We start from the raw sequence: 57,671 nt of genomic DNA, 5'->3' as shown, positions 1-57,671 counted from the left end.
TCGTATATCTGCCCTATTTTCACGCCACCCACCGGATCGTAGAGCATGGAGCGGCCCCCTTTGCCGTTTACGGTAAAACGTTGAAGGTTCGAGAACGAATAGGCCATACAGAGATACCCCAGCAGCGTGCCCTCCTTCAGTTTTGAACGGACGGGAGCGAACATCACGATATGCTTTTTCGTCATGAAGTAGCTTTTATCGTGTTCCTTTGCCTCTCTGATGCTGTCGATCATACTGGCACCGTTTATGGCAGTGTCTGCTGTCGATGCGATCACTTTCCCCTCAGTATCCAGGGCAAGTATCTGCATATCCAGAGAGAGGTCTTTCTCTTTTTGCAGCAGTATCTGCCGGATACGTTTGTCCACATCGCCGACGATCATATCATCCATAATATCCAGAGAAGCAAGGAAATGGATCTCTTTTCCCAAAGAGAGCAATTCTTCCCCTATGCGCTGTCGGGTTTCGTGTATCTGTATATGGTAGGTCTCGAGCGCATTGTCCAAAAGCCTTTTTTCACCCAGGTTGTGGATGTAGACCAGCATGACAAGAAAAGGAAGGAAACCGATGGCGAAAAGCGCGATCTGCAGTTTCGCCCTGAGTGTTTTGGGCAGGATCTTCTCTATCCGCTTCATGATGAGGGCCCTTCATAGATGATCTTCATCCCGGTACCGACCCTGTTCTTCGGCAGATAGCCTACCGCACCTTTCACCTTTTTGATGAAAAGCAGCATACTTCTGACCGACTCCACCCTATAGGGCGGGCGATGCCCCATGTAGTGCTGTTTTGCCCAGTAGGCTTCCCATTCTTCGGCATCCATTTTCAGTATGTCATGTTCAAAGCGCTGTCTCAGCGCATTTTGCGGCGGCAGGTTCAGTACGACAAGCCTGGTATCGCCCCAGAAACGCTTTTTTTTCAGATAGAGCGTACGTACCTGTGACTGCGTAAGCCTGTCTATGGGGCTCTCTGCATTGGTCACTACGACAAGCTTCCCGGCATAAAGGTACAGGCCAAGCAGCAAAAAAAGAGATACAGCCCGTAACATGGAACTCATTTAGAACAGTGCCGAGACCGAGAGAAGAAAACGGTTCTCGTCCTCTTTGGAATGCCACTGGTATTCGGCCTTGAAGGCAACCGGAAACAGCGGCCTGTAGGTATATCCCATGACCACAAAGCTGTCTTTGGTATGTTGAAGCCTGTCATCATAGGCTTCCACCCTCAGGATCGCTTCATGTTCTTCTGCTATCAGGTAGCTTCCCTGCAGATATCCCACGTAGGGAACCGTGCTTCCATCTCCATTGAACTGTGTTCCCAAAGAAGCCTGCACTTTGAACGCTTCCGTTTCATATTGAAAGGCACCCAGAAGATAATAGTACTCTTCATCGGAAACAAGATGAAAATAGCCTGCATTGAACTGATATTTCACTGCATCCTTCCGGAAAGAAAGTCCTGCACCTGCCTGCGCGTCGATATCGAAATTGTTATAGGGGTCATCATAGAAAAGTTTGTCGAGATCCTCTGTTCCCTGCAGCATCAGGTCAAAAGCGGCATCATAACTGTTCCCGGACTGATAATGCAGATCCGCACCCGTCGTAAAATTCGGGAAAAGAATGTGCGTAAGTACAGGATTGGAACTGGTATCACGCAGTACGTTGATAGGAATACGGTTCCAGAAGCCGATGGGCGAATTGTATTTCCCCAGCATCAGTGCATAGTGCTCATTGAACTCTTTATTGACATACATCCGCTCAATATGGAAATCTTCCTGCTTTACATCACTCGCTTCATCACCGAATACTTCACTGTAGACATTGTCAGCTTCCACTTCCATCAGGTAGGAAAATGTGTCTGTTTCACCGTAAAGCATGAGGGCCAGCTCATCCAGTGTAAGCGTACGGGGACCTCCCTGAAACTGGCTGTATTCAAGAGAAAAATATCCACCCATATACAGAGGAAGGTTTCCCAACTGTACACCCTGGCCCAGCTGGTATTTTAACCCCTGCCCATACATCGACACAGAGAAAAGCAGGAAAAAGAGAGAAAAGCGTCGCAGCATGTGAGTCGTTCACCTTTTGGGAAATATTCCGGAGTATAACATTTTTTAGTATAATTACCTCATTAATATATGTTATAATCATTCATCATGAAAGAGTTGTTCACCCAGGAATACAAGCGTATCGTACGTTACATTGAAATTCTCATCGTCATTGTTGTCATTGCTGCGATCTATAATTTCATCTCCCCTGCCTCAGAGCATAAAACCTTTTACCTTTCCGGTTCAAGTAGCAAAGAGATAGCCCATGAATTGGAGAAATACGGCTATACCGTTACCTTCATCGATCAGATCTTCATGCATCTCGGGACACTTCCCAAAGAGGGATGGTACCATGTCAAAGATACGAAAAAAAGCCGGTATGACTTCTTTTCTTCCCTGTATGAGAAAAATGCCGATGTCATGCAGGTCGTGGTGTATGCCGGGGAAACAGCTAAAGAACTCTGCTACCGCCTGGCGAATGACATGAAGCTTGACGAGAAAAATCTATTTGAGGAGTATGAAGCACGTTCCCGCTTCAAGGAGGCAGATATTTTTGCACAGCATTATAGCATCGCCAGGAATGCAGATGCCTTTGCCGCAATGCAGTACCTTTTTGACCTGTCGAATAATGAACTGGCAGCATTCGAAAAAGAGTATTTCACACAAAAACCGAAACTTTCAACCATGAGAATACTGCTGACCATAGCTTCCATCATCCAGAAAGAAAGCAATTCGATCAAAGAGATGCCACTGATCTCCTCAGTCATTTACAACCGACTGGATAAAAAGATGAAACTGCAGATGGACTGTACGCTGAATTATGGCAAATACTCCCATGTCATCGTCACCCCGGAACGCATCAGGACGGACAATACCTATTTCAATACCTACCGGCACAAAGGTCTGCCGCCACAGCCGCTGGGAACAGTTACCATCGATGCACTCAGGGCGGCGATGATGCCGTCGGAGAGCAAGTACCTTTTCTTTATGCTCACCCCGGGCGGATCACACAACTTCGCAGTTACTTACGAAGAACATTTAAAGAATATCAGGGCCTTCAGAGAATATCTGAGAAAAAAGAAGACCCTGAAAGAGAGAGAAACAAACCAGACCGTCTGTGTGGAAACCAATGCAACAAAGCCATAGGGATCAAAATATCTTTGTGTTCGTTCTCCCTTTTAATTTTCATGCTGCTCCGCGAATGCTTCGTAATTTCCTTCAAAATCGATCATAGAACCGTCTTCATTGAGCTTGATGATACGGTTCGCGAATGCATCGATGAGTTCCCGGTCATGTGAGACACAAATCACACCACCCTGATAGTTGTGCAGCGCTTCACCCAGTGCGACGATGGCTTCGAGGTCGAGGTGGTTGTCAGGTTCATCCAATACCAGGAAATTGGCAGAATCCATCATCATTTTTGAAAGCATGACACGGTGTTTCTCTCCACCCGAACAGGCATCGATCTTCTTTTTCTGTTCTTCACCGGAGAAGAGCATACGCCCCAGTGTTTTCCTGATGTCATCGATGTGCCATTTGGGGTCAAAGCCCTGTATCCACTGCGGCAGTTCTTCATCACCGACCACAACATCCGTTGTATTCTGCGGGAAGTAGGTCGTGGTGATCGTCTGCCCCCAGTTGAATTTTCCGCTGTCAGGCTCAAGATTGCCCATAAGGATTTCAAGCAGCGTGGTCTTTCCCACACCGTTCGTTCCTATAAGCGCTATCTTGTCACCTTTATTCACCTTGAAACTCAAGCCTTCAAAGACGTTCTCATTCCCGTAGCTTTTGGAAAGGTTCTCTACTTCAAGCACTTCGTTTCCAATGTCCCGGTGCGGCTTGAACATAATGGACGGGTCTCTTCTGCTTGAGAGTTTGATCTCCTGTACGTCGAGTTTGTCCAGCTGCTTCTGACGCGAAGTCGCCTGCTTGGCCTTGGAAGCATTCGCCGAAAATCGCGCGATGAACTTCTCCAGTTCCTCTTTTTCTTTAAGTGCCTTGCTTCTATCTGTCTGTGCCTGCTTTGACAGAAGGTTCGCCGCAATGTACCACTCATCGTAGTTACCTGTGAATTCACGGATATTCTGGAAGTCAAGATCCAGAATGTGTGTGACGACACCATTGAGAAAGTGCCTGTCGTGTGAAATGACAAGCAGCGTTCCTTCATGGCGTTTCAGTTCCTGCTCCAGCCAGGCAATCGTCTCCATATCGAGGTTGTTGGTAGGCTCGTCGAGCAGCAGAACATCAGGCTTGAGGAAGAGCACCTGTGCCAGGAGGATCTTGAACTTGTCCCCTCCGGTCAGCGAACTCATAAGGTCGTCATGCTGCTCTACCGGAAAGCCCAGTGTTGTGAGCAATTTTTCTATTTTGACGTCACTTTCATAGGTCGGGTCCTCATCGGCACAGATCATTTCGAGTTCTGCCAGCCGGTTATTCACCTCATCACTCTCAAAATCGCCTTCCATGTAAAGCTTCTCTTTCTCTTTTTGTGCCTCATAAAGCTTTTTGTTTCCGTAAAGTACGGCATCTTTGAGCGTAAAATCCTCGAAAGCATACTGGTTCTGGCTGAGCATACCGAGCTTCAGGCCGGGTTGAAGCTGAACTTCACCGTCACTCGGCTCCATTTCACCTGCCAGAATTTTCATAAAGGTAGATTTTCCGGCACCGTTGGCACCAATAAGACCATATCGTTTTCCTACGTCCAGGGTAATATTGATCTTGTCGAAAAGTACTCTCTTTCCGTAGCGTTGTGTTAAATTGACTGTACTTAGCAAATGGGTATCCTTATTATCGTTCTGTCATATACGGATGGCATTCTATCATAATGTATTGAAAGAAATTCCTACTGCTTCACGCATCCAGCAATTCAACGATCTTTTCTATCGGTCTTCCAATGGCAGCTTTACTGCCTTTTATGACTATGGGGCGTTCAATCAGCTTCGGATGTTCTGCCATCGCTTCAATAAGTTTCTCCTCATCCTCAACTTCTTTAAGACCAAGTTCTTTATAGACAGATTCTTTGGTTCTCATCAGTTCTCGCGCTGAAATTCCGAGCATTTCCAACACCGATTTGATCTCTTCTTTCGTCGGCGGCGTATCAAGATATTTCACGACTTCTGCCTCTATACCTTTCTCTTCCAGCAATGCTGCCGCATTTCTCGATTTACTGCATCTTGGGTTATGCCAGATAGTTATTTTACTCATTCTATTATTCCTTTACTTTTTTTTCAAATTTCAACAGTGCTTCAAAATCTTTAAGAGGAACAGCTGTAGAGGCGAGGTATCCCTGGTAGGTATCACAGTTCACATGTTGAAGATATTTCAGTGTATCTTTGTTTTCAACCCCTTCAGCCACAATACCCAAGTGAAACTTTTGTCCTATGGCCACAACAGCCTCTACAATCATTTCATCATCCGTGTTCATGTTGCGTATGAATGACTGATCGATCTTTATAACATCGACCGGCAGTTCTTTAAGATGCGACAAGGAGGAATATCCTGTCCCGAAATCATCAATGGAGAAAGCAAACCCAAAACCCTTCAGTTCCTTGATCTTTCTTATGGCATCATCAATATTTCGTATGATACCGCTTTCCGTGATCTCCAGTTCAAACCATTCCGGTTTCACCCTGTGCTTTTTAACAAGCAGCATCATTTTTTCTACAAAATGCGGTTCCAGAAAGTGTACAGTACTGATATTGATTGAGATATGATGCAAACTGAATTTTCCCATATCTCGGTTCATTTCTTTGACGTCTTTAAATATCCTGTCAAATATCCATTCTTCCAGCTTGATAATGATCCCGCTCTCTTCGGCAAGCGGAATGAATGCAGTGGGAAGAATAAGCCCTCTTTCAGGATGATGCCATCGGATCAATGCCTCTGCACCAATGATTTTGTTGCTCTTGACATTGAGCTGTGGCTGATAGTACATTTCGAATTCATTATCTTTAATCGCTTTATGTATGTCATTTTCAAGCATAAGCTGTTCCTCGACCTGTGTACTCATACTGTCCTGATAAAACTTCATACTGCCACGTGTGCTCTTTTTTGCTTCATACATAGCGGTTTCCGCACGTTTGAGGAGATCAAAGGCTGTTGCATCCGTATCGGCAAACAAAATAGCACCGATGGAAAAACTCACATGATGGTCTTTCCCTACCACTTGGATCGGTTGTACAAAGTACTGATTGAACTTTACAACATATTGGGAAGCTGCTTCCTTGGCTGTATTTTCATCTTTACCGATAGTGGGAATTAAAATAACAAATTTATCACCAGCCATCCTTGCCAATGTTTCATGACTGCCGATAAATGCTTCAATCCTGTGAGCGACCTGTTTAATGACTTTATCGCCGATATCCTGGCCAAAGGTCGTATTGATCTTTTTAAAATTGTCTATATCAAGGAAAAGCAGTGCACCATAGTCTTTGGTAGATTTTTTAACCTCTGCAAGATTTTTGAGTTTATCCATCAGCAGTGTACGGTTGGGAATGTTCGTAAGCATATCATAATAGGCATCCCGCATCATCTTTTCCTGGGCTGTCACTTCATTTGTAATATTATTTACAATTGCTATACCGCCGGTAATATCTCCATCATTATTAAGCATCGGTATCGTTGAGAGATCGACATAAAGATCTTCTTTTGCATGGCTGTTTGCCATAAGAAATGGACCACGATAATTGCCTGACTGATGTTTAAAAACATTTTCATGGATTTCGAGAATCTTGGCATCTTCAATATTTTGATACAGAGAGATACCTATAAGCTGTTCTTTGTTTTCTATACCACTCATCTTGCGGAACTGACGGTTCACATCCTGCAGTACCAATGATCTATTATAGTAGTAGATACCTACAGGAGCACGTTCGAATAGAGAGAAAAAACGTTCTCTCAGCTTTTCATGGGATATTTTTATATCGATGAACTGCTGGCGATCTTCCAGCGATTTATTAATGACCTTGCCATAATAGTTCGCTACAAGGATCATAAGCAGAACCAGGGAAAGTACAGCATAGGCAATATTCAGATATAGCTCACCTGATAAAAAGAAAAGTCGCCATATGATCGGCCCGTACATCACAAATACATAGCTTAGAAGCAAATCTTTTTTTGTCGCCAATACGCCCAGAGAAGAAAAACCTACAGCAAAGAGGAAAAGGAGCAGAATCATTTGTCCCAAAAGATTGGATGCCGGGAATAAGAGCAACGCACTGCTCCCCCAGATAATCCCGCTGAGCAGAACATTGGTATAGTAGCGGTCAAGCCACAGTTTTGCATTGCCGTGTTTTTTCTTTTCACTCTTTTTTTTAAACAGACTGTAGTGATAGAAACGATAAAGAAACATTATAATGTTCAACAGCAGCCAGACACCGATCGGATACAAGTCTACAATCGTCATTTCCATAGCACTTAAAAGAAGTGCTCCCAACAGCTGGCCAACCAGAATAATAGGCAATGAAAGATAGAAAAAACTCAGCTTGTCATAGGCCACTCGTTCATTCAAAGCACTATTCATAGTATAGAAATCATTCCTTTCATCTGGCCAACCCTTGACACCCGATTATGATTTTATACAAAAAAATCATATATATTTATTATACACTTTTCCTCTTTAATAAATATCAATGGTGAAAAAAACGTATAATTTTCTATTACTCTTCTTCACCCTTAAGCTCTTTTGGCATTTGTTTGCTTGTCTGTGCACCAAGCTCTTTCAGCTGCTGTACCTGCCGGACAAGGTTTCCCTTTCCGTCACTGAGTTTGTTCTTTGCTGCGGAAAAACTGCTTTGAACAGCATCTATCTGTTTGGAAATCTTAATAAGATCTTCTGAAAAACGTACAAACTTGTCATACATAGCCCCTGCTCTTCGTGCAATTTCCTGGGCATTCTGGTTCTGCCGTTCATATTTCCAGACATTTTCAACGGCTCTCATAGCGACCAGAAGTGTGGTCGGTCCCACCAGAAGGATCTTCTTTTTAAACGCATTGTCATAAATACTGCTTTCATGCTCCAGAGCAACAGCCAATGCCCCCTCTATGGGCATGAACATAAAGATGAAATCCAGCGTATTGACTTCTTTCAGCCGTTCGTAATTTTTGTTCGCCAGTGTTTCAATATGCATTTTAATAGAGTTCAGGTGGGCGGTAAGGTAGGTGGCCTTATTATCTTCATCTTCTGCATTGACATAGCGTTCGTACGAGAGAAGTGACGTTTTTGCATCGATGATCAGGTCACGGTTGTCCGGCAGATGAACGATCACATCGGGACGCAGAACTTCCCCTTCATCTGTCTGAAGGTTCACTTCACGCTCAAACTCGAAACCTTTACGCAGACCGGAAGCTTCAAGCACATGTTCCAGTACCATTTCACCCCAGACACCCTGCTGCTTGCTTTCTCCCTTGAGTGCATTGGTCAGATTAATGGCATCTTTGCTGATCTTTTCGTTGAGTTCTTTAAGAGACCGGATCTCGTTTTTGAGAACCGCTCTGTCCTGGCTTTCTGTGTTGTACGTGTCGGATACCTGTTTTTTAAACTGTTCTATCTGTGTCTGAAGCGGTTTGATCATACTGTCGATATTTTGTTTGGAAAATTCTGCAAATTTTTCGGAATTGCCGTCAAAGATCTGTTTTGCCAGGCGTTCAAACTCGGTTTTCAGCTCTTTTTTATGCTCCTGCATCATTTCAAGTTTGCTGGAAGCATGCCTGCTTTCCGTTTCAAGTTTCATCAGCAGTCTTGCATTGTTCACCTGATACCTGTGGTTGTCTTCCTGAAGATGCGTAAAATGCTCCTGCAGTGTTTTATGTTCTTCTGAAAGGTTTTTATAAAGGTTTTCAAGGTTTTCCAGTTTCGTCTGGGTCTGACTCAACTCTTTTTCCAGAATGCCGTTTGCACTCTGCAGGGTTCCGATCAGTTCTGTTTTGTCAGCAAGCTCTTTTTTAACCTGTGCAAAATGCTGCAGTTCCTGAAGCTGGGCTGCGTTGCTGATCTTCGTTTCCTGGAGTACTTTCTCCAGGGTTTCTATTTTGCTGTTTTTTACTTTGTCAAGAGCCTGGCTCTCTGCCAGTCTGTCACTCAGCGTTTTTGCTTTGGTTGAGAACACCACTACCACCAAAACAATGATCAGCAGCACCACTGCCGCGATCCCTGCGATCAGCATCAGTGTCGAATCATTCTGAACTGTCTGAAAAATTTCCTGCATGCTACCCTCTTATCTCATCATAGTCTTTGGGATAGGAGCAAATCATATTCTGCATACCCAGTGCCCCTTTGCCATAGTGAATATTTTTAAATACGATCTGTACCTTATTGTCAAGTTCGTCATAATATGCCACACTCTGCAAACGACCCCTGTTGTCCGTTTGTATCGTGTAGCTTTTACCCCGGTACTGTGCCACATAAATGTTTTTACTGTGTACTTTCGCACTGTCAATGATCTCTTTCAGATTGAATCCTTCGGCCATGCGATAGGTAGATACCTGTTCAAGATCATGGTCTACGACGGTTAATGCTTTTCCATCGGTACAGACTTCTTTTTTCGTTGGTTTAACATACATCCATTTCATCAGGCCCGGACTGGAAAAATAGACTTTTCCGCTGTAACTGATGGCTTTTTTTCTGGTATTTGTGATCTTCTGCATAAAGTCCGCTTTGAAATGGTCCGGAAGTGTGATCCCGGATCCATACAGTGAAACTGCCGCTGTAATACTTATTAGTACGCTTCTCAATTCTTGTCCTTTTCTACTCCGGAATATACCAAAATATCACTTTCTAAGGGGTAATATCTGTCATATTGTCATAAAATTGTGAAAGGGTTGTGGGCTTATCATTGCCATAACGATTTATTAATCAGTTTTTGGGTAAAATTGATCCACTTTTATTAAAAGGCAAGTCTAAACATGATCAAATCTGTATTAAAAATCTTCGGCACACAGAACGACAGGATCGTCAAAAACTATCTCAAAAGAGTAGAAAACATCAATGCACTGGAATCAACATACGAACCTATGAGCGATGAGGAATTGCAGGCAGCATTCAATACACTCAGAACATCGGTAAATAACGGTGAAAAAAGTCTGGAGGATGCCCTGTATGATTCATTTGCCATCACACGTGAAGCGAGTAAGCGTGTACTGGGACTGAGACATTACGATGTGCAGATGGTCGGAGGAATGGTACTGCATGACGGCAATATCGCAGAGATGAAGACCGGTGAAGGTAAAACGCTTGTTGCAACACTCGCCGTGATACTCAACGCTATGACAGGCAGGGGCGTACATGTGGTCACCGTCAACGACTATCTGGCCAAAAGGGACTCCAGCGAAATGGGTGAGCTTTACAGGTTCCTCGGTTACAGTATTGGCTGTATCACAGCGGATATTCAGGATGACATGAGCAGAAAAGCACAATATGATGCCGACATCACGTACGGTACGAACAACGAGTACGGTTTTGACTACCTGCGTGACAACATGAAGGTCCGTCTCGAAGAAAAAGTACAGAGAGAACATCATTACGCCATTGTGGATGAAGTGGACTCCATTCTCATCGATGAGGCACGTACCCCGCTTATTATCTCCGGTCCGACTCAGAGGGACCAGAACCATTATGCCAGAGCCGATGCCATTGCAAAACAGATGGAACGCGGAAAAAAGATAGAGACCAAGGCCGGAGAAGATGAAAAAACCACCGGCGATTTTATCGTAGATGAAAAAAACCGGACTATTGTCATGACGGAACAGGGCCTGCAGAAAGCCCAGGACCTTTTTGAAGTGGACAACCTCTACTCTCTTGAAAATGCCGTACTCTCCCACCACCTTGACCAGGCACTCAAGGCACACAATATTTTTGAAAAAGATGTCGATTATGTTGTACAGAACAATGAGATCATCATTGTAGACGAATTCACAGGAAGACTCTCTGAAGGACGAAGATATTCTGAAGGTCTTCACCAGGCGCTTGAAGCCAAAGAAGGTGTAGAGATTCAGGAAGAGTCACAGACCCTTGCAGAAATTACTTACCAGAACTACTTCAGACTGTACGAAAAACTTGCCGGGATGACCGGTACAGCACAGACAGAAGCAACCGAGTTCTCCCAGATATACGGTCTGGATGTTATTTCGATCCCGACAAATGTTCCCGTGGAACGCATTGACAGAAACGACCTTATTTACAATACAGAAAGAGAAAAACTCGATGCAGCCGTACGCAAAATACGTGAATACCATAGCAAGGGGCAGCCTGTTCTCATCGGTACCGCTTCCATTGAAAAATCCGAAATGATCCACGATAGACTTAAAAAAGAGAAGATACCCCATAACATCCTGAATGCAAAGAACCATGCCCAGGAAGCAGAGATCATTAAAAATGCAGGCCAGAAAGGTGCGGTGACCGTCGCAACCAATATGGCAGGACGCGGGGTCGACATCAAAATAGATGATGAAGTCAGAAGTCTTGGAGGCTTGGCTATTCTTGGAACCGAAAGACATGAATCCCGTCGTATAGACAACCAGCTCAGAGGACGTTCTGGACGTCAGGGCGACCCGGGAGAAAGCCAGTTCTTCCTCAGTCTCGATGACAACCTGCTCCGTATTTTCGGCGGAGAAAAGATCAGAAACATCATGAACCGTCTCGGCGTGGAAGACGGCGAATATATTGACTCTAAGATCGTCACCCGTTCTGTGGAAAAAGCACAGAAAAAGGTGGAGAACCAACATTATGAATCACGTAAGAACATTCTTGAATACGATGATGTTGCCAACCATCAGAGAAAAGCGATCTATGCATTCAGAAACCAGCTGCTTGACCCTGAATTCGATATCGATGCAAAGATCAAAGAAAACCGTACAGAATACATTAAACATTTGATCGGCGAAGCCGAAATCTTTGCCGGCATGCCGAAAGAAGATTACGATGTTGAAAAACTCGGAGCACTCATAAAAGAAGAACTTCTCATAGAAGTGGACCCCCAGTATTTCGCCGACAAAGAGATCGAAGAGCTTGAAGCGATGATCACGGAAATGATGGAAAACATTTATGAAGAGAAGATGTCACAGCTCGAACCCGAACAGCGCAAAGAGATCGAACGTATCCTCTATCTCCAGGTCCTTGACCCTCAATGGAGAGACCACCTGTATGAGATGGACGTACTCAAGACCGGTATCGGGCTGAGAGGCTACAACCAGAAAGATCCGCTGACAGAATACAAGCAGGACAGCTATAAACTCTTTATGGATCTTGTAGAGCGTATCAAGCTTGAAGCGGTCAAAGTACTGCACCTGGTCCAGTTTGACTTCCAGTCTCCTGAAGAGGAAGAAGAAGCGATAGAGCAGATCAGGGAAGAGTTGGAAAGCGAAGTAGCAGATGCTACACTCAACCAGTCCTTTGAAGAAGGAGTGATCGCAGAAGATTCGGCTGAACTCAAGCCGATCACAGGAACCAAAAAACCCAAAAGAAACGAACCGTGCCCCTGCGGTTCAGGTAAAAAATATAAAAACTGCTGCGGACAGAGCGGACCCAAAAAAGGTCTGTTGGCTTAAATGTCCGTACCCATCCGAAATAGAGTGCCCAACAAAAAGTTCGTTGGGCATATCATTACACACTATCTCAAATACGATAAAGAGAATCCTTTTATTTTCATCTCTGCACTGCTTGCTTTTCTCGGTATTGCCGCCGGCGTCATGGTTCTGATGATCGCTATGGGTATCATGAACGGGACCCAGGAGGAATTTACCAAAAAACTGTTTGTCATGAACTATCCTCTTACTGTTCTTCCTGTAGAAGAGGATGCCGTCAACGATCAACTGATAAAAAAGCTGTCCGAAAATTTCCCTCAGCTAAAATTCAGCCCGTATTACACCACACAGGTCATTACCAAAAATGACGGGGCCGTACAGGGCTCCCTGCTTTACGGTGTCGACTATGACAAAGAAAGCCGGCTCAATGCTATTTTTAAAAAGGCCAGAGGCAGCACCAAGAGCAAATTCAAAGTCGTCATAGGAGAAGGACTCTCTTTTGAAATGAATGCCATGAAAGGCGACAAGGTCACACTCTACTTTTCAGAACAGACGGCTGCCGGTTTCGGCACCATGCCGCTTCAGAAACGTTTTGTTGTGGACGGGGTATTCAAATCCGGTCTTAAAGCCTATGACAAAGCCATTATGTATACGACTCTCGAAGCCTTTGAAAAGCTGCTGAAACGCAAGGACGGTTTTTATGACGGATTGCATATTTACTGCAAGGAGCCGCTCAAAGAGATCAACCGTATCCGGGAAATACTGCCCCCCACTGTGGTCATCGAGGGATGGTGGCAGCAAAACGGCAACTTCTTTGCCGCAATGGCAATGGAAAAGAAAGCACTTTTCCTTGTACTGCTGCTTATTATTCTTGTCGCTTCGCTCAATATCATCTCTTCCCTCCTGATGACCGTAATGAGCAGAAGATCCGAGATCGCTCTGATGAGGACCCTTGGTGCCACCAAAAGAGAAATACGTGCCATCTTCTTCAGACTCGGTATCATCATAGGCCTTGCAGGGATCATCGCAGGGACACTCATCGGTGCTCTGGGTATCTGGGCACTGAAAACATTTGACATCATCTCTATCCCCAAAGATGTCTACGGCACAAGCAGGCTGCCCGTTGACCTTCTGTGGAGTGATTTTGGGTTCATTCTACTCGGTACAGTGGTCATTATTCTGCTTTCTTCCCTCTACCCTGCAAAAAAAGCGGCACAGACCGATCCGCTGACTGTACTGAGAAACGAATAGTTTCTATGGGGCCACCCTGTTTTTGGGAGCAGCAGCTGCTTTATTTGCAGTAACGTTTGTTTTTTGTTTCTTGTTGTTAAGAATGTGTGCCGGAGATTGAAGCGTACGCTTGATCAGATCAAAAGGAAGCATCAATATCTCTTTTGCCGCAGACGTTTCTATTTTGGGGTTATCGAGCGACCCTGTAATTTTCAATCCGAAAGTAATACTGTTGTCTTCTCCCATGAGAATGTATCCCAGGACCGGTACGCTGCCGACGATCTTGCCCAGTTTGCGTACGGTCTGAATAGCCAGCCTGATATTGAGCTTTTTGGTTTTGAGGTTCAACTCTCCTTTGCCCACGATCGTTGCAGTCCCTCCCTTGATATAGACAGAATCAAAGATCACCTTTTCTTTCACAATGTGATATAGGATCTTCCCTTCCGTGATCTTGAAACCTGTCGCCGTAAATCCGGGGTCTTCTATCTTGGAGAGCTGCGGATTGCTCCTAATGAAATTACGTGTCTTGCTATAGGCTTTGAAACTTTTGAGCACCCCTCCGTCAAGGAAAATTTCGCCTTTCATCTTTTGATCCGGTATCCCTGAAAGTCTGATCGTATAACGTCCTTTCTGAAGACCGTCAAAATGAATAAGCGGATGCAGCATTCTATCGTGTATGCGTAATGCTTCGATCGAGATATACTTACCTTTTTTAACGAAACTCACTACATCCGATCCCAGTTTTCCTTTTGCCTTTATCGTGTTGTTTGCGAAAGAAATATAAGCATTGTAACTGTCTGTAACCAAAGTATACTTGCCATACCTGAGATTGCTTTTAGTCCCTTTTATATGCAGCTTCCCTGTTTTTTTTGTTTGGCGTTTTCCCCGTTTTATACGCGCTTTTGACTGCAGGAATTTTTGCAGATCTATGTTGAGATTTTTCAACGTTATAAGAGACTTTGCATTATTGTAGTATAGTCGTTTGTCAAAAGCATAAAAGACAATACCTTTTTTTCCGAAAGAACCGGAACAGGGTACACGGGTATAGCATACTTTGTTACTGTAGATAAAACAGGATTTCCTGATCAGATTTCCCTTGAACGTATACGTTTTGAAATCTTTGGTCCAGATATCCATTCTGCCTCCGTCAAACTCAATAGAGAAATTTCTAATGAACGGTTTGAGTTTGGCAATATCATTGATGCTTATTTTCGCTGTTCTTTCACTCTGCTCTATCTTTATCTTAAAAAGAGGCAGCAGAATACGCAGTTTTTTACCATAATAGAGGGTAAAAGGAATTTCCTTGCCGGATAAAACAAAATACTTCTCTTTCCCTGGTCCTGCTGCAATTTTTTGTGCATAGAAACGCAAGTCTGCTTTTTTTTCTGTCGTATGTACTTTGCCGTTAAGCGTACCTTCATACCACTGGTCTTTGAGTTTGATATCTTTAAGCCGTATTACATGCCGGTTATAGGTAATGTCTCCGCTTTGCACGGGAAGTTTCACTTTTTTCACATAGAGACTGCCCTTCCCCAAATGTGCTTTCACATAGACGTCGATCTTTCCCTTCGGCATCTTTTTTAAAGGAATTCCCAGTTTTACCCGTATATCCGACATACCCTTTTTTTGTATCACAGGAATCGTAAGCTTATAGGCTTTAAGTATTTTTTGGACGACATCATCGATCCTGGTATGGAACTGCATATCCAGATTGAGACGCGGTATACTGCCTTTTTTCATATTGGTAATGGAAACCGTACTGGCATTGATCTCCCTGTTCAGATAGGCGGGGTCTGTCATATCAAAGAAGAGGCAGTTCCTGTCATAACGTAATACTATCTTTTCAGTTTTGACAGGAGCCAGTCCTTCTTTAAAATCTATAGTAGCATCCTGAAGCACAGCATTGCCTTTGAGTGACTCAAGATCCGGTGTGAAACGGGTATCGTAGACTGTTCCTTTTCCGCTCAGAGCATAAAGCCTGTATTTTTTTGCCTGTATTTTTTCCGTGATCCACCGCTTCACTGTCCTTGGCATCGGTATTTTGTCCATCACCGTTTTCAAATCGGTAAAAGTATCGCTGTTGAATATAAAGTCTACATTATGTTCCTGCTTGATCACTTTGAACTTTCCGCTGATATGATATGCATCGTAGTTCCCTTCAAGGATCAGCTTGTCACTGTGAAGATCATAATTGAGTTTGGCAACCATATTGATCTTCTCTTTTTTAATATAGAAAAGAGAAATGTCTGCGATCAGCACACTGCCTTTGCGCCAGACATTACCCGCAATTTCATAATCATCACTGCTGATGTAGAGAATATTGTCCGTATAGATCACTTTGTAATGGTTGTCTTTGAAGTTGACCTTTTCCAGCTCAATATAGTGAAAAAAAGTCAAAAGATATTTGACCCGGTCAAGCGCTTCGTCAATCGTGTCAAAACTGGGTTTTTTCTTTACTTTCGGTATCACGATGCTCTTTGCCGTCAGGGTCAGCTTTTTATCGAGTTTGATGTATAATCCATTTGCTTCATAATGGTCAAAACTGAGATGATCGATGTGGATACCCGACTTCAGCCAGACAAAAAGTGCTGCAAAAAGGATAATGAGAAAAATGAGTGTATCACGCAGAACAACATGGAAAAGATGGATAGTATGGGCAGAGAACATTGCCGTTGTTTTGATCATTGCGTTTGCCTTTTACACTACAATACCTGTTAGAACGACGCAGACGCTCTTCATTCCCCAAGGCTCTATTAATACTATTATATCACAGCTCGCTAAAAAAGGGTACGCTGTATCTGTGATAGACAGCTTTATTTTGCGCGCCATGGGAAGTCCTCAGACAGGTTGGATATTTATAGGGAACAATAAACTCAACCGTATCGATTTTCTCCATAAGCTCACTTCCTCCAAAGCAATGATCAACAAGGTTACGCTGATCCCCGGAGAGACATCCGAAATTTTTTTCGATACACTGGCAAAAGAGTTGAAACTGGACCCTAAAAAACTGTATAAATATTACCATGAATTCTCGCCCTACCCCGAAGCAGGGATCTATGCCGACACGTATTATGTTCCCTACGGTATCAAGGAAAAACATTTGATGCATTTCCTTGTACGTGAATCCGAAAAGAAGTATAAAGCGCTTTCGGAGAAGATTTACGGAACATATAACACCAAACAGTGGCAAAAGGTACTGGTGATCGCCTCGATCATCCAGAAAGAGGCAGCCAACCAAAAAGAGATGCCTCTGGTCTCCTCTGTCATTTACAACCGTCTGAAAAAAGGAATGCGCCTGCAAATGGACGGAACACTCAACTACGGCAAATACTCCCATGTCAAAGTCACACCGGAACGCATCAAGAATGATGAAAGCATCTTCAATACCTACAAACACAAAGGCTTGCCGCCCTCACCCATCGGCTCGGTCAGCCTCGCTGCCATACGTGCAGCCATCAGGCCGGCAAAAACGAAACACCTGTACTTCATGAAGAACACAGAAGGCACCCACAATTTTTCCGACAGCTTCCGGGCCCACAGGAAAAATGTCCGGAAAGCCGGAAAGAAAAAATAGGAAACGTCGCTATTCTGCCACAGATATCAGACAGAGAAACAAAGTAATATCCCAAGCCATCGAGCGCAAGGCTATTCTCAGCATATGACTGCTAAAAGTATGAGGTATATCACAACAGACTCTATAGGGGTGGTGAAGAGGGCTGAAAATGAGTTGTCACAGTCACATAGACCCCTTTTTCCTCTTTTCCCTGATCTCTTGATCCGAGAATACATATGAAACAGAGAGAATCCAAAATTTTTCATGCTTAGAAGATACGGACCTAGACTATAATCAGTTTAATATAGATGTCATTTAATCGTATTCATTATTTTCTTTATTTTATCTTTAGATTTTTCATAAACATATATGTTCCCTATCATATGCAGTCTACATTTTTCTTTTACTTTGAATTTTTTCCTATTTTTTTTACAATCAATTAGTGCTTCTTTAATTGCTTTAATCTGTGTTTTCTTTCCTATTGACCTCCCATAAGCCCAACGATCATCGTAAAAACTTGCAGCAGTAGCGGTTGCTTTATATCCAGTATTGGCTTTTAAGTAATCAGACATATCAAGTCTAATATTCTCTTCAGAGTTAAAAAAACTAGCATTATCAATAATCGTTCTTTTATATTGATTAAAATAAGCAGCATTTTTAGGTTCACTCAAGTAACTTTCAAGGATTGCTTTCACTCGCTCTGCTCTATATCGAGAAAGTGATTGTCCCATAAAAAACAAATCATTATTTCTTCTTTCTATCACTTTTCCTTTATGTACAATCATAGAAAAAGGATCTCTTTTCATTAAATATTTTCTATATAACTCTAATTTCATGCTGTCACTACTATTGGACATATTTACAGAAATAAAATTTACCTTTTCATGATATTTTTTTGCAATAGCATCTAACATCTTGATATCACAATTAACACAACCTTTTTTGTATGTTGAAAAATGTATATAAGCTGGTTTATCCATAGTCTTTTTAGCAATATATTTCTCTAATTTTTCAACTGGAATCTCTTGTACATACTTAATATCCTCATTGTCTTCTGGATTATTTACCCAAGTTAAACATTTATTATAAGAATTTTTCCTATTGATCCACGGGTATTTGTTTAGGTTATTTTGTATTTGAGATAAAAGGTATTTGGTTTTATCTTTATCTCCTGCCATACAACTAAAATAAGCAAAATAATTAAGATTCCACCGAGACGGAAACTCTTTCAATACATCATCAATACCTTTACTCATAATCGACCAATTGACATCTGATTTTGTAAATAAGTCATCTTTGTATATTAACTGTGAGGCAACCCAGTAAAATCTAGCATATCTACTATTTCCAGCTTTTTTGTGTGTTGCAACAAGTGCTTTTTGTGCAACATTTTCTATCTCTTTTTTATCAAAAGATCCCCATTTTGGTTGCATACGATACAATGCACTATAGTAAATTGGATTATAGTAGGGATGTTTTTCAATGGCTTCATCAAGTAATTCAAAGAATCTTTTTTTATCCCAATTTTCACCTTTAGCTATATCTAACATTACTGTGTACCATCCGGGATTATCAGAAAGGGTTTTTTTGTATTTATTCAAATAATCTCTTGCGCGTTTCATATAAAATTTTAAATTCTTCCATTGTTCTTTAGATGTATAGCTGGCACTGTCTTCCCCTCTGCTATACCATCCTTTTTGTACTAGAATTTCTGCATAACTAATATGTGCCACTTTTGATTTTGGATATGCTTTTATCCATTCTAAAGCAATTTTTTCGAGTGTAGAAAAATCTGTATTTTTGACACTTTTTCTTATTCCTGCATAAAACAAATCTAACTTCCACTTACCGCTAGAGGTACGACTTTCATTTTCAATATAATCTTTAGGTATCTGTGTTAATTTTTTGAAATCGCTGTTTAAAAACAAGGCTTTCACTTCACTAATGATTTTATTTCTATCTGATAATTCATCTGCCATAATAATATTACATAAAAACAACAATATCAATATTATAAATTTCATTTGTATATACTTTCTATCTAACTAAATTAAATCACTATGTATAGTCAATCCTCAAAAATCTATTCTAGACAAAACTATCCATTATAACTTTCTAATTCTACCGATATTTTCATATGTTTTTTCCGATGGCCATGTGCGCAACTACTCCTCTTTGTATCTCTAACCATGATATAGGAGGCTTGTAACAATGACCACGCTCTTCCATTTCTCAAACCAAATTTTCACTCTCATAACCCATGTCTCCCTTTTTTTTGCTTTTTTATAAGCAATTTTTATGATTAGATGATTTTTTATAAAAAACTATCAAAATATAGTAAATTTACATATTTTTATAAATAGCAAGACATTTTTGATATACTACTGCTATGAAAAATAAAGCAATAGTGGGCCAAAAGGTTCCCCTAATAAATAGTTATACGGCTAGCATTAACGGAAAATAAATGACAATTCAGATTAAACGTGTCTACGAAGAACCAAGTAAAGCAGACGGCCAACGTGTTCTCGTTGACCGTTTGTGGCCGCGAGGATTGTCTCGTGAGAAGGCTCAGGTAGATATCTGGATGAAAGAGATTTCTCCCTCCGATGAACTGCGACATTGGTATGGACATGACCCAAGAAAGTGGTCAGAGTTTAAGGAAAAATATGCCGTAGAACTGGATGCGAACCAAAGTAATGTCGAAAAACTACTGTCCATAATACAGGCGGAGACGGTGACGTTTCTTTATAGTTCAAAAGAACAGAAGCTGAACAATGCGGTTGCTTTGAAAGAATATTTTGAGTCAATTATTCCAGCTAATGCCGTATAATAAGGCAAATACACTCGGACCGCTTCGCTCTGCTTTTTGCCGCTGATGATTTACGGCATTATAGAAATTTGGAAGATATATTCTTTCAAAAATTAAATGAACCAAAAATGATAACAAACCGTTATACTACAATAGAAAGGGAGCATCGATGCAACATTATCAAAGTCTAAAAGAACATTATAAATTTACGGAGGAAGAAGCTCAAATTCTAAAGGCACTTCAACCCCGGATGGAAAAGCTGGCAGACGATTTTATAGATGAATTTTATAATTATATCTGGGGATTTGGAAAAACTGCCCAGTTCCTGAAAAACAAAGAAATTATTGCATATCACCGTACAAAAATCAAAGCATGGTTTATCAATTTGTTTTGTGGACAATACGACCTTCCCTATTTTATGTATTTGTATAAAATCGGTGAAGTTCATGTAAAAATAGGTTTGCCGACACACTATGTCAACTCGGCATTCACATTTGTAAGAACTTTTGTCCTGAAAAGTATAGAAGAAAATTTTGGCAATAAAGAACAGCATGTAAAAGAGATTCAGGCTGTTGAAAAAATTATCGATATGAACCTTGATGTACTGACAAGTTCCTATAGAGAAGAAGAATTGAGCAAATTTCTATCTTTGTCAAAAATAGAAAAAAGTATTTTAACCGGTCTGAAAAAATTCAATTCATATATCAATTATTTTTTAGCCGGGGCCTTGGCTCTTGTTGCATTTTTTGCTGTTGTACTGTTCGGATACGATATTTATCTGCTGTTCTTTTCAGACATAGGCATAGAAAAAGGCATTCTGACAGTTTTGGGCAGCTTGCTGGTCTTATGGGCGGCCATAGAGCTGATCCATGAGGAAATCAACCATTTACAGGGCAAAGGGTTTGCGATAGGTGCTTTTATCATGTTGGCAATGGCCGCCCTGATACGAAAAGTACTGATATACTCGCTCTCGGCTGAGAAGGGTGAAGAGCTGCTTATCATCGCCGCTGTTATAGTGGGCCTGGCTATAGCATATTGGCTTGTCGGTGCAAAGAAAAGAACGACCATCGATTGAACAGTATCACAAAAACCCGGAGATCACAGAACGTAAGCATTGAGGATCGGAAATCCGGAAAACTACATTTGCCTCAGGGTTAATGCCAAAAAAGCAGCTGTACAATATTGAGAATGAACATTGTAATAAAGCCCACTTTGTATACCATCAGTTCATGGCGCTCAATAAAAGAAGCCGTTTTGTCAAAGTAAGGCTGAACCTTAGAGGGATTGTCTATTTCAAATAACATTTCCGAATAGTTATGGTACCGCTTGTTGGTATCGTTTTCAATGGCACGAAGTATTATACTTTCAAACCAGTCGGGTATTTTCGGGTTGTATTTGGCAGGATGTTTCGGGTTTTTGTCGAAACTCGGATTCTGGAACGGTTCGATCTCCCCGAACGGAAATTTCTGTGTCATTGCTTCGTACAGGGTAACACCAATGGCGTAAATTTCTGTCTGCTCCGTTACAGGGGCCTGGTTAAAACGCTCCGGGGCAAGGTAAGAAGGTGTTCCTGCGCGTGTCACATCCGAATAGGCTTCGGTAATGCTCCCGAAATCGACCATTTTGAAAACCAGTTTCTCTTTACGTTTGGTAACGATGATGTTTTCAGGTTTAATGTCGCCATGCACCAGGTTCTGCTTGATAAGATACTGGGACATTTTCAGCAGAAAACGGGACAGTTCAATGCCAAGGTCAACCGAAAGCGGCTTTTTGGCACAAAACTCTTTCAGCGATGTACCCTCGACAAAACTCATGATATAGTAACGGTGCGTACGTTTTTTCGGTATGACGGCTTTGGGAAAGAAACCCGCTTTGAGACGTTTTGCCATCCAGACCTCTTTTACAAAGAGATCAAGCATCACTTCATCTTCCAGAGCTTCGAAAGGGGCGAACTTTATGACATACTGCACCCCTTTCTTTTCACACAGCCAAGTACGGTTGTTCTGAATGAGCGGCTTAAGCAGTCTGTAGCCGTCGATCACTTCGTCCTTTTTATAATTTTCGCTGACAATAAGGTCAGTCTGTTTGAGTTTCAGCCTCGGATCAAGTTCTTTGATCTCTATCACCACGGCCGTGGTATCGTCCGGCAGGTTGTCGTCATGTTTTTTGCTTGCTTTTTTGACCAGGTAGGAAGCCCCCATAGGCAGCCCTTCGGCGAGCTCTTCCTGGGTCAATTCATTGTAAAGGCCGTCGCTGCAGAGCAGTATCCGGTCCTGGGCTTGCAGGTTGTTTTCAAAATAGTACGGCTCTACCCTCTCTTCAAGGCCGATTGCGGCAGTCAGTACATTCTCCATGCCCGCTTCGTCCATGGCATGGTCCAAAGAGAGCTGTGCGAACTGCCCGTTACGTGCCAGATAAATGCGGCTGTCACCGACATTGGCACCATACAGTCTGTCGCCTTCTATGACCACCAGTGTCAGTGTCGTGACCAGTTCTTCACGTTCATACTGTTCCATTGATTCAAGATAAAGAACACGGTTGATATTTTCGATGAAGTGTTTGATGGATTTTTCCATACTCCAGCTTCTCGGACGGTTCTTAAGCGACTGTATCAGAAACTGCGTCGTACGCCTGGCTGCTTCAGCCCCGTATGCTGCCGACCCGACCCCGTCGCACACTACAGCTACGGTAATGTTCTCCATGACTTTCACTTCAAAGAAATCATCTCCTGTGAGCTGGGTACCTTTGGCAAGTGTAAAACCGGAGGTTTCGATGTTCTGTTTTGACATGATGCTGTCCTTGTAGTATTCTAAACTATATGATAATAGGGATTATGACATAATTTAAAATAAACGACTCTCAGTGCCTGTTTGATATGAAGACAGCATGGACAGAATGTCCATGCTCAAAGCTGACTGTCAGATACCTGCGTCCTTCTGCACTCAAACGATCAGATCATCCCCCCTGAATTGACACCCCAGGTCGTTCTCCAGCGGGTTTTAACCAGTGAGATAGCACCAATGGCAAGCAGAACCAGAGCGGCAAAAATGAAGAATCCCATACTGTAGGTATTGAACGTACCTTTTGCCCAGCCGAGTGTTTTGACAAGAAATGTACCGCCGATCCCACCGGCTGCACCGATAAGGCCGGTCATGATACCGATATCTTTTCCGAAACGCTGCGGTACAAGCTGGAAGACTGCACCGTTGGCCATTCCCAGAGCAGCCATGATGAGGAAAAGTACCGCGATCGCTACCCAGAAATGCAAATGCACCGCACCGCTCAGCAGTACAAGCGCCGCTACGACACCGAAGAAGATATAGAGTGCTTTGATACCACCCATTTTATCGGCTACACCGCCGCCTACCGGTCGGAGTACCGCACCGGCAAAAATGGTCAATGCTCCGAAGTAACCTGCAATGACCTTGACGTTCGGTTCATTGAAAACACTGAGACCGAAGGCACTCATATCTGCCTGATAGGTATTCATAAGATAAACCTTCATATAGTTCGCAAAGCCTACAAAACCTCCGAAACTTACCGCATAAAAAAGCATAAACCACCAGCTGTCCCTGTCTTTAAGCAGTTTCCAGTAATCCCCTACTTTTTTCGGTCTTGCTTTATAGACAGATGACGGTGCATCTTTTGCCATGAAAATATAGGTTATGAGTACAAAGAAAGAGAGTATGCCGCCGACAAGGAAAACAGCTTCCCATCCCCATATTTCTGCAATTTTCGGCGCGAAAAGGAAATCAATAACCACACCGATGTTACCCGCTCCTGCGATACCGAGCACAATCCCCTGGAGTTTAGGCGGATACCATTGTCCGGCCTGGGGAAGCGCTACAGCAAACGAAGCGCCGGCAAAACCAAGCCCGAGTGCCACAAGAAGCAGCTCGTTATAGGTAATGCTCGCTCCCCTTGTATAGGCATAAAAGAGTGATGCAATCACAATAAGCTGTGCTCCGATCGCTGTCTTTTTCGGACCGGCTTTATCTACAGAAAAACCAAGTACGATACGCAGCAGTGCCCCTGCCAGTATGGGGATGGAAAGCAGTGTCGCTATCTGCCCCTGTGTCAGAGCTTCCGCATGCTGAGCCAGAGAATCACTTATCTCTGTTGCGAGTGGTCCGAGCATGGTCCACACCATAAAACTGAAATCGAAGTAAAGAAAAGCCGCAAAGAGCGTCTTTGCATCTCCCTGTCCTTTGAGTGCCTTGAATCCTGCCATCTTTTTTCCTTTTAAATAAATGATAAACGTATTATATCTTGAAGCTATAGCAATAATAACTTTTTGAGTGATTAAAATTTAATCAATTGTTTAAGTGCTGTCACAAGGGTATACTGCAATATAATTATCGGAACAAAAATCCAATTGATTAAATTTTAATCATTCAATCTCATCAAACTAATACCTAACTTTGCTATAATAAATCCAATTATAGCACGGAGATGTACATTATTATGGAGATATTGCAAAAAGCATTAGAAGCAAGAAGTAAAAAAGTCAATAAAGTAGAAACTACCAAAGCACTGAAAAAGCCTATGGATGTCTATGAAAAACTTGAATCCATTGCGGCAGCAGGATATGAAGGATTGGCCAAAGAAGATTCTGCCTACTTCCTGAAATGTTTCGGTCTTTTTGACAAAGGTGAGGATTTTATGCTCAGGATACGTATTCCCGCGGGCCAGCTCACCTATGAACAGGCGCTTCGCATCGGTGAAGTCGCACAGACCTATGCCAATGACTACATTGATCTTTCCACCCGTATGCAGGTGGTTTTGCGCTATATCCAGATAGAGAATATCGCCAAAGTGCTGCATGCGCTCAAAGAGGTGGAACTCAGCACGTTCCAGACAGGTGTTGACAACACACGGAATACCGTTTCAGATCCGCTTGACGGGCTTGCCTACGATAACATTATTGAAAGCAAACCCATTGTGGACAGACTGGAAAAACATTTCATAGAAAACCCTGAATGGATCTCTACCCTGCCCCGGAAATTCAATACAGGTATCCTCGGTTCGCTTTCCAACTCCTGCAATATTTTCGGACATGACTGCTGTTTTGTACTGGCTCAGAAAGAAGGGGTCTTCGGTTTCAATATTTATTTGGGTGCAAGGGTCGGTGTACAGGCGAAGGATGCCGATCTTTTCATTACTGCCGAGGAGGTACTCCCCTTCTATGAAGCCCTTCTGAATGTATTTAAACGATACGGCTACCGTGACAACCGTAACAAAAACCGTCTGCATTTCCTTCTGAATGATGTGGGCATTTCCGCATTCATAGAAGCCGTTGAAGAAGAAGCAGGCCAAACATACGCCAAAGCCGGTGTGACCATGGTGCAGTCACAGAATATCGCGCTCGGCGCCAACAAAGTACTGCTTAAGGACGGAACCTATGCCTACAAGGTCATTGTTCCTTCAGGTATTTTCAGCGGAACGGACATGATAGAAGCAGCCAAAAGCGCACAGACATACGGCAGCGGACATATACGGCTTACCTATGACCAGAACCTCTTTCTTGTCAATATCCCGGAGGAAAAACTGCCACAGCTCGAAGAGAGCCCGCTTGTAGCGAAATATGCAGCCTTTCATAACCTGTACTTTCAGGACATGATAGCCTGTGCCGGTACCAACACTTGTTCTTTCGGTGTCATTCCCAACAAACCGGACGCCGTTGAAACGGCACACTTCTTGAATTCGGAAGTACCGCTGGAGCATGCGGTAGTGCGCATGAACTGGTCTGCCTGCCCCAAAGGCTGCGGCGTACACGGCATTGCAGACATAGGCTTTGAAGGCTGCAAAGCCAAAGATGCAGAGGGCAACAGGGTTGACGGTGTACACCTTTTCATGGGCGGAAAGATCACCCGTGAAGCCAGGGAGGCCCACATTCTGCATAAAGCCCTGCCCCTCGATGAAGCAAGGCACCATGTGAAATATTTGCTGAAACTTTATGCTGCCAACAGACACAGAGCGGAAACATATGAAGCATTTGATGACCGCTTTCTCAGCAGAAAGTACAGTTTCCAGGCGATCTCTTTTTACACCAAAATCAACTATATCCTCAATGAAAAACTGGGGCTTGGCCTCTTTTTCGATCTCAATAAAGAACCCAAAAGCGGAAGGCGTGAAGAGTACGAACTTTTTACCTTCGGTCTGCAGCTTTACAAACTGCTTACCGGAGAAAAACGTTTTGACGCGGTAGACGGTCTGGCACCCAATATGCTCAGACCCAGAAAGATCAAACGCGATGAAGTCAGCCGGCTCAACCCGAAAGTACCGCCAAAACTCTCGGAAGTGGTCTACAACATGACCCATGAGAACAAAAGCGAACGTGCGCAGGTATTCTCGGAATTATTAGTAGCGCTTAAGGAAATATAGATATGATTTATCACGCATCACTTGTAGGGTGTTGTCCCATGGCAACACCAATGTTATGCACCCAAACAAAAGGTGTTGCCATGGGACAACACCCTACAATACACATAAAAAAAGAAGTATAAATGGCAGTGGAACCCTTAAGTAAACATACACCATTGGAAAGTTTCATCAATCACAAGAACGAGACCGGTATGCAGTGCGGGAACTACAGCATAGATATCCCTGAACTCAAGCCCGGCGAACAGTACCGTTTTCATTTCGATGCTACCGCCTGTGTAGGCTGTCACTGCTGCGAAGTAGCCTGTAACGAACAGAACGGCAACAGTCCCGATATCAAATGGCGCCGTGTAGGAGAGATGGAAATGGGTGAATTTCCGGACACCCTGCAGCTCTTCAACTCTATGAGCTGTAACCACTGTATCGACCCGGAATGTCTCAGGGGCTGTCCTACAGAGAGCTATATCAAACTGGACAACGGGATCGTCTGGCATGACGACCCAAGCTGTATCGGCTGCCAGTACTGTACCTGGAACTGTCCGTACGAAGTCCCTGTTTTCAACCCAGACCGAGGCATCGTCACCAAATGTCATATGTGCGTGGACAAACTCGAAGCAGGCCAAACGCCAGCCTGTGTGCAGGCCTGTCCGGGAGGTGCCATCGAAATAGAGGCTGTCAATGTAGACAAATGGCTTGATGAAGATATGGCCAAAGAGGGTGTCGCCCCCCACCTGCCCGATATAGGCATTACCAAACCGACCACACGATACACACTTCCTGATATCCCGGAAGGTGAAAAGATACGTGTGGCAGATGAACATTTACTGCACCCTGCCCATCCTGAACTGCCGCTTGTTTTCATGACGGTGCTCACGCAAGTCTCCGTCGGTGCCTTTCTGGCACTCTTTTTGGGACAGATGCTCTTTTCTCTCGGTTTCGATCTGCCCAAACCCAATCTGGCAATGGCAATGCTGGCCTTTCTGCCTGCAGCCATTGGACTGCCCCTTTCTGCTCTGCACCTGGGACGCCCTGCCAAAGCGATGTCCGCCATGAAGAACTGGAAAACCTCCTGGCTTTCGCGAGAAGCCATTGCACTGGGGGCCTATACAGGATTGGCGACCCTGGTCGCAGGAATGTACTTTCTCGATATCAAAGGCTTTCTGCTGCTGCTGGTCGAAGCGGTTACCCTGGCCATAGGCCTTTTCGGTATTTATGCACAGTCGATGATCTACCGTATTAAAGCGCGTCCGAGCTGGAACCGAAAAAGCACCACCAAACGCTTCTTCGGCTCAGGCTATGTCGGCTTTTTGCTCATCGCACTGGTACTGCTCATCAGCAACGGCGCACAGGGAGCCATGGTCCTGCTTGCCATTACACTGGTAGCAGGTATGGGACAGGCACTGGTCATTCTTGAAGAAGTGATGTTCTACCGCCACCTCGACAAAGAAGACCCGCTTTACTACCAGTACAACCGTACCCGTATCCTGCTTCAGGAACATTTTGCCAAAGTAAAGAAGTTCAGGGTTTATTCTCTCGCAGCATTCGCACTGGCACTGCCGCTGCTTGCCATCCTCTTTACTGCCAGCGGTCTGACAGGCTTGGCTGTCACAACACTGTTTATCGCAACGTTTGGAGCTTTCGCCAGCGAACTGGCCGGACGCTACCTGTTCTACCGGACGGTAGTACCCTTGGGGCTGGCAGGGAATTTCTTTGCGGGGAACCAGCGGCATTAAATTGAGATACCGTAGAGGTGCCCCTTGTGGGTACCCTTGACATGGTGGGCACCCAGAAGGGATGCCCCCATACAAACATGAATACATAAAATACCGTAGGGGTGCCCCTTGTGGGTACCCTTGACTTGGAGAATACAATGAGTCTCATAGACAAAGCAAAAAACTTTCTCGGCTTCGATATCAAAGAAGACAAATATGCCCTCGTAGACGACCCCATCTTCGGCAAAGTGGCCAAAGCCAAAGCCCCTGACAAGTGGGTACGCACCACTTGCGGCTACTGCGGTGTCGGCTGCGGTATGTACATCGGCGTCAAGGACGGCAATGCGGTCTACTCCAAAGGCGACCCGCTTCACCCTGTCAACATGGGTACCCTCTGCCCCAAAGGCCTGAGCGAACACGAAATGGTACGCGCGGACAGCCGTGTCCCTGCACCGATGATCAGGAAGAACGGTACACTCACCCCTGCAGGCTGGGAGGAGACATTCACAAAGGTCAGCGACGAATTCAAGCGCATACAGAAGGAACATGGCAAAGGCGCTGTTTCCGTCATCTCGACCGGACAGCTTCTGACCGAAGAGTTCTACGCTTTGGGTAAATTCACCCAGCTTGGACTTGAAACCAACAATTACGACGGCAATACCACGCTTTGTATGGCTTCCGCCGTCATGGGGTACAAGCAGACCTTCGGTTCGGACGGCCCGACCGGATGCTATGAAGACTTCTCCAAAGCCGATGTCATTCTGCTCATCGGTGCGAACATTGCAGACAACCACCCTATTTTGAAACTGCATATTGCCAAAAACAAAAAAGAGACAGGCAAAAAGCCGACCCTCATTGTTGTCGACCCGCGCAAGTCAAAGACATCCCAGATGGCAGACATTTTCGTACCGCTTGCGCCGCGTTCCGACCTGGCACTGCTTAACGGACTTTGCTACATTATCATGGAACAGGGCTGGGAAGATGAAACGTTCATCAAAGAGCGGACCAACGGCTACAAAGCGTTCAGAAAGCATATTATGAACAACTATCCTCCGCAGGAAGTAGCACATATTACGGGTATCGATGTCAAAGCACTTTACAACCTGGCCAAGATCTATGCCACGGCGGACAGAGCCATGAGTGCCTGGACCATGGGCGTGAACCAGAGCAGTATCGGGACCGATACCGTTTCAGCCATCTGCAACCTGGCGCTTATTACCGGGAACCTCGGCAAAGAAGGATCCTCCCCCATGTCCATTACCGGGCAGTGCAACGCCATGGGAACGAGAGAATTCGGCTTCACTTCCTCTATCCCCGGCTATAGGAATTATGCTTCGGAAGCAGACAGAAAAGAATTCGCTTCCCTCATCAATGTACCCGAAGCGCTTATCCCTTCGGCCAGAGGCTATGCCTACCCGCAGATCATCGATGCGATCAATCGAGGGGAGATCAAAGCACTCTGGGTGGTCGCGACCAATCCGCTCGTTTCCTACCCGGACCAGAACGGATTGAGAGAAGCCCTTAAAAAACTCGACCTTCTTGTCGTACAGGATGCCTTCATGTCCGACACTGCACAAATCGCCGACGTGGTCTTTGCCGCAGCAACATGGAGTGAGAAAGAGGGATGCTACACCAACTCCGAACGACGATGCAACTATGCCAAAAAAGCCATAGAACCTCTGGGAACGACCAAAAGCGATCTTGACATCGTCATAGAATTTTCCAAATACTTTGAAGGCAAACACGAGCTGCTTTTCAAAGACCTTCAGACACCAAGAGATGTTTTTAATGAAATTAGACGAGTCAGCCAGGGTCAGCTCTGCGACTACAGCGGTATGAGCTACGAACTTATCGAAGAACTGGGAGGCATACAGTGGCCCTGCAATGAAAAAGCCCCCAAAGGTACCAAACGCCTCTACTCCGAGGAAATGCCCTGCCCTACAGCTGACGGCACAGCGAACCTTCTTCCTGTAGACTGGATACCGCTGAGTGAAATGCAATGCAAAGGACTGCCTCTCATACTCAACACGGGACGAACGGTCGAACAGTTCCATACTCGTACTAAAACAGGAACCATCGGCATACTGGACAACCTGGCACCGGAAGCCTGGGTCGACCTCAGCCCCAAAGATGCTGCAAAGCTCAAAGTCAAAAGCGGAGACCGCATCTCACTTTCCGGAAACAGGGGACGAGTAGAGGATGTCATTGTGAAAGTGAGCGAAACCGTACGGGAAGGGAATGTCTTCGTACCTTTCCACTTCAATGAACAGCTCATCAACAATATTACCATCCCGGAATTCGACCCGAAATCTTTCGAACCGAACTACAAACAGTGCGCCGTACAACTGCACTCTGAAGCAGTACCCGAAGGCATTGCCTATGAAGAAGTAGAGATCAGCGGATATCTCGAAGGGGTAAAAGTATATAAAGACGAAGTTATAGAGGGAGAGAAAGCGCTACACAGCCGGTCACAGTGATTTGCAACACTTTGTGCAAGACAGAAAAGCCATAGTTTGAGATAGCCTCCGCTGCAAAAAGCTGAGACTATCTTTTAAAAAATGCCAATATCCTGTATCCGAGTGAATGGCGTTTGCGAATCTTTTTATAGAGCTGCTTTTCTGCCTCAAGGGTCTGTTCCGCTTCTTTCAAATAAACAGAAAGGCGCTTTTTCGCTGCTTCTGTCTGCCTGGGTTTAAAATTATTTTGCATCGAGTACCTTCTCTATCTCATGCATGGCATCTTCATTTTTAAGTCTGAACTTGATCTCGATACGCCTTGAAGCTTCTTTATCTTCTACTCCATTCACCTTGACCGGATCCAGATAGGAGCGCCCCGAAGCGATCATGAGGGCCTGAAGGTTGTATTTCTTGGCAAAATCGAGTGTCAGGAGGTAGTTCATGACAGCAAAAGCTCTCCGCTGCGAAAGATCGAGGTTGTAGAGATAGCCTCCGTCACTGTCTGTATGTCCTTCGATGATGATCTTGTCAAGATGCGGTCTTATTTTCGGATTGGTCACCAGCGTACCGATATATTCTTCAAAAGCCTGTTTGAGTTCTGCTTTGGCATCGTCTTTCAGCACAGCGCTTCCCTTATCGAACAGTATGTTCGATGAGAGTCTGAGCGATCCGCTTTTCTTGTCAATGTCGATCTTGTTGCCCAGCGCCTCCTTCAGTGCCGCGATGACTTTGAGCTTGATACCTGTCAACGATCTGATCTTGGCCTTCTGTTTTTGGAGACTGGCGATCATGGCATCATACTTCGTCTCTTTTTCATCAAGCGCGTTCAGCAGGGCAAGCAGTTTTTCATCTTTTTCTTTGACTGTCCTGTTCACATCACTGAGCTGGTCGGAAAGAACAACGATCCGGCCTTTGTATTTTTCAAGCATTTTGTTGCGTGCTGCCAGATTTACCCTGGTTTGGTTCAGGGTACTGTTGCTCTCGTTCAGCAGATTCTGCACCAGTACGATCTTGTGGCTGAGCAAATCTTTTTGTGTATTGGCCTGAAGCAGCATCTGGTTGAGCTTCTTGATCTCATCATCTTTCAGACTGAGTGTATGCAGCTGTTCATCTATCTTCCTGTCATGTGCCTTGAGTATTTCATTTTTCTTTTCAAGCGACACATTCAGTGCTTCAAGCGTTTTCTCCTTGTGCCTGAGCATATCCGAAACCAGCGCAAGGCGGTCTTCTTTCTTGTGCAGATCGCTTTTAAGAATAATGGACTTGGAAACAATGGCACCGATCAGCAGAATGAACACAAACAGCAAACCTGCCATAAGATCGGCATAGGAGATCCAGAAGTTGCTCCCTTCGTCTGTCGCTTTTTTTCGGAACACTATTTTTTATCCTCATTGAGCATATCAAGATTTTTCAGTATCAGCTTATTCTGTTCGGAAAGCAAATGTGCAAAACTGCCAAGCTGCCCGACGATCTCTCCGACTTCACTGTCTATTTTCTCAAACGTATGCTCTACCGTACCGTCAAAACGTTCCATGGAACGCTGCAGGTTTTTGGCATTTTCGTTAAAGCCTTCAATATTTTCCCTGATGGTAGAGACGGCATTGACACTTTCCTGTCTGCGGTGCACTTTGTCAAGTGTCATACGCAGCTCTGCCGAAGCATTCTGCATCTGCTTTGTCAACTCGCTGAAACTGTGGGAAGTTTCGCTCATGATCGTCGTGAAATTTTTCAGGTACTGTTCGTTCAACTCTCTGACAAAGTCCATATTGAAAGTCTCTTTGAGCGTTTTGACGATCTCCTGGTCTTTGAGTTCGCTCTGCATATGCTCATGTTTGATCAACTCGGACTTTTTCCAGATACGCGAATCGTAGAGTTTTTCGAGATCATAAATATATTTGTCCACTTTGGCCGTCCCGCGCTTCTCAAAATAGGTCCAGATAAGAGAAAGCATGATTCCGTAGATCGAAGCGTAAAATGCCGTTCCGATCCCGGAGAGCAGTATCGAAATCTCTTTATCGAGTGCACTGAGATCTTTCACTGTGAAATCAGGCATTGAAAGTGCAATGGCAATGAATGTTCCCAAAATACCGAGCATCGGGAAGACGGACGGTGCCACTTTCGCAAAGTTGTCATTCCTGATATCTTTATAGTAATCCCCCATAAAATCTTTGACGTGGAGGGTCGACTTGGTTTTGCCCATAATGGTCAGGGCATTGGCTCTCAACGCACTTTGAAGTTCCGATTCCATCCTCGAAAAACTTCCGCGCATATGACACACCGCATAGTTGGCATTGTGACGCACAAAAAAGAGGAACACAATAAAAATGAACATGATGATCAGCAGTGTATGAAGCTCCACTTTCAAAGGGATCACACCGACATAGCCGAGCACAAGTCCGACCATAAAAATCAGCGGAATCAGCACAATCGCAAAGGAGTGCGAAAAACAGGAGCCGGAACTGTTATTTTCAAACATTAAAATATCCTCACTATAAATTCAATCAAGTATACCAAAACTCTTTAAACCAAATATTAATTGCCGCCTTCCAAAACAAGCACCTCTCCAAAAGGCACTTCTCTCTCTTCCGGCATCACCCACAGAACGTCATACCCCGGTGCATACGAAGGAAAAGTACCCATCCCGTCGGTGAAGTACAGCAGCAGTGTCGGATAGTCGATATGCTTGTCAATATATTCAAATACCGGACGAAAATCCGTCCCTCCGCCTCCGCTTACTTCATAGGCCAGAAATTCACCGGGCAGATAGACCCTGTGTGACCGGATCTTGGCATCAGCCGTGATCAGATCGATCTCATAGTTGGGATAGTGCTGCATCACGGTATTTACTTCACCCAGAAAAATTCCCAGTAAGGTTTCATCGACAGAGCCGGAAGTATCAACAGCAATGACAACACGCAGCAGGTCTGAACTCAGACTGGGCAGACAGATACCACGGTAAAGATATTTCATGTTTGGAGGCATAAAGGAGTAGCTGTTTTTGGCATAGGAAGCAATATACCGGTACAGTATTTCACGCCAGTTTATTTGGTGTGAAAAATATTCCGGTACAAGCCGCTGCAATTCTTTCGGCAGTTCCCCCTGTCTCTTATACTTCTGAAATATCTGCTCGAACATTTCCTGAAGCGCCTCCCCCTCCGCTTCTATCTGTGCAGCTTCATTTTTTTCCATGGATGCCTGCTGTACCGCACGCTCGCGGGTACTCCCGTTCTGGCTCTCTTCACTCTTGCGCTGCTGATCCCCGGGTTCCTGTGACATTTCATCTTCTGCCTCTGCTTCATCACGGGCATCATTGGTGATCATTTCATCTTTAAGTACATCGTATATCTCTTCGGCGTACATTCCTTCAAAACGCTCATCATAATAGACATAGGGCGGCAGTTCAAAACCGTTCTTCACCAGCATAGCGTTGACCACAAGATCGCTCGCCGCCTGCCAAATACGCCCGACACGCTCCTCTGCACGTTCACTGTGCCTGAGTACGGCATGCATTGCCCCGTTCGCCAAAGCGAACTCTATTTCTTCAACAGGTACTTTCTCGAAATATTCATCATTGTATTTCAAGTGTATACCGTCACTGCTGAATGTCAGTGTATCTCTGTTGTTATCCAGCTTCAGGACGGTGGAAACCGATCCGATATAGGGATGTTCCAACATCAGTTTCGCTTTGGCTTTTTCAAGTTTTTCTATAGGATCCATAAAGTGATTATAGCAAAGATTATTCTATATCATGTTACACTGTTTTATTATTTTCTGATGGAGCTCTATATGGTCTATTATCCCTATACACAATTTGTCGAAGATGTCAAAAAACTGGTTCGTCTTACAGACACCTACAGACCCGATACCATCGTCGCCATTGCCAGAGGCGGATGGACACTGGGGCATGCCTATGCTTCCGCTACGGGAAACCGTCAGCTCATGAGCATCAACTCCATTCTCTATGAAGGTGACCAGAAAGGAAGACGGTGCAGGATTTTCAATGTGCCGGCACTGGAAAATGCCGCTAAAGTACTGGTACTTGACGACATTGTAGACAGCGGAGAAACACTGAAGGAAGTACTTTCCCTTCTCAGGAAGCGTTTTACACATGCCACTTTCAAGTCAGGATCCATCTATTATAAAAAAAGTGCTGTAATACAGCCCGATTTCAGTCTCTATGAAACAAATGAATGGATCGAATTTTTTTGGGAAAAAGACTATCTGCTCCATTAAAGATGCCTTCATGACCATTGTTGTCTGTCTCCTGTTCGGCATGCAGGGTAACAACCCTAAACTTTTTTGGATATAATCGCACCATTATAATTAGATAGGATTTTTGATGAGAACACATTACTGTGCTGACGTAAATGAACAACATATCGGTGAAACAGTCACCGTAGCCGGCTGGGTAGCCAGCCGCAGAGACCATGGCGGGGTTATCTTTATCGACCTCAGAGACAAAGACGAAGTCGTACAGCTTGTCTGTGACCCGGCAGACAATGCCGAGGCGCACAAAACAGCCGAAGAGATCAGAGACCAGTTCGTCCTGATCGCTACGGGCAAGATCCGTGCAAGAGGCGAAGGTCTTGAGAACCCGAACCTCAAAACAGGCAAGGTCGAAATGGTAGTAGATTCACTGACCATCGAAAACCGCTCCAAACCGATGCCTTTCGAGCTCAATGACGAAAAAGTGAACGAAGAGATCAAACTCAAATACCGCTACCTTGAACTCAGAACACAAAAAGCATACAACACTTTCAAGCTGCGCTCCAAAGCAACCATCGCCACAAGAAATGCACTGGATGAACTTGGTTTCCTTGAAGTGGAAACACCTATTTTGACCAAATCAACACCGGAAGGTGCAAGAGACTACCTGGTACCAAGCCGTGTACACGGTGGTGAGTTCTATGCCCTTCCCCAATCTCCACAGCTTTTCAAACAGCTTCTGATGGTGGGTGGTTTCGACCGCTATTTCCAGATCGCAAAATGTTTCAGAGACGAAGACCTCAGAGCCGACAGACAGCCGGAATTTACCCAGATAGACGTCGAAATGTCTTTCTGTGACCAGGAAGATGTCATTACCGTTGCCGAAAAACTCATCTCCGATGTTTTCATTAAATGCGGGTTTGACGTACCGACAAAGTTCAACCGTATGACACATGCAGAAGCGATGGAAAAATACGGTTCGGACAAACCGGACATGCGTTACGATCTTGCGATGGTCGATGTACTTGATATTTTCGAGAGATGCGACAACGAGATCTTCTCAAGTATCGCCAAAATGCCCAAAAAGAACCGTATCAAAGCGCTCAGGGTACCCAAAGGCGATGAGATCTTCTCCAAACGCCAAATGAAAGGCTTTGAGGACTATGTACGCAAATTCGGCGCGCAGGGTCTGGGCTATTTCCAGATGAAAGAGGACGGTCTCAAAGGCCCATTGACCAAATTCTTCACAGAAGACGACATCCAGGCGATCATCGACCGCTGCGGACTTGAAGTGGGCGATGCCGTCTTCTTCGGTGCGGGTGAGAAAAAACTGGTCTGGGACTATATGGGCCGTTTCCGTATCTACCTTGCAGAGACCATGGACATCATCCCCGAAGACCGTTTCGAGTTCCTCTGGGTCATGGACTTCCCGATGTTCGAAGTCGAGGACGGCAAGGTCAAAGCACTTCACCACCCGTTCACACAGCCAAAATCGCTTGACTATGATGAGATCGAAGAGATCGAATCTATCGCATATGACGTGGTTCTCAACGGTACGGAGCTGGGCGGCGGATCTATCCGTATCCATAAAGAGGATGTACAGGAAGAAGTTTTCAAACTTCTGGGTATCAGTGAAGAGGAAGCGCAGAGTAAATTCGGCTTCCTGCTTGACGCGCTCAAGTTCGGTGCACCGCCGCACGGCGGTTTTGCACTCGGCCTTGACAGGATGATCATGATCATGACAGGTGCCAGCAGCATTCGTGATGTCATTGCCTTCCCAAAAACACAGAAAGCACAGTGTCTGCTTACCCAGGCACCAAGCGAAGTCGACAATGAGCAGCTCAAAGAGCTGAGCATCAGACTCAGACAGGCTGCACCGACGGCATAATTGTAGGGGCAATCCCTTGTGGTTGCCCATAATTGCACAAAGCATAATGTTTCGGGTACCCACAAGGGGCACCCCTACAATAAATTTAAAAAAGGAACACTACATGAAAAAATTATTTTTGATCATCGGGGCACCGGGTTCGGGTAAAACGACGGATGCAAGTATCATTGCGGAAAAACATGCTGACAGGATCGTTCACTACTCTACAGGCGATATGCTCAGAGAAGAAGTCGCAAGCGGGTCGGAACTGGGTAAAACCATCGAGAGCTACATTTCCAAAGGCGCACTGGTTCCTCTGAATATCATTATCGATACTATTGTTTCTGCCATCAAAAATGCACCGGTTGATACTATTCTCATAGACGGTTACCCGAGAAGCGAAGAGCAAATGACCGCTTTTGACGAACTTGTCAGCAAAGAAGAGGACATCGAGCTTGTCTCTGTCATCGAAGTAAGAGTGAGCGAAGCAGTAGCCAGAGAGCGTATCCTCGGACGAAGAGCGGAAGCGGCCCCGGGAGAAGAAAGAAGCGACGACAGTGAAGAGGTTTTCAACGACAGAATGAAAATTTACACCGAACCATTGGGAGCCATCCAGAGATTTTACACGGACAAAGGCCTGCTTACCATCATCAACGGCGAGCGAACACTTGATGAAGTGGTTGCAGAAATGGAAGCTTTTGTCCTGAGCAAAATCTAAACCTTTGCTGCCGACTTGGCATCTGGAAAAAATAAATATTTTCCAGATGCCCTTATAATAAATATAATTTCATGTTAAAATTCTTTTATAATTTAAGTAGAAAGGATATGGCATGGCAGAAAAAGTCAAAACCATTCAAGTTGAAATGTGCAAATATTACAAAGGATATCAAGAGGGGTGTATTACCAAACTCGAATATATCGAATTGACCTCATGTCTCAACTTTGAATTGAAAAAACTCGTAGCGGACGTTTAAGCGTTCATTTCTCCGAGGCAGAACCATCTGCCTCTTATTATTTTCACACACTATCATAATCTTTACATTTACATATATTTCTTCTGTTTTTATTGATCATAATAATAAGTATTATACTTCTATATTATAATAAAATAAAATCTATAGATATTCTTGACATTAATTTATTATTCAACTATACTATTCGAAATCAAAAAAACACTTCAAGGATAATGATGAAAAAAAGTAACCTCAAACTGCTCGGAACCGGTATTGCCCTGTCACTTGTGACTTCAACACTGCTGCATGCTACAAATGGAGACCACCTCATTTCTGTCGGTGCCAAAGCCCGCGGTATGGGTGGTGTCGGGATTGCGCTGAGCCACGGTGCAGAATCTACCCTGAACAACCCCGCTCTCATTACCAAAGTACAGTCCACCGAAATTTCTTTTGGGGGAACTGTTTTCATGCCGGATATCAAAACACAGTTGAATGTAAACCCCAATATACCGCCATCTATGCTCCCGCCGCAAAACAAGCTTACCAGCGATGCCGATATGAACATGATCCCGGAAGTGTCACTGGCAATGAAGATCAATGATTCTTTTTATGTAGGTATCGGTATGTGGGGAACTGCCGGAATGGGTGTGGACTACAGTCAGGATGCCGACATTAGAAATACGATGTTCACCACGGGCCAATTGAACAACTTCAATATGGTCACCAATCTTCAGCTGATGCAGTTTGCCGTACCGCTGGCATATAAAATGGAAGGACTGAGCATTGCTGTTGCTCCTATTCTGCAGTACGGAAACCTGGACATCAATTATGTCATGCCCGACAGAAACATGCCGCCTAATTTGAATTCTGTAGGTGCCGGTCTCTCACAGGACTTCGGTTTTGGCTACAGTATCGGTGCCACGTATGATTTCTCGAACGGTCTGGTCATCGGTGCCGTTTACAAATCTAAGATCGATATGGAATACAAGAACCAGCTCAGTACTGCAACAAGACCGTTTGGTATCGTATTGCCCGACGGAGACCATTTGGAGCAGCCCGCAGAAGCCGGTGTAGGTATTGCCTATACGATGGGGCAGCATACTTTTGCTTTCGATTACAAACAGATCCAGTGGTCTTCGGCAAAAGGATACCAGGACTTTGGATGGGAAGACCAGAATGTATATGCTTTCGGTTATGAATTTACGCAGGACAACTGGGCACTGAGACTCGGATATAATTATGCGACCACACCGGTAACGGAAACACTGAATCCGTCCATCAACATGTTCAATCTTCTTGGATTCCCGGCAACGGAAGAACAGCACTATACCATCGGTGGTACGTATGCCTTCAATGACCAGATCTCCCTCGATGCAGCGTATGTTTATGCACCGGTATCGACAAAAACATTTGATGTAAGTGCACTCCAAATGGGACTTGATTCTGTCACGACTGACCACAGTGAAAATTCACTCTCTTTCCAGCTTACCTATAAGTTCTAAACCTGTTGTACCAGACTCCGGTCTGGTTCAAAGAACTTTTCTTTTTTACCCACTTTTTCCCAACTGCCCTCAAATATGACGCCACACTTTCCTTTTTAGGTACCTTAGTGTAGAATATAAAAATAACTTATTTAATTAAAGCAAATTAATAAATAAAGGTGTATTATGAAAAAAAGACTTTTTACCCCCCTGCTCTTTGCCTCTCTGCTCTCATCCGGACTCTATGCCGCTACGATTTCCGTAACCGGTACAGTAGTATCTGACAACCAGAAATATATCGGTGCACGTTATATGGGGTATGTCAAAGATGTCTATGTGAAGATCGGAGATAAAGTTAGAAGAGAGGATGATCTTTTTAAAATGGATTCGGCAGAATTCGACATTCTCAAAGAACAGGCCAACCTGGCACTTGAACAGACAGAAGCAATGGTTGATGTCTACCGGACCAAACTTGATGATATACGCCGTGAAAAAGCATTGTTTCGCGGCAGGACAGACAGCAAGTCATTCAATTACGAAGAGTGGAGTGAAAACCTCGAGATCATGGCAGAGAATGCACAGGCCATGCTAAAGTCCATGCAGACCCTGGTCAAGCAGGCATCACAAAAAGCCAAAGAGATCAGTGTCATTTCACAATATCTCGAAGTCAAGGCACCCAGCGACGGGATCATTGTCCAAAAAAATCTTCATGTCGGGGACATGGTCATGCCCGGTATGCCCGTCATGGTTCTTGTTGACCTCAAAGATCTCGAAATAGAAGCACAGATATCCGAATCTGACCTGCTCAAGATCAATGAAGGCGATTATGTACGTTTCCGGATTCCATCCATCAGGTACCGCGGCCACGGGCGTATCAAGTCCATCGTTCCGAGTGCCAACCCGATGACGCATACATTTAAGATCCGCATTACCTTCAAACGCAGCAATCCAAAGATCTATCCCGGCATGTACACCAAAATAACCATCGAATATGACCCTTCACAATTTAAAGATATCAATGAAGAGTAGTACTATTTCTCTTCATCGTCGTCACATTTCTTTTTAGGGAAAAGGATCGTTTTCAAATTATCCGTCAGGATACACCAAACGTCTTTCCCCTCCTTTTCTGTCCCGTCACCTTCTTCACATATCTTCTCCTCTGCCGGAACCATGGCTTTGGCATTATCCATCAGGACAGGAATGAAAAAAAGTGCCACCGCTGTCGCTGCAATGGATCCGAAGATCAATGCAATACCGAGTCCACCGAAGATAGGGTCTGTAGAGAGCAGCAGGGATCCAAGAATAATCGCAACTGCCGTCATCAAAATCGGTTTGGCACGTGTCGCTGTCGCCTTGGCGATCGCTTCCTTTTTTTCCATGCCTTCCCGGATCAATCCGCGGGAGAAATCTATTAGAAGCAGTGAGCCCCGCGCACTGATCCCCATCAGTGAGATGAAGCCGATCAGAGATGTTGCCGTAAGAAAGAAATCGACATCGGTAATGGCCAGAGCGATCTTGTCAGTGATCCAGTGGCCTACAATAACCCCTATGATGGAAAGGAAACTTCCCGCAAGCACGATCCCGCTGAGTGCAAAAGACTTGTAGTAAACCACCATCAGCAAGAACATCAGCACCAATGCTGCAATAAAAGCACCTCCAAGATCCCTGAAGGTATCGAGTGATACCTTCATCTCTCCATCCCAACGGATCAGTATTTTTTCCCCTGTTTTTTTATCTACGGCATTCAGATCGAACATATAGGTAGATATCCCCGGTGTTTTGGTGATATTGTATTCATTTTTCAGTACTTTGAGCATCGTATCTCTGGCATCCAGAAGAGGATATACCTGGGAAACAAGATCACATTCCGCTGTGATGACCGCCATATTTTTAAGATCTTTTCTGAAAATGGTCGGACTGGAAGGCATCGCTTTGATATCGACCACTTCAATAAGCGGCACCATCATTCCCCGTTTGTTCATCAGCCGCAAATTGGAAAGTTTGTGGTGCAGTGCACTTTTGCTTTCTCCCTGCACTTTTCTTGAATGTTCATCCAAACGCACAAAAATAGGGATCTGGTCCTGCTGGTTCTTCGTATTCTTCACGGCAACAGGCATCCCCTTGAAAGCCAGATAAATGATCTGATTGACCTGGTCGACCCCCAGGCCGCTCTGAATGATCTTGTCTTTGTTCGGACTCAGCATATAGGTCGTGTAAATATCATCGAGCATCACATCGACATCGACAAGGCCGTCTGTCTTTTTAAGTACGCTGCTGACACGTTCGGACATATGACGCAAGGCACTTTCCGATTTGCTGTATACTTCCACAACAATGGTAGCAAGCGTAGGAGGCCCTGAAGGCATTTCGATAAATTTGATACTGGTACCCGGATTGAGCGGTTCACACCGTTTTTGAATGAGCGGCCGTATGCGGTGAACCATCATAAAGGAAGGCTCTTCCCTGTGATGCTTGTCCGTAAGGTTCACCACGATCTCAGCCTGATTCTGAAAACGTTTGAAGGCACTCCCTTTGACAAGTCCGGCATAGTCGAGCGGTGCTCCCTGCCCGAGAAAAACTTCCATATCGGTCACACCGGCTACTTTTTGCAGCCGGCTGACGACACACTGGGCCATTTCCCGTGTTTCATGAATGGACGCATTCGTAGGCATATCAATATAGATACTGAAAGTATCGGCACTTTTCCCCGGCAGCATCTTGGCAAGGACCAGCTTGGTCGGGATCATCGCTATCGAACCCATCAGTGCAAGCAGGACGAGGAGTATGACGATACGCTTCTTTTTTTTGTGTCTTAGAATATCAAGAAGATAGGCTTCAAATTTTCCCATTATGCCTCTTCCTTTCCGGCATTTTCCTGCGCTTCATGCTCTGCTTTGTGTTTGAGGACATCGGCTTTGATCTTTTTGAAGTTCAGCCATTTTTTTGCCAGGAACGGCGCGAACACATATGCGACAAAAAGCGAAACTGCCAGTCCCACCGGAACATTGAGCGGAATGGGTTTCATAAACTGCCCCATCATTCCCCCGACAAAAGCCATGGGTACCATTGTCAGGATAATGGCGATGGTTGCAATATTGGTCGAAGGTCCGATCTCGTCTGTCGCCTGTATGATGATTTCATCGACACTCTTCTTGTCAATGTCCAGATGCAGACGGCGGTGAATATTTTCGATCACAATGATGGCGTCATCGACAATGAGCCCCAGAGAAAGCAGAAAAGCGAACAGGGTAATACGATTGATGGTCTGGTCCGTCAGCTGGGCAATGAAAAGTGTGGTTGCCAAAATCATCGGTACTGCCACGGTTACGACCATCGACTCACGCCAGCCAAGGAAAGGAATGAGGATCAGCATAATAATAAAAATCGTGATCTCAAGATGATGCACCAGTTCATTGACTGCCTCGTTCGCCCGCTCACCGTAGTTACGGGTAATGATAAAACCGACACCCGCACGGTTGAGAGCCTCTCTGGACGCTTCGATCTTTTCGATCGCCTCTTCTGCAATATAAACGGCGTTGGTACCTTTGAGTTTTGATACCGTCATCGTAATCTGGGAATCCAGCGGCATGAACACTGCCGGTTTCTGCGCTTTGTTCTTCCCCTCTTCTTCTCTTTCGGCAATAGCCGGCTCGCCGTCACGTATGATTTCGGGATGTACATCCATCCCTTTTTGGTAACTGATCAGTGCACTCTGGAAATTTTGAATATCGTAACTGTATTTGACATCGGCAATGTTTTTCAGGTAAATGGGTGATCCCATATACTGTGCAATGATCAATTCTTTAAGGTCGTCGATCGTATCGATCGCGTTTTCTACACCGAAAACGACCAGTTTTTTCTGGTTGTCTATGGTATCGATCAGCGGTGCATTGGTTGAAATGGCTTTGATGGCCTGTGCCACCTGCCCGAGTGAAATATGATAGGCAGAGAGTTTATGCAGATCGATCAGGACATTGTACTGCGGGCGCTTCACCCCTTTAAGCGTTGTTTTGGACACATTGTCAAGCGCATTGATGTCTGTCTGAAGTTCACGAATGGTCTTGTAGAGTCCGACCACATCCATTTTTGTACCCGGAAGACGGTAAAATGCTGCTGTGAGTATGGGAATGTCTATATCGATATCGAACGGCTTGACCAGCGGCGGCATCGTCCCCCGAGGCAACTGGTCCATATTTTGCATCACTTTGTCGTAGAGTTTCAGATTTGACGATTCTCTGTCCTCCCCGATGTAGTACTGTACATTGACCATGCCAAAGTTGTTCATCGCTGTACCGTAGACATGCTCCACACCCTTGATCTCCCTGATTTTACGCTCAAGGGGTTTGATGACGACATTGAGTACTTCCTGCGGAGAAGCACCCGGCAGTGCAACAACGACCGCTCCTCCGCTGACCTCTATCTGAGGGTCTTCTTCTCTCGGCATCGTATTGAGTGCAATGAAACCCAGCAATAAAATGGATATTGCCAAAATCGGTGTAAGCGGATTGCCCAAAAAAGCTTTTGACAAGTGTCCTGCAATGTTTTTGATCTTATAAACTTCCATACAAACATTATATCTTTTAAAATGATATTATATAAATATTATTTATTAAAAAAGATCAAATGTATCAAACTGTATCTATAGTTAACATCTCTTCAAGTGTTGCTTTGACATTCCTGCCCAATGCAGCCTCATCATAGCCACCCTCAAGAAAAAAAACAAAGGGGACATCTGCACTTCTGAGAATATTTTGAACGATCTTTCGTATGCCCTCCGTGGTAACGTTGAGCTGTGCCAGAGGATCGCTCTCGTGCAGGTCATAGCCTGCCGATACCAGTATCAGGTCGGGGTTGAATGCCTGAACATGTACAGGAAGATCATGCGTATAAATATCGAGTACTTCGGCATCGCCGCTGTCAGGCATCATAGGATAATTGGCTGTATATCCCTCTCCTTTGAATGCACCGCGCTCTTTTTCCAGTCCCGTTCCGGGATAGGCGAATGCCTGATGGGAAGAGAAGTAAAACACTGTATCGTCTTCATAAAAGGTATCCTGTGTTCCATTCCCGTGATGCACATCAAAATCAATGATCATGATCTTTCTGTAGCCCTGCTGCTGTGCATAACGGGCTGTGATCGCAATATTGTTAAAAAGACAGAACCCCATAGACTGTACCGGTGTGGCATGATGCCCGGGAGGACGTACCGCACAGAAAGCGCGTTCAAAGGCACCCTGCCCGATACCGTCAACTGCCGCGATACCCGCACCGGCTGCAAACCTGGCAGCATCATAGGAGTGCGCACTGCAGATCGTATCGGAATCGATCGCCTGATGCTGCGCAGAAGCCTGCATGACGCGTTCTATCTGTCCGGGGGAATGGACAAGTGCGAGCAAGGCTTCGGAAACGCCTGCGGGTGACACTTCAACCAGGCTCTTTTTCAGCGGAGCCACTGCCTTTTCAATTGCTTCAAGACGAAATTTCGATTCGGGATGGCCTGCCCCCGTGTCATGCATCAGGTAAACCGGATCGGTGATATAGGCAACCTTCTTCATAGCCGCTTCTTCAGTAATTCAATCTCCTTATGGAGTAATCCCACTTCATTTTCCAGTGCTGCCATACGGGACAAAAGCCTGGGATGGGTATCCCGATTTTCCTGGCTTTCCGTCTTCTTTTCTGTCAATACCGCTGCTTCGTCCTCTTCAAGAATATAGACAACACTTTTACCGTTCTCTTCAACCGTTTCACTTTTGACTTGATTGTTTTTCACACGTTTGACAACAGTGAACATACTCATTTTATGTTTCAACGCATACTGTTTCAGTGTCATTTTTGGCATATCGATCCTTTATAGCATTTTCTATTGTTAAAAGTTAATACTTAGTTTACACTATTTTGATATAATATTTCCAAATTTACCCAAAGGATTTTTTTATGCTTGTAAACCGGTTTAAACAAATGACACTTGTCGCATTTCTCATGCTGCTTCTGAGCTCGTTCTCTTCTGCAGATTTCATCAATGAACCCAAAGAGATCATAGATGCCAATGCCAACGCAGCTGTTCAGCAGTTCTACAAAGACGTAAGGGGAGGCAAGGCTTTTTTATCGAAAGTAAAGGGGTATCTTGTGTTTCCTTCCGTCGTTAAAGCAGGATTTGTCGTTGGAGGAAAATATGGTGAGGGTGTATTGCGCATTAATGGCAAAAGTGTCGGCTACTACAGTATCGCCGCAGGCTCGGTAGGATTTCAGATGGGTGCGCAGAAAGCATCCTATATCATTGCATTCGTCAGCCAGGATGCCCTGGACAAATTTATCAGAAGCAACGGCTGGGAAGCCGGTGTGGATGGTGCGATAACCGTTGCCAAATGGGGTGCAAATACCGATATCAGTACCATAAGCTATAAAAATCCCATTTATGCGTTTGTCTTTGGAGAAAAAGGTTTAATGTACAACCTCAATCTTGAAGGTACCAAGTTCACAAAGATCAATCGTTAAAGCGTGTTGAAGCGCTCTTTATAGCTGCACTTCTGGCAAAGCGCTTCTACGGCTTTGCCTTCATTGAATCCTTTTATCATGTTTTGTGTTCTGCTGTTTGAAAGTATCTCTTTGAGTGTATGGTGTTTCAAATCCCCCAGTTCTATGATCCCGTCACAGTCAAGACAGCACGGTACCACTTTCCCTCCCGCCAAAATAGCAATATGCGACTGCAATCCCTGACAGGTACCGTCACCGTAAACGCTATTGTTCAGAGAGGGCCATTCAAAATAAGTATCGAAATGTACCAGAATTTTATTTTCCAGACGGATTGACTTTGGCCTTTCTCTGTAAATACTTTCCAGATCAAGCGGTAAGCTGAACGTACGGGAGAGTTTGTCAAAAAGGACAGTATTGAACGTACGCTCACTCATCATTTCATCCAGGTTCCAGACGCGAAGATTGATGAAAAGTTCCTTGTTCCGTTCAAGTTTGGCACGGCACATATCCAAAATCGGGGTGATATACTGCTCAAAACTCAGCGCTGTCTCATTTTTGTTGTAACTGTTCAGTGAAACATTGATCTGTTTGACACAGGGATGAAAGAGGGTTTCATAGCTGTGTTTTTTAAGAAAATACCCGCTGGTTGTAAGGAGGGCCTTCATACGGTGTTTATGTATAATATCGAGATACGCTGAAAGATTCGGAAGCGTGAGAGGATCACCCACGACATGGCAGGCGATCTCCCGGGTATAGGGTTTGAGCTGTACCACAACCGATTCGAAAAAGGATAGATCCATCTGCGTAGAGGGAAGGGCTTTGGTTGGGCAGAAACTGCAGGCGAGCCCGCAAACATTGGTGATCTCTACATAGGCACGGTAAAATTTCACTTTGACATACAGCCTGAAAGATCAGCAATGTTTTTCGAAGCACGGATACACGGCATACGGGATTCGAGTCTGGCGATATTCGCATCAAATTCATCAACTATGCTGTCCTTAGCCTTTTTGTCCCACGTATCGATAGTATTTTCATCCTCTTTGACTATTTTGCTTCTGAAGTCGTTGATCTCTTCAATACAGTCATTGGCTTCAAGGTTGTTATCGGCCCCCTGAAGACATTCCCGTGCACGTTTCATGCTGTCAAGCATTTGGGGCAGCAGTATTTTCTGTTTTGCAAAGATATGTTCACCCAGCCGGTTCAAATAGATTTGTTTGCGTTTTTGCACCTGTGTACTTTTCATTTTTGACGTTTTGTCAATGATCTCTGATAAAAGTTGAAAAAAACCATCTGCACTTTTTTTCTGTTTGATCGTTGTTTTAAAGAGTGCGAATTTCTGTACAGGAAAATTCGGCATAGAACAGTTGTCCGTTGAAACCTTGACATTTTCTTTGAATTCGACCGCTCTTTTTTCATAGTGAATACCCACAGCCTCCTTTTCGATCAAAAGAGGAATACCTTTGTAGAAACACATACGCACATTTTTTTTCGCCCAGACGGTACAGACTTTGCCTGCAACCGTTTCCTGACCCTGCCGGGACATACTGCGATGCATATGGGACAGATCGGCAGACTTCTTTCCCTGGGGAAGAGACCTTTGCATGATCACTTTACGGTCATAGTTGACGCTGAACTGCTGGTTCCTGTCACGCTTGACACAGGTAGAGATCTGTTCTCTGTCGAGAAATGCCCCGTACGTATCTTCTTCAATCTTTTCTTCAGCCAGTGCGATCTTTCCCCAGTCCCTAAAGCGCAGTTTGCCTTCACCGCTGATCGTGATGTTCAAATCCGGTGCCAAAACCCCCTCCCCGGAAATGCTGTAGACAACCGATCCGGACTGCACCTCGTACTTTTTAAAAGTATCGGCCGAGGCAAAAAGCGAATATGTACCGAAACATAGAAGCAATACGCCTGTTTTAACTGTACTGAACGTGGACATTTTTCCCCTTCACCGCCTTGGTTAGGAATTGTAGCATAAAATTCATTGCTGAAGTCCTGTCAAACATCAGGAAAACCGCCTTTTACAAATTCCTGATTCCCAGTGCAACCTGCGCTTCAAGACGGGAAAACGCCTTGTCCATGGCCGCCACGATACTGGAAGCACTGCTCCCCGAAGGTACCGAAACAGAGAAGAGTCTTGCTTTGCGTTTTCCGGTTTTCATATTTTCCAGCTGAATGGATGCATCCAGATACACCCTGTCTCCCTGTGCGATAAAACGCGATATCTGTACTTTCACTTTGACTTTTGGCTGCTGCTCCACATCCCATGGATAGCCGTAGACTTCCGGCTGATTGAATTTTTTCTGTAAAAAGCCGATGAGTCTCTGCGTCAGCCCCTCATCCATATCTTCCGCCCAGCTTGCACCGCTGAGGAATGTTACCTGGGAAGATGACCTGGCTACAGCGATCTGATGTTTGAAAAGATATTTGGGTACGGTCACTTTTTCAACACCGATGCTTCCGCCAGTCTGCCGAAATACAGTAGCAGGCTGCGGTGCAGTTGAAAGAATATAATAGGAAGATGAACCGCAGCCTGCCAATCCTGTGAGCATCAGTAGAACTGCAATATAGTTTCTTTTAAGCATTATTGATCTCCGAAAATGAGTGAATTTGGTTTACGGTTAAGCATTTTGAGAAAGAGCTGCATCTCCTTCGATGTCTGAGATACGATCTTCAGGGTATCGGCGATCTGACGGCTCAGGAGGGAATTGCTGCCGTATCCTTTTACTACTTTCTGCGTCGTTTTCAGCGTACGGGTCAATGCCTGAAGTGCTTTTTCTATCTCATCAGGCATTTTTTTAAATGATTTTTTACCCGTAAGCCTGTTCAGGTTTTTCACGGTTGTTTTAAGCTCCAAGAGCACTTCATTGGCATGAGCTACCGGTTCAGCACTCTCTTTGATGACTTTATTGAGAGAATCAAGCAGCGCTTCAAGCGGCAACTGGTTTATTTTTTGGACAATGCCGCCTATCTCTGTCATAATATCTCCGTTTCGGGCTTTCACTGTCGGCATAAGTGCATATTTTTTCGCCGAAACAATACTCTTGTTGCCGTCCTTGTCCGTAAAAATGAGATTGACATACTGCCGTCCAGTAACAGGATCAAGAGAATCTATCTGCGCACGCAGCCCCTCCCTGACAGCCTCATACAGGTTTTCTTTTCCTGTATCGTTGGCATCACTGGGGTCAGCAAAGACAGAAGTGTCAATTTCGACCAGTACATTTCCCTTCATATTATGGGTATGTTTATCGTAAGAGAGTGTAATTTCTATGACATTGCCGATCTTGAACTTGTCATATTTGACGGGAGAGCCTATTTTGAGTCTTGCGATCGATGTTTGTGTATGCAGCTCAAAAATTTCCATCTCTTTTTTGGTATGTCCTATTTTCTTTGTATTGACAGCATTTTTATTTTTGTACAGCATAAACGTAAATGTATCCGGAACCGTATGATTATGGTCCAATCCTGTTGTGGAGAACTCTATGGCTCCCTGAAGGAGATCTGTGACCGGAGCCACCGTTACATCCAGTGCACCGTTGACCAGTTCCGCATCCAGGGTACTTCTCACCCAGAATTTGGAATCGGTATGTACGTAAGAAGTATAGGTCTTGTCTATAAAGATGATGACATCGACAAACATGTCATTCAGGTCCAGCATGACATACTCGACACGGCCCACTCTGATATTTTTAAGATATACCGGCGTTCCCGGTTTGACAGAGCTGTCCCCTCTGGATGTTTTCAGTACATAGTATTCTCCATTCTTCCCACTTCGAAAAGTATGTTCAAGACCGATAAAAGTATTTTGGAAGGTACCGCCTTTTTTGGAGGAGACACCGATGTAATTCCCCGAAATAAGTGTTTCAAGCCCCGAAACACCGGAAATATCCAGCTGCGGTTTGACAATCCAGAATTTGGTATTCTGGTTCAGGTAGGGCTCCGCTTCTTTATCCATCTGCGCGATGACCACAACACCGTCACCGTTTTTCTGCAGTTTGATCTTCGTAACCTTGCCGACGGGTACATCTTTATATTTGATCTGGCTCTGTCCCGCTTTCAATCCTTCATTGCTGGGAAAAATGATTTTGATTTCCGGCCCGAGTTCGGAATAGTACTGATATGCCAGCCATCCGGCAATCAGCACTGCAATGAACGGAACGATCCAGATAGAGGTAAAAAAGTTGAATTTGGTAGATTCCTCTATCTCAGGTAAGTGTTCGGGCATATCTTTTTTCTCCTTGAATGCAGCATTTATCTTCTGTCTCTGATCAGCCGTTCATCAAAAGCATGGGCGGCCAAAAGTGTAAAGAACACAGAAAGGGCAAATGCGGTTGCAGCTGTCCCGGCAATGATCTCCAGGTTGGCCAAATGGATCAGCGCCATCAATATCGCTACCACAAATACATCGATCATCGACCATGGTCCCACAGCTTCAGTAATGTAGTAAAGTTTATGTTTGTTGATCTTGCTGTCTTTTCCTATGGGGTATTTTACACTAATTAACAGATAAATCAAAACAAGGAATTTCAGGACAGGTATCACAATGGAAGCAAAGAAAATAATAGCTGCGATAGGGTACGATCCATGTTCCCACAGCAATATGACACCTCCCATGATCGTACTTTTTTCTATACTGCCGAACTGGCTGCTTATCAGCATCGGATACAGATTGGCAGGTACATAGGCGATCATCGCCGTGATCAGGTATGCCCAGCTTTTCTCCGTTTTGAAACGTTTATGCTTGTAAATGTGGGAGCCGCAGCGGCGGCAGACATTTTCTCTGCCCTTGTCTATGTTGACCGCTTCGCAGGTGGGACAGCGCAGCAGATCTTCTTCTTTTACCTCTATCATACAGCGTTCTCCCGCTTTGCTTTGGGGAGAAAAACCCGTTTTCTAAGCATCCATATTTCCGAAATATGAATACTGCGTGTCAGATAAATATCCAAAAGCACAAAAACGATCAAGGCCCAGAAAGCGATTCCCATATGGATCTGGGCATAGCCTATGAGTTTCACCAGGGCCACGAGAATGCTGATGAGAAAAATGTCACTCATACTCCAGGGTTTGAGGCGGGAAAGCAGTATCAGCAGTTCCTTGCTGAACTGTTCGCCTTTTCTCAGTTTCAAAAGAGCAAAGATCAGCAGATAGATCACAAAGATCATGAGAGGAAAAATAAAGATCAAAAAAGCACAAATCATTCCCACGATAAAAAATCCGTTCTCAAAAAGACTCATTACCGTTTTGGGGATCGTAATGAACTGTTCATTGCCGAGCAGTTCTATTTTGACCAGAGGAAAGAAGTTGGCAACGGCAAAAAAAACCAGTGCAGCGATACTCAGTGCCAGGCCGTGTTCTGCCAGCCGGCTGTCATAGCGGTACATAATACTTTTGCATTCAGAGCAGCAGGCTTTGGCTCCGTCTTCTATGGGGATCTCCTGATGCAGGGTGTGGCACTGGGGACAAATGACAAGATTATCGAGGGCATCTTCATTTTCAATTTTCATGGCTATAATTATAGCATAAGGAGTTCTATGCGTATCCTTTCTATCGGCAAAGAAACTGAACATAAAGATCTGAATATCGATTCCATTGCACTCTCCTCCCTGAAGGAACATCACGATATTGAACGGTACGACTACGTCATCATCAACGGCGGTGACGGAACGGTCAGGCGTGTCCTCAACCAGCTGCACAGTCTGGACACTATGCCGACCTTCATCCTCAACCCTACCGGTTCGTTCAATGTAGTCGCCAAAATACACCGGGCCCCGAAGATCAATACGGTACTGGACAGGCTCGGCAGGGGAGAAAGACTGAGAACACAAAAACACCATTTGTTTAAAATGAATGAGGAACTCTTTCTCTTCTCTGCCGGGAACATGGGAGATTTGCAGCATATTTTCCTTTCTGAAACCCTGCGTTTCGGATGGCTGAAACATGGTATGTTCAAATACATCCTCGCCTTGATCTTTCTTTTCCCTGTGCATGTCATCATGACCCCATTCATGCTGATGAGCAGTACACGGTTCTTCATTTTTACCCCGCTGCGTTTCATCAAAAAGTTCGGAAGTTTCTACGGGGAAGTCCGGGAGATCGACCTCGACCTGGACAATGACTACAACATGATAGAACTCGACGGCGACATCGTCAATGTCAAAGGAAGACACCTTCGCATCAGACAGGCAGGGAATGTCAGGGTGGTAACAAAACAGTGAGCATCATCAGAACAGAACGTTTTACAGCAATGGCTTTCATCGTGATGCTCAGTATACTTGTACCATCCCTGCTTGCTTCAGGAAACGACATCGATGTCATCATTCCCAAACCGCAGAAGCTCATCAAAGGTCACGGTACATTCCATCTGAACAGGGAAACGCGCTATCTTTCTGATAGCTCTCTTGCCGGCAATGCCATACACTACCTGCAGGAGCACCTGAAACGAAATGCGGGATATGTACTGCAACAAGGAAGAAGTCCTGCACCGAACAGCATCCGCTTCCGCTACGATCCCAAAAAGATCCGAAAGTCCGAAGCTTACATCCTCAACATCGGCAAAGAACGAATCACCATAGAGGCGAGAGACAAAGCCGGTTTCTTCTATGCTGTCATTTCACTGATGCAGCTGATGGACCCGGCCATTTGGAGTGAAAAAACGCATCGAAAACAGCAGAGCTGGGCCATCCCCTCCTGTATCATAGAAGACTATCCTCGCTACCGATGGCGCGGCATGATGCTCGATGTTTCACGGAACTTCTTCTCCAAAGCCTATGTCAAAAAGTTCATCGATAGAATGGCCCAGCAGAAGCTCAACCGTTTTCACTGGCATCTCACGGATGACGAGGGCTGGCGCATAGAGATCAAACGCTATCCTCTGCTTACTAAAATAGGATCAAAACGCGGGCCGGGTACCAAACTGCCCTTCTCTGTCTACCCGGCTATGCGGGGGCCAAAGAACAAAGTACAGACCGGGTACTACACACAAAATGACATCAGAGAGGTCGTCGCCTACGCAAAGGCACGCTCCATAGAGATACTGCCTGAGATAGACATGCCCGGCCATGCAAAAGCGGCCGTCACAGCCTATCCCGAATTGCTGCAGGACTCCAAAGACAAAAGCCGTTACCGCTCCGTGCAGAAGGTCAGCAACAATACGATCAACCCGGGAATGGAGAGTAGCTACACGTTTCTAAACAATGTCCTTTCCGAAGTAGCCGGGCTCTTCCCTTTCGGCTACATTCATCTTGGAGGCGACGAAGTACCCAAAGGGGCCTGGAGCAGATCGCCTGCGGTGAAAGAACTGATGCAGAAAAAAGGCTTGAAGAACAGAAGAGAAGTACAGAACTACTTCTTTACCCGAATGGACCGCATACTCGCCAGACATCACAGAAAGATGATCGCCTGGCAGGAGGTTCTCTTAGGCAAACCGAAACTGAGACAAAGCGATATCTTCATGGCATGGAAAAGCCCCAAAGCCGGATTTAAGGCCATCAAAAAACACCGCAATGTCATCATGGCACCGGTACAGTACCTTTACTTCGACCAGCAGTATGTCAGGAGCCAAAAAGAACCCGGGCATGCCTGGTCCCCACCCGTCAGTACGTACAAGACTTACAGTTTCAACCCCGGACACTCACCCTACCTCAAAGGGGTACACGCCTGCCTCTGGTCGGAAACTATGCTCAATGAAAAGATCGCAGACTACCTTGCCTCGCCGAGAACCTTCGCACTCTCTGAAGTGGCGTGGACAGGGCAGAAACACCGTTACTGGAAAGAGTTTGAGAAACGTGTATCTAAATGGGGAGTGGAACGGTTGAAAGTACAGGGGATCCATTACCGGCCATAATGGTATATCGGTATTTTGGTGCTGTGAGGGCACAGCACCCTACAGTCATTACAAACATGATACATCCGCGTAGGGTATTGTCTCCCGACGGCACCGTTCCATCAAAATTCTCTAAGGATACAACAGATACTTTTTACGAATTTTCCTGAACTTCCAAAGGTCTTTTTCCCAGCTTCTGCGTATCTCCGCTTCCGAAGCTCCCGAAACAATCTGTTTTCTCAGGGTACCTGTTCCCGCCAACCTGTCAAAGAAACCGTTCCTGAGAAAAAAAGCCTTCTTATCCCCATAGTTTGTATAGGCATCCATAAGATAGCCAAGGTTCAACTTCCGCTTCCTGCGCTCTTTTTCAATGTTTACCCTGCTCAGGTCGACACCATAACACCGTTTTCCCCTGTACTTGGGATATGTCGCTCCCGGTCTTGACCTTGGAACGAATGAAAATTTTTTCATCCTGTATTTGGGTGCGCCGTAAAGCTGAAAAGGTTTTGTTGTACCTCTCCCGGCCGAGATGACCGTTCCCTCAAAGAATGCCAGCGACGGGTAAAGCATCACCGCCTTGTCATTGGGGAGGTTGGGCGAAGGCTTGACAGGCAGAGGGTAGAAAGAGTCATGGGTATAGTTCGCCAGTGGTATCACGGTCAGCTTTGCCTTGACGCCATGTTTCAGCCACCCCTCCCCGTTGAGCATCCGGGCATACTCACCGATGGTCATACCGTACACGACCGGAACCGGGTCAAGACCGACAAAGCTGCGGTATCTTTTTTTCAGCACCGGACCGTCGATGTAGTGTCCATTGGGGTTGGGCCTGTCCAGCACCATGACAGGAATATGCTGCTCGGCACCCACCTCCATGACATAATGCAGTGTCGAAAGGTAGGTGTAGAAACGCACACCCACATCCTGAATGTCGAACACGATCATATCAATCCCGGACAGATCTTTTTTTGTGGGTTTTTTATGCTTTCCATACAGTGAAATGATGGGCAGGCCGGTTTTGCTGTCCCGACTGTTTCTTATGTGGGCACCCGCATCTGCCCTGCCCCTGAAACCATGCTCTGGAGCGAAGATCTTTTTAACCTTGACATGATGTTTCAACAGGTAGTCAGCCAAATGTATTTTACCAACCATTGAAGAGTGGTTGATAACCAGGGCGACATTCTTTCCTTTCAACAAAGGCAGGTACAGCTCAGGTCGTTCAGCCGCAGGTATGATCTTTCCTGCAAAGAGGATTGCAGAAAGAAAGATGAGTACCAAAATGTTTTTTATCAAGGCTTCATTCCCCCTTTTGATCCCCGTAGGTTTGGTCCCACCAAACATCAAATCCCAATGCTTTCCGAATGAAAACAATACATTCAAATTATACCCGTTTTGTCAAACGTTTGGCACGGCCAAACCTACAGCAAACATCACCGGTCTCCGTAGGTTTGGTCCCACCAAACGCTAAATCCCAATGTTGAATACAAGGGAACGATATATTTCAAATACTACCGTTTTCAGTATGTTTGACAATTGCCTCATACACTTCTGCTAATCTCTCTTTATCCCAGGGAATGGTGATTTTGTAGACCGGTATATGTTTTGCCATTTCCGTAAAGTAGTCGAAGCGCTCTTTTTTTCGAAAAGAAAAGTTAATGAAATTTGCATAATGGAAGGCTTGGAATTTTTCTATACCTTTGCATTGTGTTATCGCTATTTTCTCCTTCGCCTCACATTTTTCAAGCAGGAACAAGGCATGGACAGGTCTGTGTGCTTTTGCCATGTTTTGTACTTCATAGCCAAGGACTTCGGGGTCTCTGTAGGGCCGGTGGTACGGGTAGGCAGGCAGGGCAAGGTAGCGGCTGCCCTGCTTTTCTATGGCAAGCGAATCGTCTGCATACAGCGGATGTCCTTTGCGGACGAAAAAGTCTGTCAGTGTCGACTTTCCGCCAAAAGAAGGTGCCGAGAAGAGTACAGGTTTTTCTGCTATTTCTACGGCCCCTGCATGCAGCATGCGGTAGGTTCTGTTCAGCTCCAGTACCATGGGAAAAAAAGTGTGCAAGATCCAGAAATGCAGTCTTTGGGGTGTGTAGCCAGTTGCTTTGAGGTAGGAAATGTTTGCCTTTTCAGGCTCCCAGAGCAGTGTCAGCACATTTTTGATCTCCAGTGCCCAGGGAGAGTCTGCATCCATTTTGTCAAAAGGAACAGGACTAAGGTACTTTCCTTCCTGTCCGGAGAGGGGAAGCCACACCGATCTTTCGGGAAAGGCAGTGAGAAAAGAGCGGTCTGCCGTCTGGGAAACGGAAATGAGGGGAGCATCTTCTGTTTCACTCCCATACAAAGCATCGTAGGACTGCTGCAAACCTGTTTCATCTGCAAACAGGAACCGATGCCCGTGAATCATACCGGTATTGGGGGGGGTTACGGTGCAGGAGGCAGGCCGAACTTGCCTGCCGGCTTCACCTCTTCTTTGACACTTGCAGGCGCTATGTCCTGAACATTGGCCGAAGTTGGAAGATCTTCGTAGTCTTCACTGTTCACACTTCCGATGACCCATCTGAAAGTACGTGCCACCCTGTTTTCCATAGAAAAGTGTTCATTCTGGAACTCTCCATAGCCGTACTCTCTGTCATTATCAACATCGACGAGATGGATCATGTTTTTCAATGCACTGTTTGGGTCTTTCACTTCATCGTACCCGAGGCCGTCTTTCTTTTTATACACTTTGAAAGGGCCTTTAAGCGCAAGTCTAAATGTAGCATCACGCAAATCTATGAGGTTCCCCTGTCCGTCACGCACCACATTGTTCTTGACCTGGAAGGTCCATACCTGTCTTTCTGTACTGTTTGGATTATAGGCACGGTAGTCGGAGAAGTAGTCTCCATTGTTCTCACCCCAGTCTGTCTGAGGAAAAACCACATAGAGTGCTGCTTTGCCAAAAGCATTGATATCATGTTTGTCTTTGCCTGCTTCACTGTCTTTCAACGCACCGAAAACACCGGCGGTTTTGTGTACATATACTTTCCCGTCAGGAGCCGTTGCCTCTACCGTAGTACGCATGTACCATCCTGCTGCCTGTAGTGTTACCGGTGCAGGTGCCGGATTTCCATTGTCCGGATTTCCATTGTCAGGATTGCCTTCATCAGGGTTTCCATTGTCAGGGTTACCCTTATCCGGATTGTTATTGCCTGGGTTGTGCGAAGCAGATGGCGGCGGTGTTGGGTTTGCCGAATTTTTTTCAGTACTTCCGCTCTGGCATCCGCCCAGCAAAAACACAGCAAGCAAACCGCTTAATAGTAGTTTTGTTTTCATTCTCATCTCCTTATTTCTCGAACGGGTAAGTGATTATAACACTGCTCTGCGCCGTACCGTCCTGTTTTATCAGCATCCAAAAGCCCAGCATCGGGTCTGCCGCATCTCCAAAGCCCGGCGTACTCGGATCAAGACCGATGTATCCTGTAGAAGTCAAATCTGTATCATCATGGGCATAGAGTGTTCGTTCCACATAACTGTCCAATCCGGTATCTGTCAGGGGCAAATAGTCTGACAGTGAATCGTTATCATAGTAGATACGTCCAATATGTATATTTCTGACAAATGGATTTCCCAGCATTATTTTAGTCTTTCGGTCTGCCTGTGAACCGGGAAGCTGATATGCCATGACTTTATCAAAACCGTCATCATTCGTACCAACCCCGCTGAAATTACCTTTGGGGTCCATCGATGTCTGTCCGGTGATACCCGAAACCGTTTCATCGAGTTTCATCGTGACTTTACCCGTATTTGCATCTTTTTTACTGTCATCCACGATCAGCCAGTACCCTTTACCTGGAACCATTGTATCGGTCGCAGCCATCTCTTCCATATCGTGGCTGTTGCTTCCGGTATATTGCGTGTTCTGTCTGTACATGACCCAGTTGTCATTATCGCCGTAGGTTCCGAGTGACGCACCGAAAAGATCGGAGATCGTCGCACTTCCCGTGTCGCACGGTACACTGACCACTACCCAGTGGAAAGGTGTCAGTTCACGCTGGGCTTTCCCGCAGAGGATCTCACGGTAGGCAGCTTCATTGTTACCTGTGATCTCATCTTCAAGTTTTGTTCCGCCATTATCCGGATTTGGCTGATCTATGCCAAGGTTTGGACTGCCATATCCTCCCGCATTGTTATCTGCCCAGTC

Annotated in this window: 47 protein-coding genes and 1 pseudogene (1 of these 48 running past the window's edge); 18 read left to right on the top strand and 30 right to left on the bottom strand. The window is 45.0% G+C overall.

From position 1 onward, the window contains the following. The 3 genes in view from F8L24_RS07365 to F8L24_RS07355 are tightly spaced (at most 9 nt apart) and all read right to left on the bottom strand, a layout consistent with a single transcriptional unit that may run on beyond the window. Nucleotides 1-632, bottom strand: the 5' portion of a protein-coding gene (locus F8L24_RS07365) for an ATP-binding protein (protein ID WP_294953881.1). The gene continues 1,459 nt to the left of window position 1, outside the view; 632 of the gene's 2,091 nt are visible here — the first part of the coding sequence; its start codon is at nucleotides 630-632; the stop codon falls past the left edge of the window. Further along, nucleotides 629-1,042: a hypothetical protein gene (locus F8L24_RS07360; protein ID WP_294953878.1), complete on the bottom strand. Its 414-nt coding sequence runs from the start codon at nucleotides 1,040-1,042 to the stop codon at nucleotides 629-631. The genes F8L24_RS07365 and F8L24_RS07360 overlap by 4 nt, the downstream gene beginning before the upstream one ends. A 9-nt stretch (nucleotides 1,043-1,051) precedes the next feature. Next, on the bottom strand, nucleotides 1,052-2,053 hold the full coding sequence (locus tag F8L24_RS07355; RefSeq protein ID WP_294953875.1) for a hypothetical protein: 1,002 nt from the start codon (nucleotides 2,051-2,053) through the stop codon (nucleotides 1,052-1,054). A gap of 87 nt (nucleotides 2,054-2,140) precedes the next feature. On the opposite strand from F8L24_RS07355, the gene mltG (F8L24_RS07350) reads away from it, so the two are divergent. Then, nucleotides 2,141-3,178: an endolytic transglycosylase MltG gene (mltG, locus tag F8L24_RS07350; RefSeq protein WP_294953872.1), complete on the top strand. Its 1,038-nt coding sequence runs from the start codon at nucleotides 2,141-2,143 to the stop codon at nucleotides 3,176-3,178. A 32-nt stretch (nucleotides 3,179-3,210) separates the two neighbouring features. Here the strand turns inward: mltG (F8L24_RS07350) and F8L24_RS07345 are convergent, their stop codons facing one another. The 5 genes from F8L24_RS07345 to lolA all read right to left on the bottom strand — a co-directional run bounded on the left by F8L24_RS07345 (nucleotide 3,211) and on the right by lolA (nucleotide 9,763). Next, nucleotides 3,211-4,806 (bottom strand): ATP-binding cassette domain-containing protein, encoded by a 1,596-nt coding sequence (locus F8L24_RS07345; protein ID WP_294953869.1) that lies wholly within the window; start codon nucleotides 4,804-4,806, stop codon nucleotides 3,211-3,213. Between the two features lie 76 nt (nucleotides 4,807-4,882). Next, nucleotides 4,883-5,236, bottom strand: coding sequence for an arsenate reductase (glutaredoxin) (arsC, locus tag F8L24_RS07340; RefSeq protein ID WP_294953866.1), 354 nt, complete (start codon nucleotides 5,234-5,236; stop codon nucleotides 4,883-4,885). A 4-nt stretch (nucleotides 5,237-5,240) separates the two neighbouring features. After that, a complete protein-coding gene (locus tag F8L24_RS07335) occupies nucleotides 5,241-7,553 on the bottom strand; it encodes an EAL domain-containing protein (RefSeq protein WP_294953863.1) in 2,313 nt (770 codons plus the stop codon). 136 nt (nucleotides 7,554-7,689) lie between these two features. Further along, nucleotides 7,690-9,237, bottom strand: a complete 1,548-nt coding sequence (gene rmuC / locus F8L24_RS07330) for a DNA recombination protein RmuC (protein WP_294953862.1) — start codon at nucleotides 9,235-9,237, stop codon at nucleotides 7,690-7,692. Between the two features lies 1 nt (nucleotide 9,238). Next, nucleotides 9,239-9,763: a LolA-like outer membrane lipoprotein chaperone gene (lolA, locus tag F8L24_RS07325; protein WP_294953859.1), complete on the bottom strand. Its 525-nt coding sequence runs from the start codon at nucleotides 9,761-9,763 to the stop codon at nucleotides 9,239-9,241. A 171-nt stretch (nucleotides 9,764-9,934) separates the two neighbouring features. On the opposite strand from lolA, the gene secA reads away from it, so the two are divergent. Together secA and F8L24_RS07315 are read left to right on the top strand one after the other, a co-directional pair. Next, nucleotides 9,935-12,574, top strand: a complete 2,640-nt coding sequence (gene secA / locus F8L24_RS07320) for a preprotein translocase subunit SecA (RefSeq protein WP_294953857.1) — start codon at nucleotides 9,935-9,937, stop codon at nucleotides 12,572-12,574. Next, nucleotides 12,575-13,801: an ABC transporter permease gene (locus F8L24_RS07315; RefSeq protein WP_294953854.1), complete on the top strand. Its 1,227-nt coding sequence runs from the start codon at nucleotides 12,575-12,577 to the stop codon at nucleotides 13,799-13,801. It begins immediately after the preceding gene. Between the two features lie 3 nt (nucleotides 13,802-13,804). On the opposite strand, the gene F8L24_RS07310 is transcribed toward F8L24_RS07315, so the two are convergent. Then, nucleotides 13,805-16,465 (bottom strand): AsmA-like C-terminal domain-containing protein, encoded by a 2,661-nt coding sequence (locus tag F8L24_RS07310; RefSeq protein ID WP_294953851.1) that lies wholly within the window; start codon nucleotides 16,463-16,465, stop codon nucleotides 13,805-13,807. Between F8L24_RS07310 and mltG (F8L24_RS07305) the strand changes: the two genes are divergently transcribed. After that, nucleotides 16,392-17,354, top strand: coding sequence for an endolytic transglycosylase MltG (gene mltG / locus F8L24_RS07305; protein WP_294953848.1), 963 nt, complete (start codon nucleotides 16,392-16,394; stop codon nucleotides 17,352-17,354). The genes F8L24_RS07310 and mltG (F8L24_RS07305) overlap by 74 nt on opposite strands. Nucleotides 17,355-17,644: 290 nt before the next feature. Here the strand turns inward: mltG (F8L24_RS07305) and F8L24_RS07300 are convergent, their stop codons facing one another. Next, the gene (locus F8L24_RS07300; protein ID WP_294953845.1) at nucleotides 17,645-19,312 is read right to left on the bottom strand and encodes a hypothetical protein; all 1,668 of its coding nucleotides are present in this window, start codon (nucleotides 19,310-19,312) and stop codon (nucleotides 17,645-17,647) included. A gap of 485 nt (nucleotides 19,313-19,797) precedes the next feature. Between F8L24_RS07300 and F8L24_RS07295 the strand changes: the two genes are divergently transcribed. Together F8L24_RS07295 and F8L24_RS07290 are read left to right on the top strand one after the other, a co-directional pair. Then, a complete protein-coding gene (locus F8L24_RS07295) occupies nucleotides 19,798-20,163 on the top strand; it encodes a DUF488 domain-containing protein (RefSeq protein WP_294953842.1) in 366 nt (121 codons plus the stop codon). A 148-nt stretch (nucleotides 20,164-20,311) separates the two neighbouring features. After that, nucleotides 20,312-21,217: a protoglobin domain-containing protein gene (locus F8L24_RS07290; RefSeq protein ID WP_294953839.1), complete on the top strand. Its 906-nt coding sequence runs from the start codon at nucleotides 20,312-20,314 to the stop codon at nucleotides 21,215-21,217. 79 nt (nucleotides 21,218-21,296) lie between these two features. Here F8L24_RS07290 and F8L24_RS07285 read toward each other — a convergent pair whose 3' ends face one another. Together F8L24_RS07285 and F8L24_RS07280 are read right to left on the bottom strand one after the other, a co-directional pair. Further along, on the bottom strand, nucleotides 21,297-22,931 hold the full coding sequence (locus F8L24_RS07285) for a bifunctional protein-serine/threonine kinase/phosphatase (protein ID WP_294953836.1): 1,635 nt from the start codon (nucleotides 22,929-22,931) through the stop codon (nucleotides 21,297-21,299). Between the two features lie 161 nt (nucleotides 22,932-23,092). Continuing rightward, a complete protein-coding gene (locus tag F8L24_RS07280) occupies nucleotides 23,093-24,373 on the bottom strand; it encodes an MFS transporter (RefSeq protein WP_294953832.1) in 1,281 nt (426 codons plus the stop codon). 221 nt (nucleotides 24,374-24,594) lie between these two features. Here F8L24_RS07280 and F8L24_RS07275 point away from each other — a divergent pair, with 221 nt between their 5' ends. From F8L24_RS07275 to F8L24_RS07265, 3 genes are all read left to right on the top strand, one after another. Further along, nucleotides 24,595-26,526 carry a ferredoxin--nitrite reductase gene (locus F8L24_RS07275; RefSeq protein ID WP_294953829.1) on the top strand — a complete coding sequence of 644 codons (1,932 nt, stop codon included), beginning with the start codon at nucleotides 24,595-24,597 and terminating at the stop codon, nucleotides 26,524-26,526. Between the two features lie 122 nt (nucleotides 26,527-26,648). Then, entirely contained in the window at nucleotides 26,649-28,256 is a 1,608-nt protein-coding gene (locus F8L24_RS07270) for a DmsC/YnfH family molybdoenzyme membrane anchor subunit (RefSeq protein WP_294953826.1), read from the top strand. Between the two features lie 137 nt (nucleotides 28,257-28,393). Beyond that, nucleotides 28,394-30,712, top strand: coding sequence for a nitrate reductase (locus F8L24_RS07265; RefSeq protein WP_294953823.1), 2,319 nt, complete (start codon nucleotides 28,394-28,396; stop codon nucleotides 30,710-30,712). Nucleotides 30,713-30,779: 67 nt separating this feature from the next. On the opposite strand, the gene F8L24_RS07260 is transcribed toward F8L24_RS07265, so the two are convergent. The 4 genes from F8L24_RS07260 to F8L24_RS07245 are packed head-to-tail and all read right to left on the bottom strand — an operon-like array spanning nucleotide 30,780 to nucleotide 34,408. Continuing rightward, on the bottom strand, nucleotides 30,780-30,944 hold the full coding sequence (locus tag F8L24_RS07260) for a hypothetical protein (RefSeq protein ID WP_294953820.1): 165 nt from the start codon (nucleotides 30,942-30,944) through the stop codon (nucleotides 30,780-30,782). Then, complete coding sequence (locus F8L24_RS07255) at nucleotides 30,934-32,067, bottom strand: OmpA family protein (protein WP_294953817.1); 1,134 nt, start codon at nucleotides 32,065-32,067, stop codon at nucleotides 30,934-30,936. Before F8L24_RS07255 ends, F8L24_RS07260 begins: the two co-directional genes overlap by 11 nt. Next, entirely contained in the window at nucleotides 32,067-33,167 is a 1,101-nt protein-coding gene (locus F8L24_RS07250) for a MotA/TolQ/ExbB proton channel family protein (RefSeq protein ID WP_294953814.1), read from the bottom strand. Before F8L24_RS07250 ends, F8L24_RS07255 begins: the two co-directional genes overlap by 1 nt. Nucleotides 33,168-33,223: 56 nt before the next feature. Beyond that, nucleotides 33,224-34,408 (bottom strand): VWA-like domain-containing protein, encoded by a 1,185-nt coding sequence (locus tag F8L24_RS07245; RefSeq protein WP_294953811.1) that lies wholly within the window; start codon nucleotides 34,406-34,408, stop codon nucleotides 33,224-33,226. A 3-nt stretch (nucleotides 34,409-34,411) separates the two neighbouring features. Between F8L24_RS07245 and F8L24_RS07240 the strand changes: the two genes are divergently transcribed. The 6 genes from F8L24_RS07240 to F8L24_RS07215 all read left to right on the top strand — a co-directional run bounded on the left by F8L24_RS07240 (nucleotide 34,412) and on the right by F8L24_RS07215 (nucleotide 40,227). After that, nucleotides 34,412-34,924, top strand: coding sequence for a phosphoribosyltransferase family protein (locus F8L24_RS07240; RefSeq protein ID WP_294953809.1), 513 nt, complete (start codon nucleotides 34,412-34,414; stop codon nucleotides 34,922-34,924). 106 nt (nucleotides 34,925-35,030) lie between these two features. After that, the gene (aspS, locus tag F8L24_RS07235) at nucleotides 35,031-36,785 is read left to right on the top strand and encodes an aspartate--tRNA ligase (RefSeq protein ID WP_294953807.1); all 1,755 of its coding nucleotides are present in this window, start codon (nucleotides 35,031-35,033) and stop codon (nucleotides 36,783-36,785) included. 103 nt (nucleotides 36,786-36,888) lie between these two features. Beyond that, entirely contained in the window at nucleotides 36,889-37,482 is a 594-nt protein-coding gene (locus F8L24_RS07230; protein WP_294953804.1) for an adenylate kinase, read from the top strand. Nucleotides 37,483-37,594: 112 nt separating this feature from the next. Further along, nucleotides 37,595-37,738 carry a hypothetical protein gene (locus tag F8L24_RS07225; RefSeq protein WP_294953802.1) on the top strand — a complete coding sequence of 48 codons (144 nt, stop codon included), beginning with the start codon at nucleotides 37,595-37,597 and terminating at the stop codon, nucleotides 37,736-37,738. A gap of 215 nt (nucleotides 37,739-37,953) precedes the next feature. Further along, the gene (locus F8L24_RS07220) at nucleotides 37,954-39,219 is read left to right on the top strand and encodes a porin (RefSeq protein WP_294953799.1); all 1,266 of its coding nucleotides are present in this window, start codon (nucleotides 37,954-37,956) and stop codon (nucleotides 39,217-39,219) included. Nucleotides 39,220-39,384: 165 nt separating this feature from the next. Then, on the top strand, nucleotides 39,385-40,227 hold the full coding sequence (locus tag F8L24_RS07215; RefSeq protein WP_294953796.1) for an efflux RND transporter periplasmic adaptor subunit: 843 nt from the start codon (nucleotides 39,385-39,387) through the stop codon (nucleotides 40,225-40,227). Nucleotides 40,228-40,229: 2 nt separating this feature from the next. On the opposite strand, the gene F8L24_RS07210 is transcribed toward F8L24_RS07215, so the two are convergent. From F8L24_RS07210 to F8L24_RS07195, 4 genes are all read right to left on the bottom strand, one after another. After that, nucleotides 40,230-42,047, bottom strand: a complete 1,818-nt coding sequence (locus tag F8L24_RS07210) for an efflux RND transporter permease subunit (RefSeq protein WP_294953794.1) — start codon at nucleotides 42,045-42,047, stop codon at nucleotides 40,230-40,232. Beyond that, on the bottom strand, nucleotides 42,047-43,762 hold the full coding sequence (locus tag F8L24_RS07205) for an efflux RND transporter permease subunit (RefSeq protein ID WP_294953791.1): 1,716 nt from the start codon (nucleotides 43,760-43,762) through the stop codon (nucleotides 42,047-42,049). Before F8L24_RS07205 ends, F8L24_RS07210 begins: the two co-directional genes overlap by 1 nt. Nucleotides 43,763-43,826: 64 nt before the next feature. Then, a complete protein-coding gene (locus F8L24_RS07200; RefSeq protein WP_294953788.1) occupies nucleotides 43,827-44,753 on the bottom strand; it encodes a histone deacetylase in 927 nt (308 codons plus the stop codon). Then, the gene (locus F8L24_RS07195; RefSeq protein WP_294953786.1) at nucleotides 44,750-45,037 is read right to left on the bottom strand and encodes a hypothetical protein; all 288 of its coding nucleotides are present in this window, start codon (nucleotides 45,035-45,037) and stop codon (nucleotides 44,750-44,752) included. The genes F8L24_RS07200 and F8L24_RS07195 overlap by 4 nt, the downstream gene beginning before the upstream one ends. 95 nt (nucleotides 45,038-45,132) lie before the next feature. On the opposite strand from F8L24_RS07195, the gene F8L24_RS07190 reads away from it, so the two are divergent. Then, nucleotides 45,133-45,693, top strand: coding sequence for a YSC84-related protein (locus F8L24_RS07190; RefSeq protein ID WP_294953783.1), 561 nt, complete (start codon nucleotides 45,133-45,135; stop codon nucleotides 45,691-45,693). On the opposite strand, the gene F8L24_RS07185 is transcribed toward F8L24_RS07190, so the two are convergent. The 6 genes from F8L24_RS07185 to F8L24_RS07160 form a co-directional block, all read right to left on the bottom strand. Next, nucleotides 45,690-46,562 (bottom strand): SPASM domain-containing protein, encoded by an 873-nt coding sequence (locus F8L24_RS07185; RefSeq protein ID WP_294953780.1) that lies wholly within the window; start codon nucleotides 46,560-46,562, stop codon nucleotides 45,690-45,692. The two genes, F8L24_RS07190 and F8L24_RS07185, sit on opposite strands and share 4 nt — an antisense overlap. Continuing rightward, a complete protein-coding gene (locus F8L24_RS07180) occupies nucleotides 46,559-47,611 on the bottom strand; it encodes a hypothetical protein (protein ID WP_294953778.1) in 1,053 nt (350 codons plus the stop codon). Before F8L24_RS07180 ends, F8L24_RS07185 begins: the two co-directional genes overlap by 4 nt. Before the next feature lie 82 nt (nucleotides 47,612-47,693). Beyond that, entirely contained in the window at nucleotides 47,694-48,257 is a 564-nt protein-coding gene (locus tag F8L24_RS07175) for a PqiC family protein (RefSeq protein ID WP_294953775.1), read from the bottom strand. Next, nucleotides 48,257-49,897 carry an MlaD family protein gene (locus F8L24_RS07170; RefSeq protein ID WP_294953772.1) on the bottom strand — a complete coding sequence of 547 codons (1,641 nt, stop codon included), beginning with the start codon at nucleotides 49,895-49,897 and terminating at the stop codon, nucleotides 48,257-48,259. The genes F8L24_RS07175 and F8L24_RS07170 overlap by 1 nt, the downstream gene beginning before the upstream one ends. A 26-nt stretch (nucleotides 49,898-49,923) precedes the next feature. Continuing rightward, nucleotides 49,924-50,523 carry a paraquat-inducible protein A gene (locus F8L24_RS07165; protein ID WP_294953769.1) on the bottom strand — a complete coding sequence of 200 codons (600 nt, stop codon included), beginning with the start codon at nucleotides 50,521-50,523 and terminating at the stop codon, nucleotides 49,924-49,926. Next, nucleotides 50,520-51,176, bottom strand: a complete 657-nt coding sequence (locus F8L24_RS07160) for a paraquat-inducible protein A (RefSeq protein WP_294953766.1) — start codon at nucleotides 51,174-51,176, stop codon at nucleotides 50,520-50,522. Before F8L24_RS07160 ends, F8L24_RS07165 begins: the two co-directional genes overlap by 4 nt. Nucleotides 51,177-51,203: 27 nt before the next feature. Here F8L24_RS07160 and F8L24_RS07155 point away from each other — a divergent pair, with 27 nt between their 5' ends. Further along, nucleotides 51,204-51,887, top strand: a complete 684-nt coding sequence (locus F8L24_RS07155) for a diacylglycerol kinase family protein (protein WP_294953763.1) — start codon at nucleotides 51,204-51,206, stop codon at nucleotides 51,885-51,887. After that, the gene (locus tag F8L24_RS07150) at nucleotides 51,884-53,515 is read left to right on the top strand and encodes a beta-N-acetylhexosaminidase (protein ID WP_294953759.1); all 1,632 of its coding nucleotides are present in this window, start codon (nucleotides 51,884-51,886) and stop codon (nucleotides 53,513-53,515) included. The genes F8L24_RS07155 and F8L24_RS07150 overlap by 4 nt, the downstream gene beginning before the upstream one ends. Nucleotides 53,516-53,626: 111 nt before the next feature. Here F8L24_RS07150 and F8L24_RS07145 read toward each other — a convergent pair whose 3' ends face one another. From F8L24_RS07145 to F8L24_RS07130, 4 genes and pseudogenes are all read right to left on the bottom strand, one after another. Beyond that, nucleotides 53,627-54,784, bottom strand: a complete 1,158-nt coding sequence (locus F8L24_RS07145) for a DUF1343 domain-containing protein (protein ID WP_294953757.1) — start codon at nucleotides 54,782-54,784, stop codon at nucleotides 53,627-53,629. A 208-nt stretch (nucleotides 54,785-54,992) separates the two neighbouring features. Next, the gene (locus F8L24_RS07140) at nucleotides 54,993-55,895 is read right to left on the bottom strand and encodes a hypothetical protein (protein ID WP_294953754.1); all 903 of its coding nucleotides are present in this window, start codon (nucleotides 55,893-55,895) and stop codon (nucleotides 54,993-54,995) included. Between the two features lie 17 nt (nucleotides 55,896-55,912). Then, entirely contained in the window at nucleotides 55,913-56,803 is an 891-nt protein-coding gene (locus tag F8L24_RS07135; protein WP_294953751.1) for a hypothetical protein, read from the bottom strand. Between the two features lie 10 nt (nucleotides 56,804-56,813). Further along, nucleotides 56,814-57,671 (bottom strand): annotated as a pseudogene (locus tag F8L24_RS07130) (hypothetical protein); the annotation flags it as partial.

Origin of the sequence: Sulfurovum sp. (assembly GCF_015493435.1) — a bacterium.
In the GTDB taxonomy this organism is placed as follows: domain Bacteria; phylum Campylobacterota; class Campylobacteria; order Campylobacterales; family Sulfurovaceae; genus Sulfurovum.
Note: the sequence above shows the minus strand (reverse complement) of the source record. Positions and strands in the feature narration are given on the sequence as shown.

Excerpts from the sequence above, each read along its gene's own strand:
- F8L24_RS07360 (WP_294953878.1), bottom strand. The coding sequence starts at position 1,042 with ATGTTACGGGCTGTATCTCTTTTTTTGCTGCTTGGCCTGTACCTTTAT.
- F8L24_RS07355 (WP_294953875.1), bottom strand. The coding sequence starts at position 2,053 with ATGCTGCGACGCTTTTCTCTCTTTTTCCTGCTTTTCTCTGTGTCGATG.
- mltG (WP_294953872.1), top strand. The coding sequence starts at position 2,141 with ATGAAAGAGTTGTTCACCCAGGAATACAAGCGTATCGTACGTTACATT.
- arsC (WP_294953866.1), bottom strand. The coding sequence starts at position 5,236 with ATGAGTAAAATAACTATCTGGCATAACCCAAGATGCAGTAAATCGAGA.
- F8L24_RS07335 (WP_294953863.1), bottom strand. The coding sequence starts at position 7,553 with ATGAATAGTGCTTTGAATGAACGAGTGGCCTATGACAAGCTGAGTTTT.
- rmuC (WP_294953862.1), bottom strand. The coding sequence starts at position 9,237 with ATGCAGGAAATTTTTCAGACAGTTCAGAATGATTCGACACTGATGCTG.
- secA (WP_294953857.1), top strand. The coding sequence starts at position 9,935 with ATGATCAAATCTGTATTAAAAATCTTCGGCACACAGAACGACAGGATC.
- F8L24_RS07315 (WP_294953854.1), top strand. The coding sequence starts at position 12,575 with ATGTCCGTACCCATCCGAAATAGAGTGCCCAACAAAAAGTTCGTTGGG.
- mltG (WP_294953848.1), top strand. The coding sequence starts at position 16,392 with ATGAGTGTATCACGCAGAACAACATGGAAAAGATGGATAGTATGGGCA.
- F8L24_RS07310 (WP_294953851.1), bottom strand. The coding sequence starts at position 16,465 with ATGATCAAAACAACGGCAATGTTCTCTGCCCATACTATCCATCTTTTC.
- F8L24_RS07300 (WP_294953845.1), bottom strand. The coding sequence starts at position 19,312 with ATGGCAGATGAATTATCAGATAGAAATAAAATCATTAGTGAAGTGAAA.
- F8L24_RS07295 (WP_294953842.1), top strand. The coding sequence starts at position 19,798 with ATGACAATTCAGATTAAACGTGTCTACGAAGAACCAAGTAAAGCAGAC.
- F8L24_RS07290 (WP_294953839.1), top strand. The coding sequence starts at position 20,312 with ATGCAACATTATCAAAGTCTAAAAGAACATTATAAATTTACGGAGGAA.
- F8L24_RS07285 (WP_294953836.1), bottom strand. The coding sequence starts at position 22,931 with ATGTCAAAACAGAACATCGAAACCTCCGGTTTTACACTTGCCAAAGGT.
- F8L24_RS07280 (WP_294953832.1), bottom strand. The coding sequence starts at position 24,373 with ATGGCAGGATTCAAGGCACTCAAAGGACAGGGAGATGCAAAGACGCTC.
- F8L24_RS07275 (WP_294953829.1), top strand. The coding sequence starts at position 24,595 with ATGTACATTATTATGGAGATATTGCAAAAAGCATTAGAAGCAAGAAGT.
- F8L24_RS07270 (WP_294953826.1), top strand. The coding sequence starts at position 26,649 with ATGGCAGTGGAACCCTTAAGTAAACATACACCATTGGAAAGTTTCATC.
- F8L24_RS07265 (WP_294953823.1), top strand. The coding sequence starts at position 28,394 with ATGAGTCTCATAGACAAAGCAAAAAACTTTCTCGGCTTCGATATCAAA.
- F8L24_RS07260 (WP_294953820.1), bottom strand. The coding sequence starts at position 30,944 with ATGCAAAATAATTTTAAACCCAGGCAGACAGAAGCAGCGAAAAAGCGC.
- F8L24_RS07250 (WP_294953814.1), bottom strand. The coding sequence starts at position 33,167 with ATGTTTGAAAATAACAGTTCCGGCTCCTGTTTTTCGCACTCCTTTGCG.
- F8L24_RS07245 (WP_294953811.1), bottom strand. The coding sequence starts at position 34,408 with ATGGATCCTATAGAAAAACTTGAAAAAGCCAAAGCGAAACTGATGTTG.
- aspS (WP_294953807.1), top strand. The coding sequence starts at position 35,031 with ATGAGAACACATTACTGTGCTGACGTAAATGAACAACATATCGGTGAA.
- F8L24_RS07230 (WP_294953804.1), top strand. The coding sequence starts at position 36,889 with ATGAAAAAATTATTTTTGATCATCGGGGCACCGGGTTCGGGTAAAACG.
- F8L24_RS07225 (WP_294953802.1), top strand. The coding sequence starts at position 37,595 with ATGGCAGAAAAAGTCAAAACCATTCAAGTTGAAATGTGCAAATATTAC.
- F8L24_RS07220 (WP_294953799.1), top strand. The coding sequence starts at position 37,954 with ATGAAAAAAAGTAACCTCAAACTGCTCGGAACCGGTATTGCCCTGTCA.
- F8L24_RS07215 (WP_294953796.1), top strand. The coding sequence starts at position 39,385 with ATGAAAAAAAGACTTTTTACCCCCCTGCTCTTTGCCTCTCTGCTCTCA.
- F8L24_RS07210 (WP_294953794.1), bottom strand. The coding sequence starts at position 42,047 with ATGGGAAAATTTGAAGCCTATCTTCTTGATATTCTAAGACACAAAAAA.
- F8L24_RS07205 (WP_294953791.1), bottom strand. The coding sequence starts at position 43,762 with ATGGAAGTTTATAAGATCAAAAACATTGCAGGACACTTGTCAAAAGCT.
- F8L24_RS07200 (WP_294953788.1), bottom strand. The coding sequence starts at position 44,753 with ATGAAGAAGGTTGCCTATATCACCGATCCGGTTTACCTGATGCATGAC.
- F8L24_RS07195 (WP_294953786.1), bottom strand. The coding sequence starts at position 45,037 with ATGCCAAAAATGACACTGAAACAGTATGCGTTGAAACATAAAATGAGT.
- F8L24_RS07190 (WP_294953783.1), top strand. The coding sequence starts at position 45,133 with ATGCTTGTAAACCGGTTTAAACAAATGACACTTGTCGCATTTCTCATG.
- F8L24_RS07180 (WP_294953778.1), bottom strand. The coding sequence starts at position 47,611 with ATGTCCACGTTCAGTACAGTTAAAACAGGCGTATTGCTTCTATGTTTC.
- F8L24_RS07175 (WP_294953775.1), bottom strand. The coding sequence starts at position 48,257 with ATGCTTAAAAGAAACTATATTGCAGTTCTACTGATGCTCACAGGATTG.
- F8L24_RS07170 (WP_294953772.1), bottom strand. The coding sequence starts at position 49,897 with ATGCCCGAACACTTACCTGAGATAGAGGAATCTACCAAATTCAACTTT.
- F8L24_RS07165 (WP_294953769.1), bottom strand. The coding sequence starts at position 50,523 with ATGATAGAGGTAAAAGAAGAAGATCTGCTGCGCTGTCCCACCTGCGAA.
- F8L24_RS07160 (WP_294953766.1), bottom strand. The coding sequence starts at position 51,176 with ATGAAAATTGAAAATGAAGATGCCCTCGATAATCTTGTCATTTGTCCC.
- F8L24_RS07155 (WP_294953763.1), top strand. The coding sequence starts at position 51,204 with ATGCGTATCCTTTCTATCGGCAAAGAAACTGAACATAAAGATCTGAAT.
- F8L24_RS07140 (WP_294953754.1), bottom strand. The coding sequence starts at position 55,895 with ATGATTCACGGGCATCGGTTCCTGTTTGCAGATGAAACAGGTTTGCAG.
- F8L24_RS07135 (WP_294953751.1), bottom strand. The coding sequence starts at position 56,803 with ATGAAAACAAAACTACTATTAAGCGGTTTGCTTGCTGTGTTTTTGCTG.